The sequence below is a fragment of the Aestuariivirga sp. genome (assembly GCF_037139295.1).
Classification (GTDB): Bacteria; Pseudomonadota; Alphaproteobacteria; order Rhizobiales; family Aestuariivirgaceae; genus Aestuariivirga.
In genome coordinates, this window is record NZ_JBAXGR010000009.1 from 1 (window position 1) to 55,003 (window position 55,003).

The 55,003-nt window shown below is 59.3% G+C and carries 59 protein-coding genes (1 of these 59 cut by a window edge); 29 read left to right on the top strand and 30 right to left on the bottom strand.

The features are described 5' to 3' along the window. The 3 genes from WCJ41_RS04565 to WCJ41_RS04575 all read left to right on the top strand — a co-directional run. A partial coding sequence (locus WCJ41_RS04565) for an ATP-binding protein (protein WP_336904653.1) occupies positions 1-881 on the top strand: 881 nt, incomplete at its 5' end. A gap of 82 nt (positions 882-963) precedes the next feature. After that, complete coding sequence (locus WCJ41_RS04570) at positions 964-2,790, top strand: response regulator (protein WP_336904654.1); 1,827 nt, start codon at positions 964-966, stop codon at positions 2,788-2,790. Between the two features lie 114 nt (positions 2,791-2,904). Then, entirely contained in the window at positions 2,905-3,675 is a 771-nt protein-coding gene (locus WCJ41_RS04575) for a GNAT family N-acyltransferase (RefSeq protein WP_336904729.1), read from the top strand. Here the strand turns inward: WCJ41_RS04575 and WCJ41_RS04580 are convergent. Next, positions 3,665-5,935: an NADP-dependent malic enzyme gene (locus WCJ41_RS04580; protein ID WP_336904655.1), complete on the bottom strand. Its 2,271-nt coding sequence runs from the start codon at positions 5,933-5,935 to the stop codon at positions 3,665-3,667. The two genes, WCJ41_RS04575 and WCJ41_RS04580, sit on opposite strands and share 11 nt — an antisense overlap. Positions 5,936-6,068: 133 nt before the next feature. Between WCJ41_RS04580 and mutS the strand changes: the two genes are divergently transcribed. Genes mutS through moeB form a run of 8 tightly spaced genes read left to right on the top strand, consistent with a single transcriptional unit; the run spans position 6,069 to position 17,953 of the window. Then, positions 6,069-8,762 carry a DNA mismatch repair protein MutS gene (gene mutS, locus WCJ41_RS04585; RefSeq protein ID WP_336904730.1) on the top strand — a complete coding sequence of 898 codons (2,694 nt, stop codon included), beginning with the start codon at positions 6,069-6,071 and terminating at the stop codon, positions 8,760-8,762. Next, positions 8,759-11,521: a [protein-PII] uridylyltransferase gene (locus WCJ41_RS04590; RefSeq protein ID WP_336904656.1), complete on the top strand. Its 2,763-nt coding sequence runs from the start codon at positions 8,759-8,761 to the stop codon at positions 11,519-11,521. Before mutS ends, WCJ41_RS04590 begins: the two co-directional genes overlap by 4 nt. 3 nt (positions 11,522-11,524) lie before the next feature. Next, entirely contained in the window at positions 11,525-13,081 is a 1,557-nt protein-coding gene (murJ, locus tag WCJ41_RS04595) for a murein biosynthesis integral membrane protein MurJ (protein WP_336904657.1), read from the top strand. Positions 13,082-13,105: 24 nt separating this feature from the next. Then, a complete protein-coding gene (gene ubiE, locus WCJ41_RS04600; protein WP_336904658.1) occupies positions 13,106-13,873 on the top strand; it encodes a bifunctional demethylmenaquinone methyltransferase/2-methoxy-6-polyprenyl-1,4-benzoquinol methylase UbiE in 768 nt (255 codons plus the stop codon). After that, positions 13,873-15,435, top strand: coding sequence for a 2-polyprenylphenol 6-hydroxylase (ubiB, locus tag WCJ41_RS04605; RefSeq protein ID WP_336904659.1), 1,563 nt, complete (start codon positions 13,873-13,875; stop codon positions 15,433-15,435). Before ubiE ends, ubiB begins: the two co-directional genes overlap by 1 nt. Before the next feature lie 42 nt (positions 15,436-15,477). After that, entirely contained in the window at positions 15,478-16,701 is a 1,224-nt protein-coding gene (coaBC, locus tag WCJ41_RS04610; RefSeq protein ID WP_336904660.1) for a bifunctional phosphopantothenoylcysteine decarboxylase/phosphopantothenate--cysteine ligase CoaBC, read from the top strand. Then, on the top strand, positions 16,698-17,138 hold the full coding sequence (dut, locus tag WCJ41_RS04615) for a dUTP diphosphatase (protein WP_336904661.1): 441 nt from the start codon (positions 16,698-16,700) through the stop codon (positions 17,136-17,138). The genes coaBC and dut overlap by 4 nt, the downstream gene beginning before the upstream one ends. Beyond that, entirely contained in the window at positions 17,138-17,953 is an 816-nt protein-coding gene (moeB, locus tag WCJ41_RS04620) for a molybdopterin-synthase adenylyltransferase MoeB (protein ID WP_336904662.1), read from the top strand. The genes dut and moeB overlap by 1 nt, the downstream gene beginning before the upstream one ends. On the opposite strand, the gene WCJ41_RS04625 is transcribed toward moeB, so the two are convergent. Genes WCJ41_RS04625 through fabA form a run of 4 tightly spaced genes read right to left on the bottom strand, consistent with a single transcriptional unit; the run spans position 17,950 to position 20,919 of the window. Next, a complete protein-coding gene (locus tag WCJ41_RS04625) occupies positions 17,950-18,309 on the bottom strand; it encodes a carboxymuconolactone decarboxylase family protein (RefSeq protein ID WP_336904663.1) in 360 nt (119 codons plus the stop codon). The genes moeB and WCJ41_RS04625 overlap by 4 nt on opposite strands. A 42-nt stretch (positions 18,310-18,351) precedes the next feature. Further along, a complete protein-coding gene (gene fabI / locus WCJ41_RS04630; protein WP_336904664.1) occupies positions 18,352-19,158 on the bottom strand; it encodes an enoyl-ACP reductase FabI in 807 nt (268 codons plus the stop codon). 22 nt (positions 19,159-19,180) lie between these two features. Next, positions 19,181-20,392 carry a beta-ketoacyl-ACP synthase I gene (gene fabB / locus WCJ41_RS04635; protein WP_336904665.1) on the bottom strand — a complete coding sequence of 404 codons (1,212 nt, stop codon included), beginning with the start codon at positions 20,390-20,392 and terminating at the stop codon, positions 19,181-19,183. A 14-nt stretch (positions 20,393-20,406) separates the two neighbouring features. Beyond that, positions 20,407-20,919, bottom strand: coding sequence for a 3-hydroxyacyl-[acyl-carrier-protein] dehydratase FabA (gene fabA, locus WCJ41_RS04640; RefSeq protein ID WP_336904666.1), 513 nt, complete (start codon positions 20,917-20,919; stop codon positions 20,407-20,409). A gap of 155 nt (positions 20,920-21,074) precedes the next feature. On the opposite strand from fabA, the gene irrA reads away from it, so the two are divergent. After that, on the top strand, positions 21,075-21,491 hold the full coding sequence (irrA, locus tag WCJ41_RS04645; RefSeq protein WP_336904667.1) for an iron response transcriptional regulator IrrA: 417 nt from the start codon (positions 21,075-21,077) through the stop codon (positions 21,489-21,491). Between the two features lie 4 nt (positions 21,492-21,495). Here the strand turns inward: irrA and WCJ41_RS04650 are convergent, their stop codons facing one another. Continuing rightward, positions 21,496-22,374 (bottom strand): bifunctional helix-turn-helix domain-containing protein/methylated-DNA--[protein]-cysteine S-methyltransferase, encoded by an 879-nt coding sequence (locus WCJ41_RS04650; RefSeq protein WP_336904668.1) that lies wholly within the window; start codon positions 22,372-22,374, stop codon positions 21,496-21,498. Between the two features lie 48 nt (positions 22,375-22,422). Then, positions 22,423-22,899 (bottom strand): DUF2244 domain-containing protein, encoded by a 477-nt coding sequence (locus WCJ41_RS04655; protein ID WP_336904669.1) that lies wholly within the window; start codon positions 22,897-22,899, stop codon positions 22,423-22,425. On the opposite strand from WCJ41_RS04655, the gene nth reads away from it, so the two are divergent. Continuing rightward, entirely contained in the window at positions 22,852-23,601 is a 750-nt protein-coding gene (nth, locus tag WCJ41_RS04660; protein WP_336904670.1) for an endonuclease III, read from the top strand. The genes WCJ41_RS04655 and nth overlap by 48 nt on opposite strands. On the opposite strand, the gene WCJ41_RS04665 is transcribed toward nth, so the two are convergent. Continuing rightward, a complete protein-coding gene (locus WCJ41_RS04665; protein WP_336904671.1) occupies positions 23,573-24,217 on the bottom strand; it encodes an EI24 domain-containing protein in 645 nt (214 codons plus the stop codon). The two genes, nth and WCJ41_RS04665, sit on opposite strands and share 29 nt — an antisense overlap. Positions 24,218-24,312: 95 nt before the next feature. On the opposite strand from WCJ41_RS04665, the gene WCJ41_RS04670 reads away from it, so the two are divergent. Further along, positions 24,313-25,308 (top strand): adenosine kinase, encoded by a 996-nt coding sequence (locus WCJ41_RS04670; protein WP_336904672.1) that lies wholly within the window; start codon positions 24,313-24,315, stop codon positions 25,306-25,308. Here the strand turns inward: WCJ41_RS04670 and coaA are convergent. The 7 genes from coaA to hisB are packed head-to-tail and all read right to left on the bottom strand — an operon-like array spanning position 25,303 to position 29,779. Next, a complete protein-coding gene (coaA, locus tag WCJ41_RS04675; protein ID WP_336904673.1) occupies positions 25,303-26,253 on the bottom strand; it encodes a type I pantothenate kinase in 951 nt (316 codons plus the stop codon). The two genes, WCJ41_RS04670 and coaA, sit on opposite strands and share 6 nt — an antisense overlap. A 3-nt stretch (positions 26,254-26,256) precedes the next feature. After that, positions 26,257-26,589, bottom strand: a complete 333-nt coding sequence (locus WCJ41_RS04680) for a phosphoribosyl-ATP diphosphatase (protein ID WP_336904674.1) — start codon at positions 26,587-26,589, stop codon at positions 26,257-26,259. Positions 26,590-26,599: 10 nt separating this feature from the next. Then, the gene (hisF, locus tag WCJ41_RS04685) at positions 26,600-27,361 is read right to left on the bottom strand and encodes an imidazole glycerol phosphate synthase subunit HisF (protein WP_336904675.1); all 762 of its coding nucleotides are present in this window, start codon (positions 27,359-27,361) and stop codon (positions 26,600-26,602) included. After that, positions 27,361-28,092, bottom strand: a complete 732-nt coding sequence (hisA, locus tag WCJ41_RS04690) for a 1-(5-phosphoribosyl)-5-[(5-phosphoribosylamino)methylideneamino]imidazole-4-carboxamide isomerase (RefSeq protein WP_336904676.1) — start codon at positions 28,090-28,092, stop codon at positions 27,361-27,363. The genes hisF and hisA overlap by 1 nt, the downstream gene beginning before the upstream one ends. Beyond that, positions 28,089-28,739, bottom strand: a complete 651-nt coding sequence (gene hisH / locus WCJ41_RS04695) for an imidazole glycerol phosphate synthase subunit HisH (protein WP_336904677.1) — start codon at positions 28,737-28,739, stop codon at positions 28,089-28,091. Before hisH ends, hisA begins: the two co-directional genes overlap by 4 nt. Before the next feature lie 9 nt (positions 28,740-28,748). After that, a complete protein-coding gene (locus tag WCJ41_RS04700) occupies positions 28,749-29,186 on the bottom strand; it encodes a DUF2628 domain-containing protein (RefSeq protein WP_336904678.1) in 438 nt (145 codons plus the stop codon). Beyond that, a complete protein-coding gene (gene hisB, locus WCJ41_RS04705; RefSeq protein WP_336904679.1) occupies positions 29,186-29,779 on the bottom strand; it encodes an imidazoleglycerol-phosphate dehydratase HisB in 594 nt (197 codons plus the stop codon). Before hisB ends, WCJ41_RS04700 begins: the two co-directional genes overlap by 1 nt. Positions 29,780-29,910: 131 nt before the next feature. Here hisB and hslV point away from each other — a divergent pair, with 131 nt between their 5' ends. After that, entirely contained in the window at positions 29,911-30,459 is a 549-nt protein-coding gene (gene hslV / locus WCJ41_RS04710) for an ATP-dependent protease subunit HslV (RefSeq protein ID WP_336904680.1), read from the top strand. A gap of 14 nt (positions 30,460-30,473) precedes the next feature. Then, the gene (gene hslU / locus WCJ41_RS04715; protein ID WP_336904681.1) at positions 30,474-31,772 is read left to right on the top strand and encodes an ATP-dependent protease ATPase subunit HslU; all 1,299 of its coding nucleotides are present in this window, start codon (positions 30,474-30,476) and stop codon (positions 31,770-31,772) included. On the opposite strand, the gene WCJ41_RS04720 is transcribed toward hslU, so the two are convergent. Genes WCJ41_RS04720 through WCJ41_RS04735 form a run of 4 tightly spaced genes read right to left on the bottom strand, consistent with a single transcriptional unit; the run spans position 31,762 to position 34,583 of the window. Further along, entirely contained in the window at positions 31,762-32,133 is a 372-nt protein-coding gene (locus tag WCJ41_RS04720; RefSeq protein WP_336904682.1) for a helix-turn-helix domain-containing protein, read from the bottom strand. The two genes, hslU and WCJ41_RS04720, sit on opposite strands and share 11 nt — an antisense overlap. Then, the gene (locus WCJ41_RS04725; RefSeq protein ID WP_336904683.1) at positions 32,130-32,702 is read right to left on the bottom strand and encodes a Smr/MutS family protein; all 573 of its coding nucleotides are present in this window, start codon (positions 32,700-32,702) and stop codon (positions 32,130-32,132) included. Before WCJ41_RS04725 ends, WCJ41_RS04720 begins: the two co-directional genes overlap by 4 nt. Then, positions 32,699-33,796: an MltA domain-containing protein gene (locus WCJ41_RS04730; RefSeq protein ID WP_336904684.1), complete on the bottom strand. Its 1,098-nt coding sequence runs from the start codon at positions 33,794-33,796 to the stop codon at positions 32,699-32,701. Before WCJ41_RS04730 ends, WCJ41_RS04725 begins: the two co-directional genes overlap by 4 nt. Before the next feature lie 16 nt (positions 33,797-33,812). Continuing rightward, positions 33,813-34,583 carry a Tim44/TimA family putative adaptor protein gene (locus WCJ41_RS04735; protein ID WP_336904685.1) on the bottom strand — a complete coding sequence of 257 codons (771 nt, stop codon included), beginning with the start codon at positions 34,581-34,583 and terminating at the stop codon, positions 33,813-33,815. A 63-nt stretch (positions 34,584-34,646) separates the two neighbouring features. Here WCJ41_RS04735 and WCJ41_RS04740 point away from each other — a divergent pair, with 63 nt between their 5' ends. Next, complete coding sequence (locus WCJ41_RS04740) at positions 34,647-35,099, top strand: FxsA family protein (protein WP_336904686.1); 453 nt, start codon at positions 34,647-34,649, stop codon at positions 35,097-35,099. A gap of 75 nt (positions 35,100-35,174) precedes the next feature. Next, complete coding sequence (gene secB / locus WCJ41_RS04745; RefSeq protein WP_336904731.1) at positions 35,175-35,693, top strand: protein-export chaperone SecB; 519 nt, start codon at positions 35,175-35,177, stop codon at positions 35,691-35,693. A 1-nt stretch (position 35,694) separates the two neighbouring features. On the opposite strand, the gene dnaQ is transcribed toward secB, so the two are convergent. Genes dnaQ through WCJ41_RS04770 form a run of 5 tightly spaced genes read right to left on the bottom strand, consistent with a single transcriptional unit; the run spans position 35,695 to position 39,244 of the window. Further along, positions 35,695-36,387 (bottom strand): DNA polymerase III subunit epsilon, encoded by a 693-nt coding sequence (dnaQ, locus tag WCJ41_RS04750; RefSeq protein ID WP_336904732.1) that lies wholly within the window; start codon positions 36,385-36,387, stop codon positions 35,695-35,697. Between the two features lie 5 nt (positions 36,388-36,392). Beyond that, on the bottom strand, positions 36,393-36,989 hold the full coding sequence (gene coaE, locus WCJ41_RS04755; protein ID WP_336904687.1) for a dephospho-CoA kinase: 597 nt from the start codon (positions 36,987-36,989) through the stop codon (positions 36,393-36,395). Next, complete coding sequence (locus WCJ41_RS04760) at positions 36,986-37,825, bottom strand: shikimate dehydrogenase (RefSeq protein WP_336904688.1); 840 nt, start codon at positions 37,823-37,825, stop codon at positions 36,986-36,988. The genes coaE and WCJ41_RS04760 overlap by 4 nt, the downstream gene beginning before the upstream one ends. After that, the gene (locus WCJ41_RS04765; protein WP_336904689.1) at positions 37,822-38,406 is read right to left on the bottom strand and encodes a Maf family nucleotide pyrophosphatase; all 585 of its coding nucleotides are present in this window, start codon (positions 38,404-38,406) and stop codon (positions 37,822-37,824) included. Before WCJ41_RS04765 ends, WCJ41_RS04760 begins: the two co-directional genes overlap by 4 nt. A 1-nt stretch (position 38,407) precedes the next feature. Then, positions 38,408-39,244, bottom strand: a complete 837-nt coding sequence (locus WCJ41_RS04770; RefSeq protein ID WP_336904690.1) for a pyruvate, water dikinase regulatory protein — start codon at positions 39,242-39,244, stop codon at positions 38,408-38,410. A gap of 322 nt (positions 39,245-39,566) precedes the next feature. Between WCJ41_RS04770 and hemE the strand changes: the two genes are divergently transcribed. From hemE to WCJ41_RS04810, 8 genes are all read left to right on the top strand, one after another. Next, complete coding sequence (hemE, locus tag WCJ41_RS04775; protein WP_336904691.1) at positions 39,567-40,613, top strand: uroporphyrinogen decarboxylase; 1,047 nt, start codon at positions 39,567-39,569, stop codon at positions 40,611-40,613. Then, positions 40,606-41,043 (top strand): protoporphyrinogen oxidase HemJ, encoded by a 438-nt coding sequence (hemJ, locus tag WCJ41_RS04780; RefSeq protein WP_336904692.1) that lies wholly within the window; start codon positions 40,606-40,608, stop codon positions 41,041-41,043. Before hemE ends, hemJ begins: the two co-directional genes overlap by 8 nt. A gap of 141 nt (positions 41,044-41,184) precedes the next feature. Next, entirely contained in the window at positions 41,185-42,450 is a 1,266-nt protein-coding gene (rho, locus tag WCJ41_RS04785; RefSeq protein ID WP_336904733.1) for a transcription termination factor Rho, read from the top strand. Positions 42,451-42,487: 37 nt separating this feature from the next. After that, a complete protein-coding gene (gene mnmE / locus WCJ41_RS04790) occupies positions 42,488-43,819 on the top strand; it encodes a tRNA uridine-5-carboxymethylaminomethyl(34) synthesis GTPase MnmE (RefSeq protein WP_336904693.1) in 1,332 nt (443 codons plus the stop codon). 63 nt (positions 43,820-43,882) lie between these two features. Beyond that, a complete protein-coding gene (gene mnmG / locus WCJ41_RS04795) occupies positions 43,883-45,748 on the top strand; it encodes a tRNA uridine-5-carboxymethylaminomethyl(34) synthesis enzyme MnmG (RefSeq protein WP_336904694.1) in 1,866 nt (621 codons plus the stop codon). After that, positions 45,745-46,371, top strand: coding sequence for a 16S rRNA (guanine(527)-N(7))-methyltransferase RsmG (rsmG, locus tag WCJ41_RS04800; protein WP_336904695.1), 627 nt, complete (start codon positions 45,745-45,747; stop codon positions 46,369-46,371). Before mnmG ends, rsmG begins: the two co-directional genes overlap by 4 nt. Continuing rightward, positions 46,364-47,197 (top strand): ParA family protein, encoded by an 834-nt coding sequence (locus WCJ41_RS04805; protein ID WP_336904696.1) that lies wholly within the window; start codon positions 46,364-46,366, stop codon positions 47,195-47,197. Before rsmG ends, WCJ41_RS04805 begins: the two co-directional genes overlap by 8 nt. 87 nt (positions 47,198-47,284) lie before the next feature. Continuing rightward, positions 47,285-48,106: a ParB/RepB/Spo0J family partition protein gene (locus tag WCJ41_RS04810; RefSeq protein ID WP_336904697.1), complete on the top strand. Its 822-nt coding sequence runs from the start codon at positions 47,285-47,287 to the stop codon at positions 48,104-48,106. A gap of 3 nt (positions 48,107-48,109) precedes the next feature. On the opposite strand, the gene purH is transcribed toward WCJ41_RS04810, so the two are convergent. Genes purH through htpX form a run of 3 tightly spaced genes read right to left on the bottom strand, consistent with a single transcriptional unit; the run spans position 48,110 to position 51,977 of the window. Next, complete coding sequence (purH, locus tag WCJ41_RS04815; RefSeq protein ID WP_336904698.1) at positions 48,110-49,690, bottom strand: bifunctional phosphoribosylaminoimidazolecarboxamide formyltransferase/IMP cyclohydrolase; 1,581 nt, start codon at positions 49,688-49,690, stop codon at positions 48,110-48,112. A gap of 59 nt (positions 49,691-49,749) precedes the next feature. Continuing rightward, positions 49,750-51,057 carry an RsmB/NOP family class I SAM-dependent RNA methyltransferase gene (locus tag WCJ41_RS04820; protein WP_336904699.1) on the bottom strand — a complete coding sequence of 436 codons (1,308 nt, stop codon included), beginning with the start codon at positions 51,055-51,057 and terminating at the stop codon, positions 49,750-49,752. After that, complete coding sequence (gene htpX, locus WCJ41_RS04825) at positions 51,054-51,977, bottom strand: zinc metalloprotease HtpX (protein WP_336904700.1); 924 nt, start codon at positions 51,975-51,977, stop codon at positions 51,054-51,056. Before htpX ends, WCJ41_RS04820 begins: the two co-directional genes overlap by 4 nt. 42 nt (positions 51,978-52,019) lie before the next feature. Between htpX and WCJ41_RS04830 the strand changes: the two genes are divergently transcribed. After that, a complete protein-coding gene (locus WCJ41_RS04830; protein ID WP_336904734.1) occupies positions 52,020-52,220 on the top strand; it encodes a DUF1674 domain-containing protein in 201 nt (66 codons plus the stop codon). Here the strand turns inward: WCJ41_RS04830 and gluQRS are convergent, their stop codons facing one another. Beyond that, positions 52,221-53,006 (bottom strand): tRNA glutamyl-Q(34) synthetase GluQRS, encoded by a 786-nt coding sequence (gluQRS, locus tag WCJ41_RS04835; RefSeq protein ID WP_336904701.1) that lies wholly within the window; start codon positions 53,004-53,006, stop codon positions 52,221-52,223. It abuts the gene before it with no gap. Between the two features lie 44 nt (positions 53,007-53,050). On the opposite strand from gluQRS, the gene WCJ41_RS04840 reads away from it, so the two are divergent. Both WCJ41_RS04840 and WCJ41_RS04845 read left to right on the top strand, forming a co-directional pair. Continuing rightward, complete coding sequence (locus WCJ41_RS04840; RefSeq protein ID WP_336904702.1) at positions 53,051-53,674, top strand: DNA-3-methyladenine glycosylase 2 family protein; 624 nt, start codon at positions 53,051-53,053, stop codon at positions 53,672-53,674. Between the two features lie 70 nt (positions 53,675-53,744). Beyond that, on the top strand, positions 53,745-54,311 hold the full coding sequence (locus WCJ41_RS04845; protein ID WP_336904703.1) for an HNH endonuclease: 567 nt from the start codon (positions 53,745-53,747) through the stop codon (positions 54,309-54,311). On the opposite strand, the gene WCJ41_RS04850 is transcribed toward WCJ41_RS04845, so the two are convergent. After that, positions 54,284-54,778 carry a disulfide bond formation protein B gene (locus tag WCJ41_RS04850; RefSeq protein WP_336904704.1) on the bottom strand — a complete coding sequence of 165 codons (495 nt, stop codon included), beginning with the start codon at positions 54,776-54,778 and terminating at the stop codon, positions 54,284-54,286. The two genes, WCJ41_RS04845 and WCJ41_RS04850, sit on opposite strands and share 28 nt — an antisense overlap. Then, positions 54,772-55,003, bottom strand: the final stretch of a protein-coding gene (locus WCJ41_RS04855; protein ID WP_336904705.1) for a YqaA family protein. It continues 380 nt past the right edge of the window; 232 of the gene's 612 nt are visible here — the last part of the coding sequence; the start codon falls outside the window, past its right edge — the gene reads right to left on this strand; it ends in the stop codon at positions 54,772-54,774. Before WCJ41_RS04855 ends, WCJ41_RS04850 begins: the two co-directional genes overlap by 7 nt.

Genomic DNA, 55,003 nt, shown 5'->3' on the forward strand with positions numbered 1-55,003 from the left:
CTCCGGGCGCAGGCAAGTCCATGCTGGCCCAGCGTTTGCCATCCATTCTGCCGCCTCTGGACACCCGCGAGATGCTGGACATCAGCATGGTCGCCTCGCTTGCCGGAGAATTGTCGAACGGTCAGTTGTCACGTCGGCGACCGTTTCGCGCACCACATCACTCGGCCTCCATGCCATCGCTGGTCGGCGGCGGGTTGCGAGCCAAGCCGGGTGAGATGGCGCTAGCGCACCATGGCGTGCTGTTCCTTGATGAGTTACCGGAATTCCAGCCTCGCGTCCTCGAATCCCTTCGCCAGCCGATGGAAACAGGTGAGGCCGTGGTCGCGCGGGTCAATTACCACATCACTTATCCAGCGCGCTTTCAGTTGGTCGCCGCGATGAATCCTTGCAAGTGCGGCTTCGCGGGCCAGCCGGGCCATGTATGCCGGAATGGACCGCGCTGTGCCGCGGACTATCAGTCCCGCATTTCCGGCCCGCTCCTTGACCGCATGGACATCCAGATTGAACTTGCCGCCGTGAAGGCGTCAGATCTCACACTGCCGCCACCCAAGGAATCAAGCGAAGACGTGGCAATGCGTGTGCGCGCCGCACGCCAGATACAGGCACAACGCTTTGCCAGCCTTGGCAAACCGGACCTTCGTACCAACTCCCAGGCCGATGGAGCATTGCTGGAAGAGATCACCAAGCCCGATACACCGGGCCTCGCCCTACTGCGGGATGCCGCCGATGCGATGAAGCTCTCGGCGCGCGGCTATCACCGCGTGCTCAGGGTTGCGCGCACGCTTGCCGATCTCGAACGACGCGATCACGTCGCGCGCATTCATATCGCTGAAGCCCTCAGTTACCGGCAGAAGCTCTCAGCCTTCATCGCGGCCGCCTGAAACCTGTTCATACTTCCTTCACCATGATCTTCCGCGTGTAAAACATTTGAAAGCACCGCATGGCATGTTCGGGCCCATGCGTATGAAACACCTTGCTGAATCCGCAATTCCCCAAGCCATGCCCGGCCCCGTCGAGGCCATTGGTGCAAACCATGGCGGTCTGATCGCGTCCCTTGCATTGGTGCTCCTCTTCGCCGGCATCGCCACCATGGCGGCGCTGCCCTCAGTCTCTCCCATTTTCATACTCGCGACGGCTGGCATCGGTCTCACGGTTTCAGCAGGTATGGTACTGGCCCAATTCACGTGGCGCAAAGGCACGGAACGGCGTCTTGTTGAACTCGCCACGGCTGCCGAAGCACTTCACGAAGCCAATTTGCGAGCAGAAGCTTCCAACATTGCCAAGTCACGCTTTCTGGCCATCACCAGTCACGAAATCCGAACGCCGATGAATGGCATTCTCGGAATGATCGGACTGCTTCTGGAAACTCCACTGACGCTTGAACAACGTAACTACGCGCGCACCGCCGACTCCTCCGCGAGGGCTTTGCTCTCGATCGTCGACGAGCTCCTCGATGCATCTCTTGCAGAACGTCAGAACTTGGATGTTTCACAGGGGCCTTTCGATCTCGCAGCTCTTATCGAGTCCGTGACGGAACTTCTCGCGCCCCGTGCCCATGCCAAAGGCATTGAAATTTCAAGCTTCATATCAATGCGCATTCCGTCTCAAGTTCGCGGTGACGAGCGGCGGTTGCGCCAGGTGCTGCTGAATCTTTGCGGAAATGCCATCAAGTTTACGCCATCAGGAGGCGTTGGCATCAGCGCCAGGCTGAACGACACTGGTGAACTCGTCATCACGGTGAGCGACTCCGGCATAGGCATGTCCGAAGTTGAACAACAGCGGATCTTCGAAGAATTTACCCAGGCCAACGACGAGACGCGCCAGCTTTTCGGTGGCACAGGCCTTGGGCTGACGATCTCGCGGCGCCTAGTCGAGGGAATGGACGGAACGATTTCTGTTCGCTCGACACCTGGCGAAGGGTCTGCTTTCGACGTTGTCCTGCCATCTGCCGAGACCGTCCAGGCCGGGAGCCAGGACCTACTCAAGCGCCGAAGCTTCATTCTAGCGGCATCGCCCTCGATCACAGCGAACCATATCCGCGAGACGCTCGAGGATAGTGGTGCGTCAGTGCAGATGATGCACTACCCCCACGAGCTCCTCAGCCTGCTCTGTGACACAGGGGCGGTACCCTGCACCGCCGTTCTGTGTGACAGTGAGTTTGCCGAAATCCTGCATAATGCCTGGCCGGAAATGGGCAATGCCAGCCGGCAGCGTGTTTTCCTGATGCTCCGGAGCGAGGAACGCCGCCAGTTCGCTGATCTTCTCGCGAAGAACTTTGCAGGGTATCTGCTGAAGCCGTTCCGTCGTCATTCTCTGCTCCGACTTGTAGCACTGCGTGACGAGTCCGTCGTTCCAACCGCAGCGCTGCAGCCGCCACGCAATGTCATTCCGCTGAAGCGGCAACTCCAGGTGCTGTTGGCAGAAGACAACCCCGTTAACATGCTGCTGGCCAGCACATTGCTGAGACGTGAAGGCTACAGCGTGACAACCGCCAGCAATGGTGAGGAAGTGTTGGGGATGCTGTCCAACGGTACGAGACCCGATCTCGTGATCATGGACGTGGAGATGCCGATACTCGACGGTTTGGAGACAACGCGCAGCATTCGCCGCAAGGAATCTGACCGCTCCCTGTCCCGAATGCCAATTCTCGCACTGACCGCCAATGCCCAACGTGAAGACATTGATACGTGCCTTTCTGCCGGGATGGATGGCTATCTTTCCAAGCCATTTGACCGGGACGCACTAGACGAAGCGATAACTCGACTGATGAAGAGACAAGTCGTCGCCTGAGAAAGACAAGACACGGAGCTTTCACTGCCCCACGGTCTGTGGCAAATCTGACCTTGGGAGTGACACAAGCTGAAGACGCTTACAGCCATCCGCAGTGAAAAAGGCGAATTTCTTCTGCGCCAGGCCAATGGACCAGTCGAAATCGAGGCCTGCCAGCGGCTGCGCTATAGAGTGTTCTATGAGGAACTCGGCGCTACCCCCATGGGCGACATGGCAGAGAGCCGGATGGACTACGACCGCTTCGATGTCATTTGCGATCACCTCGTCGTCGTGCGGCGTGGAACTTCAGCCGAAGGGGATAAGATTCGCGTCGTCGACGGTGAATTGATCGGAACATATCGACTGTTGCGCCAGGACGTGGCCGAGGCCAATGGCGGATTCTATACACAGGGGGAATTCGACATTGCGCCGCTCCTTTCGGCGCACCCTCAACTTCGCTTTCTTGAGCTTGGTCGCTCATGTGTCCTGAAGCCCTTTCGCACCAAGCCCGTGGTCGAACTTCTTTGGCAAGGAATATGGAACTACGTCCGCGCCCATGACATGCAGGTAATGCTTGGATGTGCCAGCCTGGAAGGCACCAATCCCGACGAGCATGCACTATCGCTGAGTTTTCTCGCTCAAGCTTCCGCACCGGATGAATGGAACGTTCGAGCACATGCTGACCGCCGTGTGGAAATGAGACGGCTGCCAAGCGGACGAATTGACCAGCGGCAGGCACTGAGGCGTTTGCCACCCCTCATGAAGGGCTATCTGCGACTGGGTTGCTTCATCGGAGACGGAGCGGTCGTCGACCGGCAGTTCAACACCATCGATGTCCTCATCATATTGCCAGTCTCGGCTATCAATGCGCGCTACTTCGCGCATTTCGGAGCACCTAACGATTGATGTCGTAGGCGGCGATGGCCGCCAGATTCAGGATCTCCGACGTGGTGGCCGACATCGATGCGATCTGCACCGGCCGATCGAGGCCGGTGAGCAAGGGACCCACGACTGTCACACCACCCAATTGTTGCAGCATCTTGGTCGAGATCGAAGCTGAATGCGCAGCGGGCATCACCAAAACGTTGGCGGGACCCGTCAGCCGGCAGAAGGGGTAAAGCGCCATCGCCTCCCGCGACAGTGCGACATCAGCGGCCATTTCACCATCATACTCGAAGTCGACGTTCCGGCGATCAAGCACCCCCACGGCATCACGCACATAGGCCGCGCGTTCACCGCGAGGATAGCCGAAGGTCGAGTAGGAGAGGAGGGCAACGCGCGGCTCATAACCAAAGCGACGAGCAACACCGGCCGCCTCCTGGGCGATGTCGGCAAGTTCATCCGGCGACGGCAACTCGTGAATGGAGGTGTCCGCAATGAATACCGTCCGGCCACGAACGAGCGCCATGGAAACGCCAATCGGACGATGACCCGGGCGGTTGTCGATGGCCTGACGGACATTGTCGAGGGCGACCGAGAAATTCCGTGTAAGGCCTGTGACCATCGCATCTGCATCACCCATCGCCACCATGCATGCGGCAAAGACGTTGCGATCCTGGTTCACCATGCGCTGGCAATCGCGCAGCAAGAAGCCGTTTCGCTGCAGACGCTCGTAGAGAAAATTTGCGTAATCGACATTGCGCTCAGAAACGCGGGCGTTGGATATCTCCACACTCTCATTGAGTTCAAGCCCGCCACTGGCCATCGTCTCCTGAATCTGCGTCTCACGACCAATGAGAATGGCGCGACCCAAGCCTGCAGCCGCGTAACTGTTGGCAGCACGAATCATGCGGTCTTCCTCACCCTCGGCGAAGACAACGCGCTTCGGCGCCACGCGCACCTTGCCAAAAACGCTCTGCAGTGTCCCCGCGATGGGATCGAGACGTGCAGAGAGCGACTGCCTGTACTCATCAAGATCAGCAATATGGCGCCGTGCAACGCCGCTCTCCATTGCAGCCTTAGCAACCGCCACCGGAATAGTGGATATGAGGCGTGGATCAAATGGAACGGGAATGAGATACTCGCGGCCAAATGACGGACGAGGTCCATGATAGGCGGCCGCCACCTCATCCGGTACGTCTTCGCGGGCGAGACCAGCAAGGGCATGGGCAGCAGCGATCTTCATTTCGTCATTGATTGTTCGCGCACGCACATCAAGTGCACCACGGAAGATGTAAGGAAAACCGAGCACGTTGTTGACCTGGTTCGGATAGTCGGAGCGCCCGGTGGCCATGATCGCGTCCTGGCGCACCTTGAGTACATCCTCCGGCGTGATCTCGGGATCAGGATTTGCCATGGCGAAGATGATCGGATTTGCCGCCATGCTCTTCACCATTGCGGGGGTCAATGCTCCGGCAACCGAAAGGCCGAAGAAGACATCTGCACCTTCCATGGCGTCGGCCAGCGAGCGTGCCTTGGTTTCGACGGCGTGGGCCGACTTCCACTGGTTCATGCCCTCGGTGCGGCCCTTGTAGACGACGCCTTTTGAGTCCGCGAGAATGACATTGCTCGTGGGCACTCCCAGCGACTTGATGAGTTCAACGCAGGCAATGGCCGCTGCGCCAGCGCCATTGCACACGATCTTAGCCGTCTTGAGGTCACGGTTCGTCAGGTGCAGGGCGTTGATGAGGCCGGCCGTGGCGATAATGGCTGTGCCGTGCTGGTCGTCATGGAAAACCGGGATGTCCATTATCTCACGCAGGCGCTGCTCGATGATGAAGCAGTCGGGTGCCTTGATGTCCTCAAGGTTGATGCCCCCGAAGGTAGGGCCAAGATAGCGGACGGCATTGATGAACTGCTCGACGTCTTTGGTGTCGACCTCGAGGTCGATCGAATCGACATCGGCGAAGCGCTTGAACAGGACGGCCTTGCCCTCCATCACCGGCTTCGAGGCGAGGGCGCCCAAGTCGCCCAGGCCCAGGATGGCCGTGCCGTTGGAGATGACCGCCACCAGATTGCCCTTGGCCGTGTAATCGTATGCCGTTTCCGGATCTTCGGCGATGCGACGGACGGGAACGGCAACGCCGGGGCTGTAAGCCAGCGACAGGTCCCGCTGGGTGGCCATCGGCTTGGTCGGGGTGATTTCCAGCTTTCCGGGCTTGCCACGCTGGTGAAATTGCAGGGCTTCCTCGTCGGTGATGGTCGGACGGCGCGGCTTCTGGTCCATGTTTTGCCCTAAAAAACAATTCTCGACAGTGAGACCGCCAGACTAGAGGGGTGGGGGGAGACACTCAAGCGTTCCGAATTCACCGCTTGTACCTCTTTGGTCGATTCCTGCTATGGAAGGCGCCGTGACCGAGATGGACCATATGGGTGAGGGAGCGGGGGAGGAGGCCTCCAGCCGCGCGACGCCCGTCATGGCGCAGTTCCTGGTGCTGAAACAGGCCAATCCGGGAAGCCTGCTGTTTTTCCGCATGGGCGACTTCTATGAGCTCTTTTTTGAGGACGCGGAAGTGGCGGCCAAGGCGCTTGGCATTACCCTGACAAAGCGTGGCAAGCATCTGGGTGAAGACATCCCGATGTGCGGCGTTCCCGTGCACGCCGCGGACGCCTATCTCCAGAAACTCATCCGCGCAGGCCACCGCGTCGCCGTCTGCGAGCAGATGGAAGATCCGGCGGCAGCCAGGAAGCGTGGCTCAAAGGCGGTGGTGAAGCGGGACGTCGTGCGCCTCGTCACGCCGGGTACGCTGACCGAGGACAATCTGCTCGATTCCCGAACGCACAATTTCCTCGTGAGCGTCGCACGCGGCAAGGCGACAGGGGAGATGGCCATCGCCTGGGCGGACATCAGTTCTGGTGAACTGGCCGTGACCCAAACCGATGCGGCGCGGCTTTCGGCCGATCTCATGCGGCTTGATCCGCGCGAGATCATCGCCGCTGATGGACTGCTGGCGGACCATGATTTTTTTGCCCTGATTGAAAGGGCCGGGGCACCGGTGACGCCTCTCCCCTCCTTGCGTTTTGACTCGCTGGCTGCCGAGCGCCGCATCAAGGAACAATTCGACGTCAAGGCTTTGGAAGGTTTCGGCAGCTTTTCACGCGTCGAAGTGTCCGCACTTGGCGGACTGCTGGAATACATTGTCATCACGCAGGCTGGAAAGGTGCCGCACCTCCGTCCGCCACGGCGAGAAGTGGCGTCATCCGTGTTGCTCATCGACCCAGCAACGCGCGCAAATCTCGAACTCACGCGCACACTGGCAGGCGAGCGGCGTGGCAGCCTGCTCTCGGTGATTGATCTCGCCATCACTGCCGCCGGATCGCGCTGCATAGCAGCACGCCTCTCGAACCCGCTGTGCGATCCTTATGCCATCGCCGCCCGGCTGGACGATGTGGCGCATTTCGTCAACGACGCCGCACTGCGTGAAGAAATCCGCAAGCTTCTGGCCTCAATGCCTGACACTGAACGTGCGTTGGGCCGCATCGCCGTTGCGCGCGGTGGCCCCCGCGACCTCGCCGGCATTCGCGACGGATTGATGATCGCCGGCCATCTCGCACACCGGCTCGGTGCAAGCGCGACCATCGGCGGATTGCCGCAAAACCTTGAATTGATTTGCGAAACGCTGAGCTGGAGCGACCTGGATCTCGCCCGTGAACTCGACGCTGCCCTCGACATGGAACTGCCGGCCTTTGCACGCGATGGCGGCTTCGTGAAGCAGGGCTACTCGGATGATCTCGATGAAAACCGATCGTTGCGTGACGAGACCCGCCATGTGATTGCCGGCCTCCAGACGCGCTATTGCGAAACCTCTGGCGTGAAGTCGCTGAAGGTGAAGCACAACAACGTGCTGGGCTACTTCATCGAAGTGCCAACCACCTCTGCTTCTGCCCTGCAGGCTCCGGACAATGCGGGCCTCTTCATCCATCGACAGACCGTGGCGAGTGCGATGCGCTTCGTCACGACTGAACTCGCCTCACTTGACCAGCGGATTGCCGCGGCAGCTGAAAGGGCCCTGTCGCTGGAGCAGGAAATCTTCCAGTCGCTGTGCGCGCGAGTGACGGCACGCCGTGACCTTCTTTCTAGGATCGCCGATGCAGCAGCGCAGCTCGACACATCTTCTACGCTGGCTGAAGTTGCCGAGAGGCGACGTTATGTCAGGCCGCGCGTTGAAGACTCCACTCGCTTCACGGTGCGCGGCGGGCGTCATCCTGTCGTCGAAGCCGCATTGCAAGACCGCGTTTCAGGTTCCTTCGTTGCGAATGATTGCGAAATTTCCGGTGACGCCAGGAGGCTGTGCCTGCTAACCGGCCCTAACATGGCGGGTAAGTCCACCTATCTCCGACAGAACGCCCTGATCGTCATTCTTGCGCAGATGGGCTCCTTCGTGCCAGCGGCAGAGTCGCATTTCGGTGCCGTGGACCGGCTGTTCAGCCGCGTTGGCGCCGCCGATGACCTTGCCCGCGGCCGTTCTACCTTCATGGTGGAAATGGTCGAGACGGCAGCCATCCTCAACCAGGCGACCGAGAAGTCATTTGTCATTCTTGACGAGATCGGTCGCGGTACCGCGACCTATGACGGACTTTCAATCGCCTGGGCAACTCTCGAGCATCTGCACGGTGTCAACAAGTGCCGTGCACTCTTCGCCACACATTACCATGAATTGACTCAGCTCGCCGCCAAACTGCCACACCTCGCCACTGCAACCATGAAGGTGAAGGAGTGGCAGGAGCAGATCATTTTCCTGCATGAAGTCGTGGCAGGCGTTGCAGACCGTTCCTACGGCATTCATGTGGCGCAGATTGCCGGCTTGCCATCGGCGGTCATAAGCCGTGCACAGAAAGTTCTTGAACGCTTGGAGCGCGACGGATCGAAGGCGTCTGCTTCGGGCCTTGTCGATGAGTTGCCGCTGTTTGCAGCCGTACCGCTGCCACTCGTGGTCCGGGAAAGTGCGGTGGAGAAGAAGCTCGAACAGGTCATGGCCGACGAACTCTCGCCACGCGAAGCGCTGGCATTGATTTATGAACTCAAGAGTCTGCTGGGGGCACGTCGATTGTGAGGGTCGAGTCTGCTCCCGAGCGCTTTGTGAAGTCGGACGAGTTGCGCGACCAACTCGCTGCCGCTGTAGTCGAGAATGGCACCGCAGCTACTAACCTGCGTCCCAACATCGTGAAGGTCCTAAAAGGGGCTCTCGAACGGTCCCATTCCCTTGCAGAGAAGCAACTCATCGCTGACGGCAACGGAACGAGGTGCGCGGAGGCCCTGAGTCTTGCCGAAGATGAGATTATCCGCTGCTTATTCAACCTCGCGAGCACGACTCTGTTTCCGGTACGCGGAACCGAAGAGCGGATCGCCGTCGTTGCGGTGGGTGGCTATGGCCGGGGAACCCTGGCGCCAGGTTCCGACATCGACCTTCTCTTCGTTCTTCCTGCCCGCCAGACGGAGCGTGTGCAGAACATCGTCGAGTTCATCCTGTACTGCTTGTGGGACACACGTCAGAAGGTCGGTCACGCCACGCGGAGCATCGATGAGTGCATACGTCTCGCCAGATCCGACAACACCATCCTGACCGCCATCCTAGAGGCTCGCTACATCTGTGGTGACGAAATTCTGTTCGAGAGACTCGTCAGCGAATTCCGCCGTGAAATTGTCTCGAAGGGCGCGAAGGAATTCATCGCCGACAAGCTGGGCGAACGCGACCTCCGACATCTCAAGGTGGGCGAAAGCCGGTATATCGTCGAGCCTGACGTCAAGGACGGCAAAGGTGGTTTGCGCGACCTCAACACGCTGTTCTGGATTGCCAAGTACATCTACGCCACGAACTCGACTGACGAGCTGGCGGAGAAAGGCGCCTTCAGCCACGAGGAGCTCACCATCTTCAAGAAGTGCGAGCGTTTTCTCTGGGCGGTCCGCTGCCATCTCCACTTCTTGTCAAGGCGCGGCAATGACCGACTGAGCTTCGACCGCCAGTCAGACATTGCAGAACGCCTTGGTTACAAGGCGCATGGTGGCCTGAAACACGTCGAACGCTTCATGAAGCACTATTTCCTCGTCGCCAAGGACGTCGGTGACCTGACGCGCATTCTCTGCGCCAGCCTCGAGGCGCGGCAAGTGAAGGACGTACCGGGTTTGGGGCGCGTGCTCGGTCGCCTGATCTCCAAGAGTTCAGGAACGCTGCGGGATGCCCCGGATTTCCGTGTCGATGGCGGACGGGTGGTGCCAAGCTCACCCGACGTCTTTGTGAAGAACCCCGTCAACATCATCCGCTTGTTTGCCGTCGCCGGTCGCCATGGCGCGGAAATTCACCCAGACACGCTGAAACTGCTGCGCAAGTCGCTGGGTCTGATCCGTGGCATCTTGGACGATCCCGAAGCCAACGCCATTTTCCTGGAGCTCCTCACCGCCAGCGAAGATCCTGACATCGTTCTGCGCATGATGAATGAGGCGGGGGTGCTTGGCCGCTTCATACCTGCCTTTGGCCGGATCGTGGCGATGATGCAGTTCAACATGTACCACCACTACACGGTGGACGAACACCTGATCCGGGCCGTCGGACACCTCTCCGCCATCGAGCGCGGAAGACTTTCGGAGGATCATCCGCTCTCGACGGCGATTTTCCCGACGATCACCAGCCGCCGCCTCCTCTATGTTGCCGTTTTCCTGCATGACATTGCAAAGGGCCGGAAGGAGGACCACTCGATCGCCGGTGAACGCATCGCGCTGGAGCTTTGCCCTCGACTTGGGCTCACGGCCTCCGAGACGGAAACAGTGGCGTGGCTGATCCGCCATCACCTGCTGATGAGCGAAACCGCGCAAATGCGCGACCTCAACGATTTCAAGACGATTCTCGATTTCTGCGCTGTCGTGCAGAGCGTGGAGCGACTGAAACTATTGATCATCCTCACGGTGGCAGACATACGCGCCGTCGGACCGGGCGTATGGAACGGCTGGAAAGGCCAGCTCTTGCGAACACTCTACACCGAGGCCGAGCCCGTGCTCACCGGCGGACATACCGCGGTCTCCCGGAAGGAACGGGTAAGCGGCGCGCAGGCCGCCTTTTTCGCGCGCATGCCAGGCTGGAGTGAAGCGCAGAAGACAGGCTACGCGACCCTGCACTACGACGCCTATTGGCTCGGAAGTTCGACCGACAAGCAGGTGAAGCACGCGGAAATGATTTCCGGCGCATCACCCAAAAGCGTCGTCACCAGCTTCGAGACCGATGCCTTCACCGCCATTACCGAACTCTCCATCTACACGCCGGACCATCCACGTCTCCTCGCCCTCATCACTGGTGCCTGCGCGGCTGCAGGTGCCAATATCGCCGGTGCACAAATCTTCACCACGACTGATGGAATGGCACTCGATACCATCTTGATCCAGCGCGAGTTTCTGGAGGAAGAGGATGAGCGCCGGCGGGCAGAGAGAATTGCTGAACTTATTCGCAAGGCGTTGCGCGGTGAATTGTGGCTGAAGGAAGCCGTCGCCAAGGCATACAAGCCGCAACAGAGAATCAAGGCCTTTACGGTTGAGCCGCGCGTCATCATTGATAACCAGTCATCCAACAGGTTCACGGTCATCGAGATCAATGGCCTCGACCGCATCGGCCTGCTCTATGACCTCACCGAAGCGCTCTATAAGCTCAATCTCAATATTGCTTCGGCGCATGTCACGACCTTTGGCGAGAAGGCTGTGGACGTTTTCTACGTGACAGACCTAACGGGTGCCAAGATCGAAAACACGACGCGGCACAAGCAAATCGAGAACGCCCTGGGCAATATTCTCAAACCAGCGGCGCAGCCAGCGCCCATCAAGGCCTGATCCATGTCCATGCTCAGATCTGCGGCAACCGTCGGTGGTCTCACGCTCATCAGTCGTGTCCTTGGATTTATCCGCGATCAGCTGATTGCCTTCGCGCTCGGCACAAGCTTTGTGGCTGAGGCTTTTTTTGTTGCGCAGCGATTTCCAAATCTGTTCCGTGCACTGTTCGCGGAGGGTGCCTTCAACAACGCCTTCGTGCCGCTCTTTGCAAAGCGTGTCGAAGGGGAAGGCGAAGCCAACGCCCGCGACTTTGCCATCGAAGTGTTTTCATTTCTGCTCGCCTGGCTCATCGCTTTCTCTGCTGCGGCAATGATTGCCATGCCGGTGGTGATCTACGTGATCGCGCCCGGCTTCAAAGCGAACCACGAGACCTTCCAGCTGGCGGTGGACCTTACCCGCATCTGTTTTCCCTATCTGCTGTTCATGTCTTTGACGGCGTTGCAGTCCGGCGTGCTTAACAGCCTCAATCGCTTCACCGCGGCGGCGGCGGCACCGATCCTGCTCAATATCGTGATGATCGCTTCCAACGTGGTGGCCTGGATCCTCGCAACCGGCAATTCCCCGGAAACAGGATACATCTTCGCATGGGGCCTTTTTGCCTCCGGCATCGCCCAGTATCTACTGCTTGCAGTTGCCTGCCGTCGTGCTGGCATGCGGTTGGTGCCGCGCTGGCCGCGTCTCACGCCCGATGTGAAGAAGGTCATCAAGTTGTCAATTCCCGGCATCGTCTCTGGTGGGGTGATGCAGATCAATTTGGTCGTGGCGACCATGATTGCCACCACGTTGCCGGGCGCCGTCGCCTTCCTCTATTATGCTGATCGGCTCTATCAACTGCCTCTCGGAGTGATCGGCGTCGCAATCGGCGTGGTGCTGCTTCCGGACCTTTCACGCCGCATGCGGGCGGGCGATGAAACAGGGGCTTTGAACAGCCAGAACCGCGCCTTGGAGCTCTCGATGTTCCTGACGCTGCCTGCGGCCATCGCGCTGATGGCCATTCCACATCCGATCATCCACACCGTCTTCGAGCATGGGGCCTTCAGTCGCGCTGACACCTTTGCCGTCGCGCCGGCACTGCTGGCCTTTGCGTCCGGGCTTGTGGCTTTCTCGCTATCCAAGGTCTTTCAGCCGGGCTTCTACGCACGCGAGGACACGAAGACGCCAATGCGGTTTGCGGTGATTTCAGTGATCGTCAACGTGGTTGGCAGCATTCTCCTGTCACGCGTCATGGGCCATGTTGGGATCGCGCTGGCCACCTCGCTGGCCGCCTGGACCAACACCATCCTGCTTGGCATTACTCTGTCTCGGCGAGGACTGTTCGCACTGGATGACCGGGCGCGACGGCGCCTGCCGCGGATTGTCGCATCCGCGCTCGGAATGGGCGGATTGTTGCTGGCGGGAGCCTGGGCGCTCGAGGGAAATTATGCTCAGGGTGCAGGTTTTCTGGCCGCCGCATGGGGGCTAGCGGCCCTCGTGTCGGGTGGGGTCGTCAGCTATTTCCTGCTGGCGCACGTCTCCGGCGCGATGTCACTTGGCGAACTCAAGTCGATGCTGAAACGCTAGAGTTTTGCGGCTAAGGTACCCGCCATGACAAACAAGAACGATGAACAAGACGTCGCCTTCGGCTTTCGCCGGGTGGGCGAGGGCGAGAAACAGGGCCTTGTGAACGAGGTCTTCTCGAAGGTCGCCGAACGCTATGACCAGATGAACGACCTGATGTCGGGGGGCCTCCACCGGCTATGGAAGGACGATTTCGTGGCCATGCTGAACCCACCGCGCGGGCAAGCAGGCTTCAACCATCTGGATGTGGCCGGGGGCACTGGCGATATCGCCTTCCGCATCCTTCGCGCTGGTGGCCCCAATGTGCGGGTGACCGTCGCCGACATCTCGCCCGAGATGGTGGATGAAGGCAGAAAACGCGCCGAGACCGAGGGGCTTCTTGGCCGCTGCAACTTCACAGTCGGCAATGCCGAGGCGCTGGCTTTCCCCGACCGGAGTTTCGACGGCTATACCATCGCCTTCGGTATCCGCAACGTCACGCATATCGACAAGGCGCTGGCGGAGGCCCACCGTGTACTGAAGCCTGGCGGCCGTTTCCTCTGCCTCGAGTTCAGCCAGGTGGACGTGCCGCTGATGGACAAGATCTACGACACCTATTCCTTCACAGTCGTGCCAGCCATCGGCAAGGTGGTGACCGGCGATGGCCATCCTTATCGCTATCTCGTCGAGTCGATCCGTACCTTCCCGAAGCAGGACGACTTCAAGGCGATGATCGAGGATGCGGGCTTCGCCAACGTGAGTTACCGCAACCTGACGGGCGGAGTGGTGGCGATCCATTCGGGCTGGCGGATCTGATGTTCTCCGAAATCCGATACAGCTTCGCACTTCTGCGCGCGGGCCGCACCTTGGCGGCCTATGACGCGCTGATGACGCTCGATCAGATCCGGCAGCTGCCATGGGCGGCGCGCCTTGGTCTTTCGATTGCGAAGTTCGGAACGCGGAAGCCGGAGAAAAGCGGCGACAAGGCGGTTGCAGCTGCCTTGTCATCGCTGGGGCCGAGCTACATCAAGCTCGGCCAGTTCCTGGCGACGCGCCCAGATCTCGTTGGACCTCAACGCGCCTTCGAATTGAAAGCCCTGCAGGACAGGCTTCCACCCTTTCCGACCGAGATCTCGAAGAAAATCGTCCAAGACAATCTCGGTGCGTCCGTCGAGGTGCTATTCACGGAGTTTGGACCGCCTGTTGCCGCAGCCTCCATTGCCCAGGTGCACAAGGCGCGCAGCCCCGATGGCCGTGACCTTGCCGTCAAGGTATTGCGACCCGGCGTCAGCAAACGCTTTGCAGCCGATCTCGGCAGCTTCTATTTCGCCGCGCGGCTCATGGAGCGTTTCAGTGCCGAGGGCCGAAGGCTGAGGCCGGTTGCAGCCGTGAACATGCTTGAACAATCCATGAAGCAGGAACTTGATCTGCGCATGGAGGCCGCCGCGTTGTCGGAGATGGCACAGAACACCAAGGACGACCCAGGCTTCCGCGTGCCGAAAGTGAATTGGGAGCGCACGGGCCGAGAGGTGTTGACCACGGAATGGATCGATGGAACACCGATCGCGGATGTCGAGGCATTGCGCGCACAAGGTTTCGACCTCGTGAAGCTTGGTGACACCGTGATCCAGAGCTTCCTGCGGCACGCCATCCGCGACGGATTCTTCCACGCCGATATGCACCAGGGAAACCTGTTCGTGGATCGCTCCGGCAATCTCGTGGCGGTGGACTTCGGCATTGTTGGGCGACTTGGGCCGAAGGAGAGCATGTTCCTCGCCGAGATTCTCTATGGCTTCATCACCCGCAACTACCTGCGGGTGAGCGAAGTGCATTTCGAGGCGGGATACGTTCCGCGTAATCATGACCCGGCCGTTTTTGCCCAGGCCATCCGCTCCATTGGTGAACCAATCATGGACCGGCCGGCCAACCAGATCTCCATGGCGCGACTGCTCACACAGCTTTTCGAAATCACTGCCCAGTTCGACATGCAGACCCAGCCGCAGCTGTTGCTGCTCCAGAAGACCATGGTGGTGGTCGAAGGCGTTGCCCGTACCCTCAACCCGGACCTCAACATGTGGGTGACCGCGGAACCCGTAGTCGGCGGCTGGATCAAGCGCCAGCTGGGGCCCGCCGGCAAGATGGAAGCAGCCGCGGGTTCGCTTGGCCAGATCTTCACCGGCCTTCCAGGCATGCTGGAGGATGCCAAGCGGGCAACGACCATGCTGTCCGACATGGCCGCCACCGGCGGACTGAGGCTCGACCGGGAGACAACCGAGCAGCTGGCGCTTTCCCAGTCCCGTCATGCCCGTTGGACGCGCTTCTGGCTGGCGCTGGGGGCGGTTTCGCTGGCTGTGATCGCCATTAAGCTCATCACCTGAGGGCGGTTGGCAGCTGGTGGCCTTTGCTGCCATAATAGGGCCATGACATCGCTTGCGGGAAAATCCGTTCTCCTCATCGTTGGCGGCGGCATCGCCGCCTACAAGGCGCACGAGCTCGTCCGCCTGCTGAAAACCCGGGGCGCCACCGTGCGCATCATACTGACCAAGGCCGCTGAGCAGTTCGTGACGCCATTGTCGCTCTCCTCGCTTTCGGGCGAGAAGGTCTACACCTCGCTCTTCAGCCTCACGGACGAGATCGAGATGGGCCACATCCAGCTCTCGCGTTCGGCTGACCTTGTGGTCGTGGCGCCTGCCACCGCGGACCTGATGGCCAAGATGGCCCACGGCCTTGCCGATGATCTCGCTTCCACTGCCCTGTTGGCCACCGACAAGCGGGTGCTTGCTGCGCCCGCCATGAATGTTCGGATGTGGAGTCATGCCGCGACCGAGCGCAATGTCGAGAGCCTGAAGCACGACGGCGTCAGCATTGTCGGCCCGAACGAAGGTGAGATGGCCTGCGGCGAGTTCGGTCCCGGTCGCATGGCCGAACCCAACCAAATCCTCACCGCTATCGTCGAAATGCTGAAGCCAAGGGCCCAGCCGCTCGCTGGCAAGAAGGTGTTGATCACTGCTGGCCCAACGCGCGAGCCGATCGATCCAGTACGCTTCATCTCCAACCACTCCTCCGGCAAGCAGGGCTATGCGATTGCCAAGGCTGCCGCGGGACTTGGCGCCGAAACTGTGTTGGTGTCTGGCCCTGTCTCCCTGCCCATCCCGCCCGGTGTCCAGGTGATGCCTGTCGAGACCGCACAGGAGATGCTGGACATCTGCGAAGGTGAAATTCCGGTCGACATTGCGATCTTCACTGCTGCCGTCGCTGACTGGCGCGTCGTGACCGAATCGTCTGAAAAGCTCAAAAAAACGGGTGGCGCGGCACCGAACCTGACGCTTGCCGAGAACCCCGATATTCTCGCCACCATCGCGCGAAGCGCCAAACGTCCCCGTATTGTCGTCGGCTTTGCCGCCGAGACTGAGCATGTGACAGAACACGCGGTCCAGAAACTGGAGAAGAAAGGGTGCGACCTGATCGTCGCCAATGACGTGAGCAGAACCTCCGGCGTGTTCGGCGGCGACCGCAACACGGTTCACCTCGTCTCCGTCTCCGGCGTGGAGGATTGGCCAAATATGAGCAAGGACGAAGTTGCGCAGAAGCTGATGGAGCGCCTTGCCCAGATGCTGGTGCCGCAGCAGAAGGCCGTAGAATGACTCGCGTGGAAATCAAACGACTTCCTAACAACGACAATCTTCCGTTGCCCGGATACGAAACGGCGGGAGCGGCCGGCATGGATCTGCGCGCAGCAGAGAGCCTGACGCTGAAGCCCGGTGCGCGACACCTCGTCCCAACCGGACTGTCCATTGCCTTGCCGCAAGGCTTTGAAGCACAGGTGCGGCCACGCTCGGGCCTCGCGGTGAAATACGGCATAACAGTACTGAATTCACCTGGTACCATCGACTGTGACTATCGCGGCGAGGTGAAGGTGCCGCTCATCAATCACGGACAGGATGACTTCGTCATCGCCCGTGGTGACCGCATCGCACAAATGGTGATCGCACCCGTCACTCGGATCAGCTGGTCGGAGGTCGACAAGCTGGACGATACGACACGCGGATCGGGGGGTTTCGGATCCTCGGGTCAGCGCTGATGGCGCTGTCACCCGACGAGATCGAACGTTATGCGCGGCACCTCGTCCTGCATGAGGTGGGTGGCCCCGGACAAAACAGGCTGAAAGAAGCGAAGGTCCTGGTTATCGGTGCTGGCGGCATTGGGGCACCGCTGCTCTACTACCTGGCGGCTGCCGGCATCGGCACCATCGGCATTATCGACCATGATACGGTCAGCCTCTCCAATCTACAGCGCCAGATCATCCACACCACCGCGCGCGCAGGCCTTGCGAAGACATCCAGCGCCCGCGAGACGATGCAAGGCCTTAATCCGCATGTGCATGTGGTCGAGCATGCCTACCGCATCACAGCTGAAAACGCACTCGAAGTGATCTCTGGCTATGATATCGTTGCCGATGGCTGCGACAACTTCCCCACACGCTATCTGGTCAGCGACGCATGCTATTTTGCAAAGAAGACGCTGGTTTCAGCTGCGGTCGGCCAGTTCGACGGGCAGCTCTCTACCTTCAAACCCCATGAATTCTCACCCGATGGCACGCCATGGCCAACTTACCGCTGCCTGATGGGCGAGTTGCCGCCGCGTGGGTTGTTCCCCGCATGCGAAGAGGCCGGCATCCTCGGCGCGCTTCCGGGCGTTCTCGGCTCCATGCAGGCGATGGAGGTCATCAAGGAAGTCCTCGGCATCGGAGACAGCCTGGCCGGACGCCTGCTAATGTATGATGCGTTAGCCACCCGCTTCTTTGAGACACGGCTAGCCTGGAATCCGGGCAATATGCTGACAGGCGACCATCCCAGTATCACTTCTCTGCAGCAGTCGAATTATATCGACCGCTAGGCACCCCCGGTCTTGGCGGGCGCCAACTGCCCATAGGCATCCAACGCATGCGCGGCATACATAGCACTCGGGCCGGCACCCATGTAGATGGCCATACCGAGAGTCTCGAGGATCTCCTCCCACGTCGCGCCCCGGAGCGCTGCGGCCTTGGTGTGGAAGGCGATGCAGTCGTCGCAGCGCGTAGCCACGCCTATGGCGAGCGCGATCAACTCCTTGGTCTTGGTATCCAGCGCACTAGGCTTCAGGGCCGCCTGGGCGATGGCAGAGAAGCCCTTCATCACATCAGGCGCGCCATCACGCAGATCGCGCAATGGCGTGGACAAATCAGCGATTAGGTTCTTCCAGTCCTTGCTCATGAAACACTCCCTTGTCTGAAGCGCTTCCTTAGCCGGATGCGATCAACCCGCCTTGACCTCGCTCAAATCGTTCTTGAGGTCGTCGGGCCGAGGCATTGATATAATGTTATAGCCCGAATCAACATAATGGATCTCACCGGTCACACCGCCAGACAGAGGAGACAGCAGGTAGAGGCCGGCACCACCTACCTCGTCCAACGTTATGGTGCGGCGTAGCGGGGCGTGGTCCTGCTGATAACTGAACATGGCGCGCGCATCGCCGATTCCAGCTCCGGCCAAAGTGCGCATGGGGCCGGCCGATATGGCGTTCACGCGAATACCCTGCGGGCCGTAATCTGCCGCAAGGTAGCGGACGGAAGACTCGAGCGCCGCCTTGGCAACACCCATCACGTTGTAATTCGGCATGACGCGCACCGAACCGCCATAGGTAAGTGTCACCAACGATCCACCGTTCGGCATCAGCGCGGCTGCACGCTTTGCGATTTCGGTGAAGGAGAAGCACGAGATCACCATGGTGCGGATGAAGTTCTCGCGCGTCGTATCGGCGTACTTTCCCTTCAGCTCGTTCTTGTCGGAGAAGGCGATGGCATGCACCACGAAATCGATGCTGCCCCACGTCTGCTTCAACTCATCAAAGACGAAATCAACTGTGTGAACATCCTCGACGTCACAGGGCAGAAGCACGGAAGAGCCAACAGACTCTGCGAGCGGCTTCACGCGCTTGCCAAAAGCCTCACCCTGATAGGTGAATGCGAGTTCTGCGCCGTGCTTGTGGAGTTGCTGGGCAATACCCCAGGCAATCGAGTGGTCGTTCGCGACACCCATGATGAGTCCGCGGCGGCCCGCCATCAGAGAATTGGTCATGTTCAGATCAGCCGTTATAGCGCTGGAAGACAAGGGTTGCGTTGGTGCCGCCGAAGCCAAAGCTGTTGGACATCACCGTATCGATCTTGGCGTTGTCGATGCGCTTGCGCACGATCGGCACACCGGCGAATTCGGGGTCGAGCTCCTCGATGTTGGCGCTCTCGCAGATGAAATTGTTCTTCATCATGAGGATTGCATAGATCGCCTCCTGCACGCCAACCGCGCCGAGCGAATGCCCGGTCAGGGACTTGGTGCTGGAAATGGGCGGGATGTTGTTACCGAAGACGGCGCGAATCGCTTCGATCTCCTTCTTGTCACCGATCGGTGTCGAAGTGCCGTGGGGGTTGATGTAGTCGATGGTGCCCACTCCGTTCAGCGCCTGCTTCATGCAACGGATGGCGCCTTCGCCCGACGGCTGCACCATGTCATAGCCATCCGAGGTGGCGCCATAGCCAATTAGTTCGCCATAGATCTTGGCGCCCCGTGCCTTGGCGTGCTCGAGCTCCTCCAGCACCACGGTGCCGGCACCACCTGCGATGACGAAGCCATCGCGGTTCTTGTCATAGGCGCGCGAAGCCTTGGCAGGCGTGTCGTTGTACTTCGACGACATTGCGCCCATCGCGTCGAACAGCACGGAGAGCGTCCAGTCAAGCTCTTCGCCGCCGCCCGCGAACATCACGTCTTGCTTGCCCCACTGAATCAACTCCGCCGCATTGCCGATGCAATGTGCCGAGGTGGCGCAGGCAGACGAAATCGAATAATTTACGCCGCGGATGCCGAAGGGCGTCGCGAGCGTTGCCGAGTTGGTGCTCGACATCGAGGCGGGAACCGCGAAGGGGCCGACACGCTTGGGGCCCTTCTCGCGGGTGGTATCGGCTGCCTGCACAATCGTACGGGTCGACGGGCCGCCGGAACCCATGATGATGCCGGTGCGGTCGTTCTTAACGTTTGGTTCTTCGAGGCCGGAATCGACTATTGCCTGCTGCATGGCTGCATAATTCCACGCAGCACCATCGCCCATGAAGCGGCGGACCCGGCGATCGACGCTCTCGAGATCAAATGTAGGTGCGCCATGCACCTGGCAACGGAAGCCAAGTCTTTCGTAATCCGCTGCCTTCACGATGCCGGACTTGGCATCGAACAGCGAGTTCAGGACCTCCTGAACATTGTTGCCGATGCTCGACACGATGCCGAGGCCAGTGACGACGACTCGCCGCATAATGACTTCCTTTCTCAGGTCGTGGGCTGGAACAGCCCGACCTTCATATCGGTAACCTGATAGACCATTTCGCCATCGGCCTTCATGATTCCGTTCGATACCGCCATCTTGAGCCTGCGCAAGATAAGGCGGGTGACTTCGACTTCATAGGTCACCTTCTTGACGATTGGCGTAACCATGCCCGAGAGCTTCACCTCGCCCACGCCAAGCGCGCGACCGCGGCCTGGTTCGCCCAGCCAACCGAGGAAGAAACCAGTCATCTGCCATAAGGCGTCGAGGCCAAGGCAACCGGGCATTACTGGGTCGCCCTGGAAATGACAACCAAAAAACCAGAGATCCGGCTTGATGTCGAATTCAGCTACAATCTTGCCAAGGCCGGCTGCGCCGCCTTCCTTGGAAATTTCGGTGATGCGGTCAAACATGAGCATGGGGGGCAACGGCAGCTGGGCGTTTCCGGGCCCGAAGAGTTCACCACGCCCACAGGCCAGGAGATCCTCGTAATCGTAGCTCGATTTCGGTTCGTTCATTCTGAGTCTGGTCCCAAACTTTACCGGCCTGACCCGGCTTTGCCGTTCCTATCACATGGAAATAACGGGTCCAAGCCCGCTTTCGGCTGGGTTTCACTGCCCCACTGGCGCCAAGATTGCCTTGCTTAAGAGGTTTCGCGTATAAGGGGCGCAACATGAACTTGCAGGATACCGCATTGGCTGAGCGCCTGAGGCTGGCGGGGCTACGCCCCACCCGGCAGCGCCTCTCCTTGGCGGCCATCCTGTTCGGCGCCGGAGACCGCCACGTGAGCGCAGAAAGCCTCCACCAGGAGGCACTGGCAGCACAGATCGATGTATCGCTGGCCACAGTCTACAACACCCTGAACCAGTTCAAGGCAGCGAGGCTGCTGCGCGAAGTTGCATTCGAAGGCGACCGGACCTTCTTCGACACCAACACCTCGAATCATTTTCACTACTACATCGAGGAAACCGATTCTCTCGTTGATATTGGCACTGAGGACCTAGAAGTTCTGGGCCTGCCGCCGCTGCCGCCCGGCACTGAGATCGACCGGGTCGACATCATCATCCGGCTGCGCAAGAGCGCCCGCTGAGAGTTTAGGCGGCCCGGCTGCCGCCGGTCAGCAGCCCCGCTTCCCACCCGAGAATCGCCTGCTTTCGTGTCAGGCCCCAATGGTAGCCGCACAGACTGCCGGACTTGCCCAGAACACGATGACAGGGCACCACGAAGGATATCGGGTTACGCCCCACCGCTGCACCTACGGCACGGGACGCCTTGGGACTGCCAATATGTCCGGCAATGTGGGAATAGGTGGTAGCGCTGCCCAGAGGGATCTTCAGCAACGTCTGCCAAACCCTGGTTTCGAACTCGGTGCCGATGAACACGATGCGCAAAGGCTGTTCTGCCTTCCAACGCCCGGGATTGAAGATGCGGGCCACTGGTCCGGCAGTTGCTGCAGCGTCCTCCACGAACCGAGCCTCCGGCCATCGGCTGCGCATGTCGACGAGACTCGCGTCCTCCTGGCCCGCATCGGCGAAGGCGAGGCCACAAATACCCTGATCTGTCATCATCAGGAGCACCTTGCCGAAGGGGCAGTCATGGAAACCATAGCTGATGGTGAGGCCCTTGCCGCGCGCCTTGTAGGCTCCGGGAGTCATGCCCTCATGGGTGACAAACAAGTCATGCAGTCGGCCGGGACCGGACAACCCCACCTCATAGCTGGTCTCGAGCACGCTGGCTGAATCACGCAACAGCTTGCGGGCCTGGTCGATGGTGAGGGCCTGGACAAAGGCCTTGGGGCTCAGGCCGGCCCAGCGCATGAACAGGCGTTGCAGGTGGGCCGCACTCAGGCCGTTGCGCTCCGCAAGCAGATCTAGGGAAGGCTGCTCGCGCCAATGTTCGCGGAGATAGTCGAGGTTCTGCCGGACCAGCTCATAATCCCGGGCAGCTTCCTTGAAGGTGATCACGTTTTCCATGTGTCCGAAACTAAACCCGCCCGATCCGCTTTCCCACCCGAAAGCTGATCAGATGCGCGGAATTGCAAGTGCGGTTTTCAGTGCCTTAGCCAGCGTCTTGCGTTCCTCGGGCGCCAGAAACTCCCCGATTGCCACCCGGGTTCGCCCCGAGATCAGCAACAAGCTTCCGATCAGTTCTCGTTCCGTGTCCTCCTGCAACTCAACCCGAACCCATCGACGCACGAAACGCTGCTGCTGAGGGGGCAGTTTTTCGCTCACCCGGTCGAGCACCAGTTCATGTTCGGTGATGGAGATCCTCTCCAGCTTTCTGGCATCGGCAAAATTGGCCTTGAAGGCCCACCACACCAACAGAACGTCCAGCCCGGCAAAGCCCGCAATCGGCCAGGCTCCAAGTGCCACGAACATGCCGGCCACAATGAGGTTGATGGCTACCACGAGCCCCATGAGGACGAGAAAGCCTTGCTTCGTGAGGCTGCGATGCGGCGTCAGCGTTGCCTGCCAGACTTTACTGTTGCTGTCATCCATATCGCTGTTCTACCCCAAGGGCTGCAAGGGAACACCGGACCGATGGCCAAAGCAAGCCGCCTCAAGCCTGATGAAGTGGAGGAAATCTTCCGCCGTTTTCAGGCCGCCAACCCTGAACCAAAGGGTGAACTCCATCATATGAACCCCTATACCCTGCTGGTTGCCGTGGTGCTCTCGGCGCAGGCAACCGACGAAGGTGTGAACAAGGCCACCAGACCGTTGTTCGCCATTGCTGACACCCCCCAGAAAATGGTTTCTCTAGGCGAAGATACGGTTCGAGAGGCAGTGAAGACCATCGGGCTCTTCCGCGGCAAGGCAAAGAACGTAATCCTTCTGTCGCAGCAACTGATCGACAAGCATGGAAGTGAGGTTCCTGACGACCGTGAGGCGCTCGAAGCCCTTCCTGGCGTGGGCCGAAAGACGGCGAATGTGGTGCTGAACATTGCCTTCGGGCATCCGACAATCGCTGTCGATACGCACTTGTTCCGTGTCGGCAATCGGACGGGGCTCGCACCGGGCAAGACACCCCTAGAGGTCGAAATGAAGCTTCTGAAGGTGGTGCCCAAGGCTTATGGACGCCATGCCCACCACTGGCTGATCCTGCACGGCCGCTATATCTGCAAGGCGCGCAAACCCGAATGCTGGCGCTGCCCCATCTCCGACATATGCCGGTTCAAGCCGAAGACGCCTGAACCGACTTGAACAGGTGGGTAAAGTAAGCGGTCGAGAACAGGGGTACCGTCAGGTTCACGAAGGGAACAATCGACAGAAGGGCGGGCAAAAGGGCCGCAACGAAGATTTTCGGACTGTTCTCCTTGCGCAAGATCTTCGCCTCTTCCAAGGGCATGTGTCGCATCGCTACCATCTCGAAATACTCACGTCCGATCAAATAGGCATTGGCTGCCACCAGCACGAAGGCGCCTACCCCAAAAAATACCATTGGCAGCACCGCCAGGTTCACCACCAGGACGACAGCGAAGAACTGAAGTGAAATCAGGATGGCCCGGCCTATCGGCAATGGTGTTCCCCGCGGGTCCCATGGGTAATGACGCGCTTCGACCTTTTCCGCGATCTGGTCCAAAAACAGACCGGCAAAGGCAGCTGTCACCGGCGACATCAGGAAAAAGAAGGCCACCAGAAGGGCAAGCCCGGTGCCCAACTCGACCAGACGATCTGCCCAGGGCCATGAAAAATGGGTGAAACTGGCGATCATCACCTCCGCAATCACGAGTACGGCGATGAACAGCGCGATCGTTAGCCCCAATGCCTTGAAAAGGACGGAGCGGAATTCGGGGGAGACCAGGTCACCAATGGCCATGAACGCGGATTTCAACATGTCCAAAACGTAATCACCCCGGCTTGCCAGCGCAGGCGGCCTTCGCTAGGGCGTGAGGATCAAGCAAGGAGATTTCCATGACGGCTTCCGATTTCGACGTCCTCTGCATCGGCAACGCGATCGTCGATGTGATCGCTCGGGTGGGCGAGGATTTTGTATCCCGTCACGGGCTGGTGAAAGGCTCGATGAACCTGATCGATGAGGCCCGGGCGGAACAGCTCTACGCCGACATGGGACAGGCGATTGAGGTCTCCGGCGGTTCGGCCGGCAACACGGCAGCAGGGGTTGCCTCGCTGGGCGGCAGGGCCGCCTATTTCGGCAAGGTAAAAGCAGATCAGCTGGGCTCGATCTTCCGCCATGACATGCGCGCGCAAGGCGTGGCATTTGATACACCGCCTGCCCCTGACGGCCCAGCCACAGCCCGCTCTTTCATCCTGGTCACGCCGGACAGCGAGCGCACCATGAATACCTATCTTGGTGCGTGCGTAAATTTCACCACCGCCGACGTGGATAGGAACGTCGTGGAAGCCGCGCAGGTGACCTACATGGAAGGCTACCTTTGGGACCGCCCGGAAGCCAAGGAAGCTTTCAAGTTGGCGGCAAAGATCGCTCGTACTGCGGGCCGGAAGACCTCGATCACCTTGTCCGACTCCTTCTGTGTCGAACGTCACCGGGATAGCTTCCTTGATCTGATCCGCAATGACATCGACATCGTCTTTGCCAATGAAACCGAGATCAAGTCGCTCTACCAAACCCAGGACTTCGATAGCGCAATAAGGGCCATTGCGATAGACTGTCCCATCGCCATCATGACGCGGTCAGAGAAGGGCTGTGTCATCGTAAGGGGTGACGAGGTGCATGCGAGCCCAGCATATCCGGTGAGCCAGGTCATCGACGTGACCGGTGCCGGTGACCTTTTCGCCGCCGGTTTCCTCTATGGCTTCACGAATGGGAAGTCGCTCTACGGGTCGGCTCGCTTGGGGTCCATGGCAGCAGCCGAAGTGATTTCGCACATCGGTGCGCGGCCCGAAGTGAAACTGCGTGCCCATGCTGACAAGCTCGGGCTTCTATAACTTCCGGAGGAAGACGCTGCGGATAAAATGATCCGCACCTTTGCGCAGCACAAGGTCGGCGCGCGGGCGGGTGGGCAGGATGTTTTCCCGCAGGTTCACGAGATTGATGGTGTCCCAGATGCGCGTCGCCGTCTCGCGCGACTCCTTGTCCGAGAGCGTCGCATAGCGGTGGAAATAGGACTTGGGATTGCGGAAGGCACCATCGCGCAGTGTCAGGAAGCGTTCGATGTACCAAGTCCTGAGGTCGGACGTGTCAGCATCGATGTACACAGAGAAATCGAAGAAGTCCGACGTGTTCGGGATGCCTCGACCGTCACGCGGCGGGCGACCAGTCTGCAGGACGCTGACACCCTCCACGATCAGAATGTCAGGCTGATCGATGACCGCACGCTCATCCTTCAGCACGTCATAGGTAAGATGCGAATAGAGCGGGGCCGTGACATTGCGCTTGCCGGCCTTGATATCCGAAAGGAATCGCAAGATGGCCGGAAGGTCGTAGCTTTCGGGAAAACCTTTACGTGTCATCAACCCTTCGCGCTCGAGGATGTCGTTGGGCAAGAGGAAACCATCCGTCGTGACAAGGTCGACCTTTGGATGCTTGGGCCAGCGCGCCAGAAGGCGCTGAAGGATACGCGCAGTGGTGCTCTTGCCGACAGCAACGCTGCCGGCCATGCCGATCACATAGGGCACCTTGCGTTCACTAACATGGAGGAAATTATTGGTGGCGCGGAAGAGTCCCTGGGTTGCCGCGACATAGAGGTTGAGAAGTCGCGAGAGAGGCAGGTAGATCGTCTCGACCTCAGCGAGATCTATGCGATCATTGAGACCGCGCAACTCGTCGAGGTCCTTCTGGGTCAGCGTCATCGGCGTATCCGCGCGCAACGCCGACCATTCCTCGCGCGCAAAGCGGCGGAACGGTGAAACTTCCTTGACGAGTTCTTCCATCGGTCAATCCTTGGGGCGAGAAGCCCTTTCGTCAATTCCGCTCACGCCCTGACGGCGGGCGAGTTCGGCCATGACGTCCTGCAATTTGACATCAGATACCGTGAGAAGCACGAGCAGATGGTAGAGAACATCCGCGGCTTCCGCAGTGATATGGGTCCTGTCGCGCAACACTGATGCGAGCGCAAGCTCGACTGCCTCTTCACCGAGTTTCTTGGCGCATTTCTCTACGCCCTGCGCAAGGAGCTTCGCCGTGTAGGATGTCTGGGGCGAAGCCTGCTTGCGACTTTCAATCTCATCCGCGAGAGCGGTCAGAACATTGAGCCGATAATCGGTCATAAGCCTCGTCCTAGTTGAGCCGCACGGGAATGCCGGCAGCAGAAAGGTGCCGCTTGGCTTCACCGATGGAATAGATTCCGAAGTGGAAAATCGATGCTGCGAGCACAGCGGCAGCATGGCCGTCGCGAATGCCATCAACAAGGTGATCGAGCGTTCCGACACCGCCCGAGGCAATGACTGGGACCGGGACCTTATCGGCGATCATTCGCGTGAGCTTGATATCGAAGCCCTTTCCGGTGCCGTCCCGATCCATGGACGTGAGCAGTATTTCACCGGCTCCGAGCGAGGTGACCTCGCGCGCGAAGTCCACCGCGTCGATGCCGGTAGGCTTGCGGCCGCCATGGGTGAATATCTCCCATTTGCCTGGCGACACTTGTTTGGCGTCGATGGCGACAACAACGCACTGGGCGCCGAATTTCTGCGCCGCCTGACGCACGAAGTCACGATTGGCGACTGCCGCTGAATTGATCGACACCTTGTCGGCACCCGCAAGCAGCAGTTTGCGGATGTCATCCAGCGTTCTCACGCCGCCGCCTACAGTGAGCGGCATGAAGCAGGCTTCTGCCGTGCGCTGCACCACGTCAAAGATGATTCCGCGGTTCTCGTGGGTGGCTGTAATGTCGAGAAAGCAGAGTTCGTCGGCTCCCGCTGCGTCATAGGCCTTGGCGATCTCGACGGGGTCGCCTGCATCGCGCAGGTCGACGAAGTTGACACCCTTGACGACGCGGCCGTCCTTCACGTCGAGGCAGGGAATGAGCCGGGCCTTGAGCATCAGCTGGTTCTCCGCATGAGGCGAAGTGCTTCGGCAACGTCGATCCGGCCATCGTATAGCGCCCGCCCGGAAATCGCACCTTCCAGGATTTGGCAGTCAGGCTGCACCAGACGGTGAAAGTCAGCCATCGAGGCAAGTCCGCCGCTGGCAATAACCGGGATCGCTACTGACCGTGCAAGCTCAAGTGTCGAGTCAATATTAAGACCCTTTAAAAGACCGTCCCGATCAATATCAGTGAAAATGATGGTAGCGACGCCGGCATCAGAAAACCGCCTTGCGAGATCGACTGCGGTCAGATCGGACGTTTCCGCCCACCCCTCCACGGCGACCCGGCCACCCTTTGCATCGATGCCGACGGCGATGCGGCCTGGAAACAACCGGCAGGCCTCGCGCACCAGAGCGGGGTCGCGCAGCGCCGCGGTGCCCAGAATGACCCGGCGAATGCCACTGGCGAGCCATGCTTCGATTTGGCCAAGAGTGCGAATGCCGCCGCCGAGCTGCACGGGCAGGTTGACAGAGCCGAGAATGGCCCTCACCGCAGCAGCGTTCACCGGTTTGCCCTCGAAGGCTCCGTTCAGATCCACAAGATGCAGCCATTCGAAGCCTTGAGCCTCGAAGCTTCGGGCCTGCGCGGCGGGATCGTCATTGAAGACGGTGGCTTGTGCCATGTCACCCAGCTTCAGCCGCACACACTGGCCGTCCTTCAGGTCGATGGCAGGAAACAGGATCATGGGCGCCACTTCAGAAAATTGGCGAGAAGGGTCAACCCCAGCATCTGGCTCTTCTCAGGGTGGAACTGGGTGCCAGCAATATTGTCATGACCGACCACTGCCGTAACGGTTTGGCCGTGCTCGGTCGTGGCGATCACATCGGACGTGCGCTCCGCGTCGAGGTGATAGGAATGGACGAAGTAGGCATGAAGGCCAGTTTCGCCCAATGGAAGGTCATCGAGCAGGGGATGGGTCCGTCTGAGGTCCAGCGTATTCCAGCCCATGTGCGGAATCTTGAAGGACGGGTCGCGTGGTGTGATCGGCTTCACATCACCTGCGATCCAGCCAAAGCCTTCGGACACATCATGCTCGAGCCCGCGGGACGCCATCAACTGCATGCCGACGCAAATGCCAAGGAAGGGCTTGCCCTTGACGATCACCTCGTCCTGAAGCGTCTGCCACAGGCCCGGCACGGCCATGAGCCCGTTTCTGCAATCCCTGAAGGCACCAACACCGGGTAGCACGAGCCGTTCCGCCCGACGCAGCACATCGGGATCCGAGGTGACATCGATGACGGTCTTGAGACCACTATCGAGCGCGGCGCGTTCAAAGGCCTTGGCTGCCGAATGAAGATTTCCGGACCCATAATCAATGATGGCGAGGCTCACGGCAGGGCCTCAAACATTGCCGAAAATGCCGAGCGTATCGTCATGCGCAGCGCGCAGTTGGGAAGTGGCAACTTTGGTTGCAACGGGCGCACGACCTGCGAAGTAGACGAGTTCTGCGGCTTCGCTGTTGCTGGCCTGGATCAGTCCGGTACGGCGGAAGCCCACCCGCTCAAGCGACTTCACCTGCAGGCTCCGTGCTTCGAAACCGAAAACCAGCGCGATGCCGAAGTTCAACAAGGCAGCCAGGCCCGAGCCGAGCAATTCAAGATTGGTGGCAACCGTCAGTGCCGAGGACAGAGCAAACAGTAACGCGGCGACGACCCACATGCGGTGCCAAAGCGCCCAAAGACCATTTAAAATCAGTGCACTCCAGGAGAAGCCCTCGGGCACGAAAGCCACTCGCTCCGCCTTGCCGTCAGGTGACTCAAGAACCGTGAAGAGTTTCATCAGCCTGCCAGCGTTCCCTTGGTCGAAGGAATCCTGTCCTTCTGACGTGGATCAACTTCGATCGCTTCACGCAGCGCACGCGCGAGTGCCTTGAAGCATGATTCCGCGATGTGATGATTGTTGTCGGCATAGAGCGTCTCGACATGCAGCGTGATGCCAGCGTTCATCGCGAAGGCCTGGAACCATTCGCGCACAAGCTCTGTGTCGAAGTCGCCGATCTTGGGGGCGGTGAAATTCACCTTCCAGACAAGGAAGGGACGGCCCGACACATCAATGGCGGCACGCGTCAGCGTCCCGTCCATCGGGAGGTGCAGGCTAGCGTAGCGGCGTATGCCCTTGCGGTCACCCAACGCCTTGGCCACAGCCTGGCCGATGGCGATCCCGGAATCCTCCGCCGTGTGGTGGAAGTCGATGTGCAGGTCACCATCAGCCTTCAGTGTCAGGTCTATCAGGGAATGACGCGACAGCTGTTCCAGCATGTGATCGAGGAAACCCACCCCTGTCTTGACGTCATAGGCACCGGTGCCATCGAGATCGACAACAGCGGAAATGCGGGTTTCGGTGGTCTTGCGGTCGATGGAGGCCATGCGCATCTGAGGGAAACGTCCAGCTGGATGATTGATGGGGCTCTTAGCAGATGCACCAGGAATTGGCCAAGGGGCTGCCTTTTCTTTGGGCTTCGGGCAGCCTACATGAGGCGGCAGGACTTCTGAAGGAGCCTCCCATGGCAGAGCCCATCATTTGGCACGGCACAACCATCCTCTCCGTCAGGAAGGGTGACAGGGTCGTCATCGCCGGCGACGGCCAGGTGAGCCTCGGCCAGACGGTGATCAAGGGAAATGCCCGCAAGGTGCGGCCTCTGGGCACCGGACAGGTGATTGGCGGCTTCGCAGGCGCGACCGCGGATGCCATGACACTGTTCGAAAGGCTCGAGTCGAAACTAGAACAATACCCCAGCCAGCTGACGCGTGCCTGCGTGGAGATGGCCAAGGACTGGCGTACCGACCGCTACCTGCGTCGGTTGGAGGCCATGATGATCGTCGCCGACAAGTCGGTGACCCTTGTCCTGACAGGCACGGGCGATGTTCTGGAGCCCGAGAACGGCATCATCGCCATCGGCTCAGGAGGCAACTATGCCCTGGCGGCTGCCCGCGCCCTTGCCGACAGCGACCTCGACGCCGAGACGATCGCCCGCAAGGCCATGGCAATTGCCGCGGAGATTTGCGTCTACACCAACCACAACCTGACGGTTGAAACCTTGGCTACCGCCTGACTGGAACACGATTGATGACTGACTTTTCACCGCGAGAGATCGTTTCTGAACTTGATCGACATATCGTCGGCCAGACCGACGCCAAACGCGCCGTGGCTATTGCTCTGCGCAACCGGTGGCGGCGAAAGCAGCTCGAAAATCCGCTGCGTGATGAGGTGATGCCGAAGAACATTCTCATGATTGGTCCAACCGGCGTGGGCAAGACAGAGATTGCTCGCAGGCTCGCCAGATTGGCAAATGCACCCTTCCTCAAGGTCGAGGCGACGAAATTCACCGAGGTGGGCTACGTCGGACGCGATGTCGATCAGATCGTACGGGACTTGCTTGAGTCCGGCATCGCCATGACGCGGGCAACGCGGCGCAAGGATGTGGAAGCACAGGCACAACTCAATGCCGAGCGCCGCGTGATCGAGGCGCTTGTTGGCGCCAATGCGTCTGAAACGACGCGCGAAGCTTTCCGTCGCAAGCTGCGCACGGGTGAACTGGACGACAAGGAGATCGAGGTCCAGGTCGCTGACACCGGAGCGGCAAGCTTCGAAATTCCGGGCATGCCCGGTTCAGCCAGTGTCGTGAATCTCTCCGACATGTTGGGCAAGGCCTTCGGCAGCCGGACCAAAGCACGGCGCATGAGCGTAAAGGCAAGCCATGAGGTGCTGCTTGCAGAGGAGGCCGACAAGCTTCTGGATCAGGATCAGATCGTGCAGGAAGCAATCGCGGCAGTCGAGCAGAACGGCATCGTCTTCCTCGACGAGATAGACAAGATATGCGCACGTTCCGAACGCCAGGGCGCGGATGTAAGCCGTGAGGGCGTGCAACGCGACCTGCTGCCACTGATCGAGGGCACCACTGTTTCGACCAAGCATGGACCAGTGAAGACGGACCATATCCTGTTCATCGCGTCGGGGGCGTTTCACATCGTAAAACCGTCAGACCTGTTGCCCGAACTTCAGGGTCGCCTACCCATTCGGGTGGAACTGAAAGCCCTCGACCGCATGGACCTCGAGCGCATCCTGACAGAACCCGAGGCGAGCCTGATCAAGCAATATCGTGCCTTGCTGAAGACGGAAGGCGTGACGCTCGACTTCACTGATGATGGTATTGGCGCCATTGCCCAGATTGCAGCTGACACGAATGGGGCGATCGAGAATATCGGGGCACGGCGCTTGCAGACGGTCATGGAACGGCTGCTCGATGAGGTGAGCTATGGTGCGCCTGATCGTTCTGGAGAGACGGTGGTCATCGACAGTACCTATGTCGAGGCCCATGTAGGCTCATTGGCAAGAAATGCCGACCTCTCGAAGTTCATCCTCTAGGCTTCTGACGCTTGCGGCTGAGTATGACCAGCAACTCGTCTAGCGTTGCCGCATCGAGTTTTCCGATCTCGTCACCCAGTCGGTTGGCCAGTTCGGTGGCCTTGGGATTGAGGCCTGATGTGTCGATGCTGATGCGCGGATGCGAGATGCGCGCAAGCCGTACGACCTCATCTGCCTCGTCCCAGATGATGTTGAAATAAGCGAGGATGCGCTGGATCAGATGCCATCCAGGCCGCCCGCGCTTGCCGTGTTCAAGCGCCGAGAGATAGGCTGAGGAAACGCCCAGAGACTCCGCCATTTGCTTCAGCGTGATGCCGCGCTCGGCGCGCAGCTTGCGCATCCTGTCACCGAAGGGCGTCATCGGTCCTCGCGGATGCGGCGCACACGAACATAATAGGCGCCGCCCCCACCGTGCTTCGGATGGGCAGGCTGGAAGCCCGCGACGAGGCTTCGGAATTCCGATTCATGGAACCACTCGGTCACCAGTCTGCGGAGACGCCCCGCACGCTCGGGTGCGTGAAAATGATCAGCGCCGTGCAGCGTGTGGCGTGAGTAGGGCGAGTCGCCCTTTCCGGTGATGACCAGCACATTGCGTGCGCCCATTGCCTGCACATCACGCAGGAAGCCCAGAAGATTGATGCGCGCCATTTCAATGCCCGTACCATGGAGGTCAAAGCGGCGCTCGATCTGTACCTGGCCACGGGTAAGACGTTGCGTTGTGCGGCGGTCAAGACCAGTGATTTGCGGAGGTGACTTGTGGAGGTGGGAGGGAACATGCACATGCGGTGCAGAGGGCAGGTTCACCAACTTCCTTGTTGGAAGCTTCATCGCCGTCGGCTTGGGGGTAGCTGCACGCGAGCGGGCACGCAGGGGCTTGATGGTTTTTGTGGCTTCGAGCCAGAGTTCGTAATCAGGTGGTTTGCGGCTCATCCGGGAACGCCCAGCTCTTCCGCCACATCGAGGGGAAGCAAGACCATCATTCGTCCGGCGCTTTTCATCGGACCTGCGATTTGCGCAGCAGCGTCACCAAAGCCCCAATAGACATCTCCGCGCGCCATGCCCTTGATGGCGCTGCCGGTATCCTGCGCGATAAGAAGTTGCCGGAAGGGAGCCATGGTACTCTCTGCCCCCAGGGGTGCCTCCGTGTCCAGCCAAACCGGTGTTCCGAACATCCACAACGCCCGGTCGACGGCAAGGCTGCGCCGTGGGGTAAGCTGAACATGCTGGGCGCCCAGTGCTCCGAGTTGGGAGTTTTCCAGATCGGCCTCGCGGAAGAACACAAAGGATTTGTTCTCCCACATCAGTTGTCGCGCTTGCTTGGGGTTCATCGCCATCCAGGCACGAATTGCCTGCATGGACATGCCATCTGCTGGCAGCACGCCGCGCTGTACAAGCAGGCCGCCGATGCCGGTATAGGCATGACCCGATTTCGCTGCGTAGGAGAGCCGCAGTGTTCCGCCATCAGCCAGGCGCACGCGGCCGGAGCCCTGAACCTGGATGAAGAATGCATCGGCCCAATCCCTGAGCCAGACGATCTCGAGACCCTGCCCCTGCAAGGCACCCTCTTCAATTTCGCGTCGGGTGAGATAGAGTTCGGGCTTGCCATCCAGGCGCCGACCATGGGAGAGACCCGTGTCAGCTGCCTCTCCTTCGCGAAAAGTCACGAGGTCAGGCGGGCGGCGATAAATGGGCACGTGAAATTCGGTGCTGCGCTTTCGGCTGCCAAACACCTCAGGTTCATAATAACCCGTGAACAGGCCTTCCGGCCGTTCCAGGTCATGGACTTGATAGGCACGAAACTTCCGTTCGAAAAACACACGCGGATCGCCTGCTTCAAATGCCGCAAGACAGGTGCTGCGCCAGGAGGATGGGCTTCCACCAAACTGTACCGGCCGATTGAAGCCTGTGCCCTGTTCCAGCATTTCGCGGCAGGAACGGCGAAAGGCATCGCGCGCGCCCTCGTGCCCATGGCCTTGCCAGTCATGGAGATCCGGGAACCTGACAAGAGAAAGTTGACCACTCATGCCGCAGACCTCGCGGTCAGGCCGGGGCCTCGGTGGCCACCAGCTTCCAGTTGGGATCGCGAGAGCCGACGTCACGCTCGAAGGTCCAGACGTCCGTTACCTGCCGGATTTCCTTGGGATCGCCGTCGATGATCTGCCCCGCTTTGTCATAGGTCGCGGAGATGAGCTCGCTGACGAACTCCATGGTGATGGATGCCTTGCGACCGTTGAGGCTCGCCTGCCGGATTACGGCCTTGTCGATGCCCACGAAGCGCGAGTCGACACGCTGCCCCTGGCTTACCCGCGTGTCGATAGCCCGAGAGAATCCATCAAGAACGTCCTTTGACAAAAGATTCTTGAGGGCCTGCTTGTCGCCCTTGGCATAGGCCTCGACGATCATTTCATAAGCGAGTTTGGCGCCGTCCACGAAGGAACGGGGCGTGAAGGTTGAATCATTCTCTGCCATCTGCCCGAGGGCTGTTGCCAAGGGCGATCCTTCTTCGGCAAAGCCCTTCCAAACTGGCGGTGGCGGTTCCCGGTCAGCATGGTCGTTGGCGGCAGCAACCGGCGCTTCAGGCAGTCGGGTAATGGGAGCACCGCCATCCTGCGTATCGGCGCGTTTCGATCCAAACAGATCGAACGGAGGCTTTTCTTGGCCCGTCCTCGTACCGAGCACAGAGCGAAGCCGCCAGAAAACCACGAGGGCCACGGCAAGCAGAAGAATGTTCAGTGGATCAAAACTCATTCCATCAACCAGTTGGAGGCTTCCAGGCTCAACTCGCCCGCGGAAACGAGACACCGCGTGCATTGATCCCTATATATAGCTCCGACCTCCACAGTCCAAGGCCAAAGGATAAAACCAGAGCACATCATGCGATCACTTCCGCTCCTGTTCATCGTCGCGGCAGCAGCCGAAATTATGTCCATCATCTGGGTGGGAAACCTGATCGGCGTGCTGCCGACCTTGCTGTTGATGTTGCTGGGCGGGATTGTGGGCGTGAAACTCATCAAATCGGCTGGATTGAGCGTTGCGGCTGCGCTTCGTGCACCCGTCCAGCCCTCCTCTCCCCTCACGAATCTGGGAGGGCAAGCCGCCGCTCAGAGCCTTTCAGGGATATTGTTCCTGCTCCCGGGCTTCTTCAGCGACCTGATGGGGCTCATGCTGTTCCTGCCGGTGGTCCGCAGCTGGCTTGGGTCCAAGTTCCGGGTCGATACCTACACAGCCACCCAGCCATCGAAAGACCACCGGTTCGGGCCTGTTATCGAGGCGGAAGCCGTCGAGATCACCGGAGAGATCGAGCCGCCGGACCGGTCGCTGAACTGAAAACCACAGTCTCTCCTGGCTTGCGGCTCCCGATTGCCCATGTTAGCGAGAGCCAAATCCAGCATGAGGCCCATGATGTCAAATACCCCGAAGTCGGACGTTGCGCCGGAAACCCTTGAAAACGGAGCCACAGCGGCCGGCGATCAGGGTGTGTCCAGCCAGGAGCAGCCTTCGCTCCGCATCCTTGGCCAGTATCTCAAGGACCTGAGCTTCGAGAATCCGAATGCGCCCCAGTCCCTCTCTCAGGAAGCGCAGCCGGAAATCAGCATTTCGGTCAACGTCAATGCCAGGCCGCTGGCGGCAAATGACTTCGAAGTTGAACTCCACCTCGATGCCAAGGCAACCTCACAGGACAAGGTGGCCTTCGCAGCTGAGCTCGTCTATGCGGGCACCTTCCGGCTCGAGAACTTCCCCCAGCAGCTTCTGCACCCGGCGATCCTGATCGAATGCCCGAGGCTGCTCTTCCCTTTCGCGCGCCAGATCCTGGCAGAAGCCACCCGGAATGGCGGATTCCCGCCGCTGATGCTCGATCCAATCGATTTCGCTGCCATGTACCAGCGCCGCATGCATCAGCAGACAGTGGGCCAGGCCTGAGCTAGTTCAGGCCCTGCCTCCACAAGGCGTGTTCGCCAAGCTGTGCCACAAAGTCAGCATGGGCAGCGCGCTCTGCCTCGGTCAGCCGTTGCGGAAGTGGACTGGGGCGCTGTCGCGCGATTTGGGCTGCAACCACCGTTGCAGCCTTTTTTGTAGCAGATGCCTCAAGAATGAGTGCGGTCTGCCGGCCACCGATCAGTTCAAGATAAACCTCGGCCAGCAATTCCGAGTCCAGCAATGCGCCATGCTTCGTCCGCTTGCTGTTGTCGATACCGTAGCGCCGACATAGTGCATCAAGGCTGTTGGAAGCGCCGGGATGCTTCTGCCGCGCAATGTGAAGCGTGTCGACAACGCGCTCAGACGGAATCGCGGGGAGCCGCAAGAAGCCAAGCTCGGCATTGACGAACGCCATGTCAAAGCTGGCATTGTGGATGATCAGAACGTCCTCGCCGATAAACTCGAGGAAATCCTGGGCAATTGCGGCGAAGACTGGTTTGTCCTTCAGAAAGGCGCTGGAAAGGCCATGGACGGCCTCTGCCTCTTTCGGCATGTCGCGTTCAGGGTTGATATAGACGTGGAAGGTCTGCCCCGTGGGCAGATGGTTGAGAAGTTCGACGGCACCAATTTCCACAATGCGGTCGCCCGTTGCCGGATCGAGTCCCGTGGTTTCAGTATCGAGGATGATCTCTCTCACCATGTTCATGCCTTCACCCTCGCTCTGATATCAGCAATAACCTCGTCGACCCTGCGCGCTGTATCGCCAAGGCTCACCGATGTGTCTATCACGTAGTCGGCCCGGGCGCGCTTTTCTGCATCGGGCATTTGCCGTGACAAAATGAAGTCAAGCTTCTCGGGCGTCATGCCAGGCCGAGCAAGAGCACGCTCGCGTTGAAGCACCGCACCGGCAGATACAACAATCAGAACGTCCACGTCCTTGTCGCGGCTCGTTTCAAACAGCAGTGGAATGTCGAGAACGGCGATGTCCGAACGCATAGCTGCTTCCGCGAGAAAGGTCATTTGGCGTGACTTCACCAGCGGGTGCACCACAGACTCGATTCTCTTGAGCAGCCTAGGATCAGCCTGAACCGTAGTCGCGAGCTTGCGGCGATCGACGCTGCCTTTAACAATTGCATCCGGCGCCAGTGCACGCAAGGGTTCCACGGCCGCGCCACCCACCGCATAGAGTTCATGGACGGCGGCATCGCTATCGAACACAGGGATACCGCGAGCCGCAAACATCTTTGCGGTCTCGCTCTTGCCCATGGCAATTGAGCCCGTGAGCCCCGCTACGATCACGGGGAAAAATCCGGATCGATATCGCGCGCTATGAGGTCGTGAAGCTCTTCTGTCACCACTGGCGTAACACCGAACCATAGCGAGAAGCCACGCACAGCCTGGTGCAACAGCATACCGAGACCTTCGACCACAATATTGCCGCGCACGGCAGCTTGCTCGAGAAGCTTCGTGCGGAGGGGTGTGTAGACGATGTCGGTGACAATCGTATCTTGGGAGAGTTGCGATAGGTCGATATCGAGTTCCGGCTGACCGGTCATTCCAAGCGATGTCGTATTGACCAGAAGGCTACAGCTGGCGAGCCTGTCTGGGATTTCATGCCATTCAATCGGAACGACACGCAGACCAAAGCGATTGCGGAGCTGCTGGGCCTTCTCGCGTGTGCGGTTTGCCACCACCACCCCTTCGGCACCTTGCTCAAGTATTGCATTCACCACGGCAAGGGACGCACCACCTGCACCGAGAACCATCGCTCTGCTTCCGGCTAGCCTCAGGCTGGGCGCATGTTGCCTCAAGCTATTGATGAAGCCTTCACCATCGGTGTTGGTGCCGAGCACTTTGCCGTGGCGAAGATAGACTGTATTCACTGCACCCAACCGCTCCGTCGTTTCATCTGCGCGCTCTACAAGATTGAAGACCGCTTCCTTGTGCGGGATCGTGACATTGCAGCCGGCGAAGCCAGCGCCATCTAGTCCGCCAATGAATCCCGCAAGCGAAGTTGGTTCAACCGGGTGGCGTGAATAGCTTCCATCGATGCCATATTTCTTCAACCAGTAACCATGGATGAGAGGCGAGCGTGAATGGCTTATGGGCCAACCGATGACGCAAGCCTTGATCACGTGCCAATCTCCCCAAGATCTCGCAGCTTCTCGAGTAGTGGGACGAGCGGAAGGCCAAGGATCGTGAAGTGATCGCCAGCAATGGACTTGAAGAGGTGCACGCCGCGACCCTCTATCTTGTATCCTCCCACGGAGGTCGTACAGTCATCTCCGATCGCATTAATGTAGTTATCCAAGAACTCATCGCTGTAGCTGCGCATTGAAAGACGCGCCGTGTCGCAATGTGTCCACAAGGTCTCGCCGTTCCGTGCCAGAACGACCGCAGAGATCAATTCATGGGTGCGTTCGCGCAATTCGAGAAGCTGCTCACGGCAATCTGCTCTGTCACCGGGTTTGCCATAAATCCTGTCGCCCATCGCGAGCACCTGATCGGCGCCAATGACAAAAGCGCCGGCATGGCTCTGCGAAACTTTTATTGCCTTGGCTTCGGCCAGCTTCAGAGCTGTTTCGTTGGGCTTCCAACGTGTGTTTGCAGCGATGAGCGCCTTCTCATCCACGCCTGGTGATGACGCTGTAAAAACGAGGCCGGCATTGGAAAGCATGGCTTGGCGTGTGGCGCTGGTAGAGGCGAGAATGATCATGTCACTTGTCGATGCGCTTGTTGTCAGACAACATGTTGAGGATCGTGGCGGCGATCTCCTCCACCGAACGCCGGGTGACGTCAATCATTGGCCAATCATTGTTGGAACACAGAGTTTTCATCAGCATCAGTTCATCAGTTATCTGCCGCGGGTCGATGTAATCGGTTGACCGGCTCTCCTTCAAGGAGAGAAGTCGGTGACGCCTGATCTGCGCGATGCGTTCTGCGCTTGCGATCAATCCAACGATCAGTGGACCTTTCAGATCGCAAAGTTTGGCAGGCAACGCAATTCCGGGGACCACAGGAATATTCGCTGTGCGAACGCCGCGTTGGGCAAGATAGATGGAAGTTGGGGTTTTTGATGTGCGGCTCACGCCGAGGATGAGGACATCGGCTTTTTCAAGATCATCGATGGACTGACCGTCATCATGTGACATCGTGAAGTTGAGGGCGTCGATGCGGCGGAAATAATCGGAATTGAGTGCGTGCTGACCTGCGACCTGAGGGCGCGATGTGGCGTTGAGGTATTGTGAAAGAATGGAGATAATTGGGTCTAGGATCGACAGACAGGGAACGCCCATCGCCTCGCATTGCTCTTCGAGATGTCGGCGGATGTCTGGGTTGATCAAGGTGAAGAGTACAATGCCTGGCTGCTCTTCAATTTCACGCAATGCGCGATTGAGCTGTGACGGCGTACGAACTAGGGCATAGATGTGGGCGATCGGTCGGAAGTCGGAATATTGGGCAGCAGCAGCCTTTGCCACAGTGTTCAGCGTTTCGCCCGTGGCATCTGACACGAGGTGAAGATGGAAGTAACGCTGTGAGCTGGCTTGTGACATGGTGTGGATGAATTGTGGATGGGCTGGATATCTTTTGTGATGGCAGAAATTCTCTCCAGCCTGTCCCGGGCTTCATCCACAGACTGGCCGCATCGGAGGAAACGGCGGGGGTGTTGTGGACAAAGGTTTGGGCGGGGTTTTGAGAACGGCTGTCGTTAAGCTCCTTCTAGTGCATTAACGATCTGTTAACACGTCTTAATTTTGAGTTACCGGAGCCGTGGCGGGCCTCACGTTCAACGATGTACTTGACCTGTGGACGATCATTGGATTGGGTTGTATCCCGCTTCCCACGGCCCAAACAAAAGAGACAAGAAGAGTCAGAATGATAGAGACAGGGAAGGGTGCCGAGGCAACCCGTAGTGCATTACTTGATGTTCTGACCCGGTCGCCAGCCAAACGGCGGCCGATGTGGTTCATGCGGCAGGCTGGACGTTATCTTCCGGAGTACCGGTCGGTACGGGAGCAGGCCGGTTCTTTTCTGGATCTTTGCTACAATCCGGAGCTCGCTGCGGAGGTAACGGTGCAGCCATTGCGCCGTTATGATCTAGATGCGGCGATCCTCTTTGCAGACATTCTGGTGGTACCCCATGCCATGGGCCTCCCTCTCAAATTCGCTGAGGGAGAGGGGCCAGTGCTTGGTACCGTCCGTAGCATGGAGGATCTGGACCGGTTGAGGCCTGTGGTAGGAACCCTCGAGGTCACCCAGGTGTGCCGGACGGTTGCGCTGACCCGCGGTCGCCTGTCGGCTCATTTGGCATTGATCGGTTTTTGTGGGGCGCCTTGGACAGTCGCGAGCTACATGGTTGGCGGTGGCAGCTCAGATCGTGTTATGGCCAAGGTGGCAGCCTACCAGCGCCAGGAGTGGTTTTGTGCCCTCATTGATCGGTTGGTGAAGGAATCGATCGATTACTTGTCGGCTCAGGCCGATGCTGGAGCTCAGGCCGTACAGATTTTCGATTCCTGGGCGGGGGACCTCGTGGGAACCGAGCTTGAGGATTTTGTCATCAAGCCTCTGGCTGCGATCGTAGCCGGTGTGAAAGCCAGGCACCCAACCTTACCGGTGATTGTTTTCGCCAGAGGTGTGGGAATGGCACAGCGAAGGGTTGCAGCGATTGCCGGAGTCAATGCAATCGGGGTTGAGACGGAGTTCGCGTTGGCGGATTTGCCCGAGAATATCGTGGTGCAGGGAAACCTTGATCCTATTGCGCTGTTGGCGGGACAGGATGTGGTTGCGGCCGAAGTGCGTCGAATTTGCTCAAGTGTCGACCGTCAAAGGCATATTTTCAATCTTGGCCATGGTATCCGTCTGGGGACGGACCCAGCGGTTGTAGGTGCGGTTGTGGAGGCCGTTAGACGTTGCGATGGCTGATTTATATGGCTGGGTGAAGGTAGTTCATATTCTGGCTGTGATCTCGTGGTTGGCGGGGTTGTTCTACCTCCCGCGGCTTTTCGTCTATCATTCTGAAAATAAAGAAAAAACGCAAGTTACCGCAGTATTTCTGGTGATGGAGCGGAGGCTCCTGAAGGCAATCATGCGGCCTGCGGCTTTTGTTGCGGTCGTAACGGGTGCTGGCCTTATTCATCTGGGCGGTTGGGATCAGGGGATCCAGGTCTGGCTATGGCTCAAGCTTCTGCTGGTTTTTGGCATGTTGTGCTTTCATGGTCTGTTGGAGAGCCATGCCGCGCGTTTTCGGGATGGTCGTGAGACGAAGAGCGGCCGCTATTTTCGAATCATAAATGAAATTCCGACATTGTTGCTGATTGGCATCGTGACCTTGGTCATTATCAAGCCCTTCTGAGTTTGTTGTTGGCGCTGGGCGCCTGACCAGCTATATTGATCGTGCTACGCATCGCCGATGGCTTGATGCGCCCCGCCTCAACGTTCCCGCATCTGTGCCGGAACCCCCCATAGTGAAAAGATAATGACTGTTATTGCTGACTTGAAAGAGATCAAGCTTCAGGATCTCAAATTGAAGACGCCGGCCGAGCTCGTCTCGCTTGCGGAGGAACTGGAAGTTGAAAACGCGAGTGCACTTCGCAAGCAAGAGTTGCTATTCGCAATATTGAAAAACCTTGCGGCCCGCGACGTCGAGATCATCGGCGAGGGTGTTGTCGAGGTCCTGCAGGACGGTTTCGGATTCCTGCGCTCGCCTGATGCCAACTATCTGGCCGGCCCTGACGATATCTACATTAGCCCCAGCCAGATTCGGAAGTTTACGCTGCGTACGGGCGATACGGTTGAAGGCCAGATCCGCAGTCCCAAGGAAGGCGAGCGGTATTTCGCCTTGGTGAAGGTCAACCTGATCAATTTCGAAGATCCGGAAAAGACCCGCCATAAGGTTCATTTTGACAACCTGACCCCCTTGTATCCCGACGAACGCCTCGAAATGGAGACGGGTGACCCGACCAGGAAGGACTACTCGTCGCGTGTGATCGATATTGTGTCACCGCTCGGCAAGGGCCAGCGCGGTCTGATTGTTGCCCCGCCCCGCACCGGTAAGACCGTTCTGCTGCAGAACATCGCTCACTCAATCACTGCCAACCACCCGGAATGCTACCTCATCGTGCTGCTCATCGATGAGCGGCCTGAGGAAGTGACAGATATGCAGCGCTCAGTGAAGGGCGAGGTGATCAGCTCGACCTTCGATGAGCCTGCTTCTCGTCACGTTCAGGTTGCTGAAATGGTGATTGAGAAGGCCAAACGACTCGTCGAGCATGGCCGTGATGTGGTCATCCTGCTCGATTCCATCACCCGCCTTGGCCGTGCCTACAACACCGTGGTGCCATCCTCAGGCAAGGTGCTGACCGGTGGTGTGGACGCCAACGCACTTCAGCGACCCAAGCGCTTCTTTGGTGCGGCCCGCAACATCGAGGAAGGCGGCTCGCTTACCATTATCGCGACAGCCCTGATCGATACTGGCAGCCGCATGGACGAAGTCATCTTCGAAGAGTTCAAGGGCACCGGCAACTCGGAAATCATCCTGGACCGCAAGGTGGCTGACAAGCGCGTCTTCCCGGCGATCGATATCCTGCGCTCTGGCACCCGCAAGGAAGAGCTGCTGGTAAAGCCAGATCTTCTGAAGAAGACCTATGTACTCCGTCGTATCCTGAACCCAATGGGTACCGTGGACGCAATCGAGTTCCTGCTGGACAAACTGCGCCAGACCAAGGGCAACAGCGACTTCTTCGATTCTATGAACGCCTGATCAGGCCAACGGTCACCTCGTTCGATTCGAGGTCGAAATGACAGCTTCAGACACGATTTTCGCCTTGTCCTCCGGGGCCGCGCGCTCGGCGGTAGCGATCGTTCGTATTTCTGGGCCGGCCTCCGGCGACCTCCTTGCTAGAATTGCCGGCGGAGTCCCGGATCCGCGCCAGTTCGCAGTCAGGCCGATTTGTGACCCCCAATCGGGCGAGGTGTTGGACAAGGCGGTCGTGGCATGGCTGCCAGGGCCCCGGTCATTCACCGGTGAGGATTGTGCTGAACTTCACCTTCATGGCAGTCCGGCTGTTGTGCGGGCCGTGATCGTCGCCCTGACGTCCCATGCGGGTGTCAGGCCGGCTGAACCGGGCGAATTCACCCGGCGAGCTTTCTCGAACGGGAAGTTGGATCTCGTTGAAGTCGAAGGCCTGGCTGATCTCCTTGAGGCACATACGGCCAATCAGCGCCGCCAGGCCTTTCGTCAGATGTCGGGTGCAGCAAGCAGCGTCATTGAAACGTGGCGGCAACAGCTTGTTCTGATCCGCGCTGACATTGAGGCCGTCGTCGATTTCGCCGATGAGCCCGGCGTGGCAGAGGAGGCAGCCCCTGGAATCGACGCGCGTATCAGAGCGCTTCGCGATCAGCTAGCGCAAGCTGTCGAGCGATCGCGGATTGCCGAAGTCATACGCGACGGCGTGCGTGTTGTCCTGGCAGGCTTGCCAAATACTGGTAAATCCAGTCTTCTCAATACTTTGGCCAAACGAGACGCGGCGATCGTGTCAAGCAGTCCTGGTACCACCCGGGACACAATCGAGGTGTTCCTGGACCTTAACGGCATTCCCGTCATTCTCACAGATACAGCGGGCCTGCGGGAAAAGGTGTCCGACGCCGTCGAAGAGGAGGGGATTCGCCGTTCTCTCCGACACATTTCGCAGGCTGATATTGTCGTCTGGATACAGTCTGCTGACGTGGTAGGGAGTGACACAACTGATGGGATCACGCCTGACATCACCGTTCAGAACAAGTGCGATCTGGACTCGGGACTCCTCCGAAACGAAGATTCTATCGCGGAATTGAGGATTTCCACCCGTACTGGTGAGGGCGTTCCCACATTTATTGAGCGATTATCAGAGCTTATGGGTCAACACCATGGTGCTGCGGAGCCTTCGCTTCTGGTTTCAGAGAGACAAATGGTTTGCGCGAGAGATTCGATTCGGTTCCTCAACGATGCACTAAACCTCTCTGTAAGCCATTTGGAGCTCAAGGCCGAGGAGATCCGGCGGGCCTCGTACGAGATTGGGCGGCTGACGGGTAAGGTGGATGTCGAAGAGTGGCTGGGTGCCATTTTCAGCCGCTTCTGTATTGGAAAGTAGCGTGTTTCACGTGAAACGCTGACGTGTTTTGACGTCTTCACTCACTTGCCCTAGAGAAGCGCCATGAGCGGCCATTTCGATGTGATTGTGATTGGTGGCGGACACGCGGGAACCGAGGCGGCCGCTGCCGCGGCACGCCTGGGTGCACGTACCGCCTTGCTGACACACAGGCTTGATACGATTGGCGAAATGTCCTGCAACCCGGCAATCGGCGGGCTTGGCAAGGGCCACCTTGTCCGTGAAATTGATGCTCTCGACGGCCTCATGGGACGCGTGGCGGACAAGGCTGGAATTCAATTCCGTCTCCTAAACCGGTCGAAAGGACCCGCAGTTCGGGGCCCTCGGGCCCAAGCCGACAGGAAACTCTATCGCGAAGCCATGCAGGCCGCGATTGGAGCCCAACCGAACCTGACGGTCATTGAAGGCGCCGCCCATGGATTTCGAATCGACGATGAACGAATTACCGGTGTCTTGTGTGACGATGGCCGTTTTTTGGGCTGTTCAGCCGCTGTCCTGACGACCGGAACCTTTCTCAACGGCTTGATCCATATCGGAGAAAGGCGAATTCCAGCTGGTCGCCATGGAGAACCGCCGAGCCACGGATTTTCAGAGCAGCTCACGGCTGCTGGCTTCGCCTTAGGCCGACTGAAGACGGGCACACCAGCCCGACTTGATGGCAGGACCATCGCCTGGGCTCGACTTGAGGAACAGAAGGGCGACAATGAGCCGGTCCCCTTCTCCTTCCTGACGACGCGTATCGAAACCCCACAGGTTTCCTGCTTCATAACCTCGACGACTGAGGAAGGCCACCGGCTGATCCGTGAAAACATGCATCGGTCACCGCTGTATTCAGGTCAGATTGAAGGTGTAGGCCCACGCTATTGTCCGTCAATCGAAGACAAGGTCCAGCGCTTCCGGGACAAGGGAAGCCACCAGGTTTTCTTGGAGCCGGAGGGACTGGACGATGACACTGTCTATCCGAATGGAATTTCCACCTCGCTTCCCGAGGATGTTCAGCAAGCCTTCATCCAGAGCATGCCTGGTCTGGAAAACGTCGTCATAAAGCGGTGGGGATATGCCATTGAATATGACTACATAGACCCAAGAGAACTGACTTCCGCCCTGGAGACCAAGCGCCTTTCAGGCCTATTTCTAGCTGGCCAGATCAATGGCACAACGGGATATGAAGAGGCAGCCGCTCAAGGCCTTGTCGCTGGTGCCAATGCAGCCCGGAAAGCTGGCGGGTTGCCGCCACTGACGTTGGACCGCTCTGCAGCTTATATCGGTGTGATGATTGACGATCTGGTCACGCGCGGTGTGGCCGAGCCATACCGCATGTTCACCTCCCGTGCTGAATATCGCCTTTCGCTGCGGGCTGATAACGCCGACCTGAGACTGACGCCTCTTGGCATCGAGTCAGGCCTCGTCGGTCCTGAGCGTCAGGTGGAGTTCCGCCGCCGTGAAGACTCTATTCGCAAGGGTTTGGAACTTGTAATGGCCCTTACACTCACGTCCGGTGAGGCCACCCGAAAGGGCCTCAAGGTCAATCAGGACGGGATGCGCCGCTCAGCAATTGACCTGCTCGCCATGCCAGATATCGGCTGGGGTGGGGTAACGACCCTCTGGCCACAGCTTAATGAGCTGCGACCGGATGTTGTTGAAGCGCTCGAGTCAGAAGCGCTCTATGCAGGGTATCTACAGCGCCAGGAGGCGGATATCGCGGCCCTTCGGCGGGAGGAGCACTTGGCCCTACCGGAAGGCCTCGACTATGCCTCGATGCCCAGCCTTTCTGCTGAACTGCGCCAGAAGCTGATAAAAGTAAGGCCCGTCACGCTGGGACAGGCATCCCGGATCGATGGCATGACCCCGGCTGCTCTGGCAGTGATCCTCGGCCACGTGAAACGTCGAGACCGGCAGAGTGCGGCATGACCACGGCCGAGGCTGATGCAGTTTTCGACCGCTTTGATGTTTCACGTGAGTCACGGCAGAAGATCGACACTTACGTGACGCTTTTGCTCTCCTGGCAACAGCGGATCAATCTCATTGGCCCAGCTACAGCAACAAACGTCTGGCAGCGGCATATCTGCGACTCCCTGCAGCTTTTGCCTCTCCTGCCACCGAATACAAGCAAGATTGCCGAGTTGGGTTCCGGCGCCGGAATTCCTGGGCTGGTCCTTGCCATGGCGGCAGGGCTGGAAGCCCATCTCTATGAAAGCAACGGAAAGAAGGCCGCCTTTCTTCGTGAGGCAGCCCGGCAGACGGGCACCAAGGCCGTCGTTCATAACATCCGGCTCGAATCTCTCAGGGAAGAACCCAGCCTCCCCAAGGTCCAATGCGTCGTGGCGCGAGCCCTCGCACCGCTGCCTCTGTTGCTCGATTATGCTGCTCCGTTCCTGTCCCGGGGGGCCGTCGGTCTCTTTCACAAGGGACAAGATGTAGACACTGAATTGACCGAAGCCACAAAATACTGGAGAATAGAGGTCTTGAAGCATGCGAGCCAATGCGACTCGCGCGGCGTCATTCTCGAAATCCGTGAGGCCTCCCGTGTCTGATCCAATCCCCGGCGGTTTACCTGCTCCGGCACCGCGCATTCTTGCGGTTGCCAATCAGAAGGGCGGCGTGGGCAAGACCACGACGGCCATCAACCTTGGCACTGCACTCGCCGCAGTGGGCGAACGGGTGCTGATCGTCGATCTTGATCCACAAGGCAATGCCAGCACGGGTCTCGGCGTACACCGCCGTGGAGGCCAGAAATCGACCTATCATGTTCTCATGGGCGAAGCTTCACTGCGCAACGTGATCGTTGATTCCGGCATTCCACGACTTCACTGCGCGCCCTCCACCATGGACTTGCTGGGGGCTGAACTCGAACTCGCGAATATCGACCGCAAGACCTACCGACTGGCCGACGCAATTGCGCAGCTTTGTCGCGAGAACGACCCTGAGCGAAGCTACACCTATGTGCTGGTCGACTGTCCGCCATCACTCAACCTGCTGACAATCAATTCGCTCTCGGCGGCGGACGCGATCCTTGTGCCGTTGCAGTGCGAATTCTTCGCACTTGAGGGCCTCAGTCAGTTGATAAAGACAGTCGAGCGGGTGAAGACCAACCTCAATCCGCGCCTCACCATACAGGGCGTCGTGCTGACCATGTTCGACCGCCGCAATAACCTTTCCGAACAGGTTGCGGAAGACGTGCGCAGCGTGCTGGGTGACAAGGTCTACCAGACGGTCATACCGCGCAACGTGCGCATCTCCGAAGCGCCGTCCCATGGCAAGCCAGTGCTGCTCTACGACAACGCCTGTGTTGGCTCACAGGCCTATATTCGCCTGGCGTCAGAGATCATCCGCCGAGAGCGCGAGCTGCGCGCCGCCTAGATTCGATTCCGTAACGACCCGAGACCTTAGAGAGTAGGACGAAACATGGATATGGGCAGCCCCCCAAAAAAGCGGCTTGGACGCGGATTGGCCGCTCTGATTGGCGAGGACACGAGCGAAGAGTCCGTTGTGCAAGACGTGCGCTCGCTCCGCCACCTGCCGATCGACCTGCTGAAGGCCAGCCCCAACAATCCACGCAAGAGCTTTGCCGAAGCTGATCTTGAAGATCTCTCGAAATCAATTCGGGAGAAGGGCCTGCTCCAACCCATCGTGGCACGGCCCGTCGCCAACGGCGAGTATGAGATCGTGGCTGGCGAACGCCGCTGGCGTGCTGCGCAGCGTGCTGGCGTGCATGACGTTCCAGTACTCATCCGCGATCTCACCGATGGCGAGGCGCTGGAAATTGCCCTGATTGAGAATATCCAGCGGTCCGATCTCAATCCGCTCGAGGAATCGCGCGCCTACAGCATGCTGCTTGAGCAGTTCAGCTACACCCAGCAGCAGCTGGCTGACTCGATCGGCAAGAGCCGCAGCCACATCGCAAATACGCTGCGCCTGATGAACCTTCCGGAGGCTGTGCGTGCCGAGATTGAGCAGGGGCGGCTGACAGCTGGGCACGCCCGTGCACTCGTCGCAACCGATTCGCCTGCGGAACTTGCTGCCAAGATCATCAAGCTCGGACTGTCGGTTCGCGAGGCAGAGAACCTGGCACGCGAAGCGTCGTCGGCAAAGAAACCGAAAGCAAGGCTTGAGAAAGATGCCGATACGCGTGCGCTCGAAAAGCTGGTGTCGGAGGCAATTGGCCTCAAGCTCGAGATCACGCACAAGGGTGATGGCAGCGGCACAATGTTGATCACCTACAAGACGCTGGACCAGCTCGAAGACGTGTGTCGCCGCCTTCAGAAATAGCGTCTAGTGGCGGAAGTGCCTGATGCCGGTGAACACCATGGCCAGGCCCTTCTCGTCTGCAGCGCGGATCACATCCTCGTCCTTCATCGAACCACCGGGCTGGATCACGGCTGTGGCACCTGCCTCGGCTGCCTGAAGCAGACCGTCCGGGAAGGGGAAGAAGGCATCCGAGGCGACGACGGAGCCGCGGATCGAAGGTTTGTCCAGGCCGGCCACCCGTGAGATATCCTCGTTTTTGCGCGCTGCGATGCGTCCAGAGTCAACACGCGACATCTGGCCTGCACCGATGCCGACCGTTGCACCGTTCTTCGCATAGACGATGGCATTGGACTTGACGTGCTTGGCAACACGGAAGGCAAAGCGCAAATCGGCCAGCTCGGAGGTCGTTGGCTGGCGTTTCGTCACCACCCTCAGGTCCATCGCATCAACCGACATGGTGTCGCGCGTTTGCACAAGCAACCCGCCGCCGACCGACTTTACGGCCAGTCCAGGACCCGAGATGGGCTTGCCGTCGAGGAGAAGGAGGCGTAGGTTTTTTTTCCTTGACACGATCTCCATTGCCGTTTCATCCGCATACGGAGCAATGATCACCTCCGTGAACAGTTCAGTGATCTCTGTCGCGGTAGCAGCGTCAAGTGGTTGACTGAGTGCGATGATACCACCGAACGCGCTAACTGGATCACACGCCAACGCCTTCCTATATGCGTCAACCGAATTTGCACCAACAGCTACCCCACAAGGATTTGCATGCTTGACGATAACGCAGGCTGCATGCTCACTTCCTGTAAACTCCGCGAGGCATTCAAGCGCGGCATCAGTATCGTTGATGTTGTTGTAGGAAAGATCCTTGCCCTGTAACTGGCGTGCGACGGCGATGCCGAAACCCATTCCCGGCGACGCATAGAAAGCGGCCTGCTGGTGCGGGTTTTCGCCATAACGAAGCGCCTGCAGCTTGCTGCCACCTGTTGCAAAATAGCTGCCGAAGAGTTCACCAGACTGGCTTGCGAACCATTGGCTGATTGCAGAATCATAGCTCGCCGTGCGGGCAAAGGCTTTGGCGGCCAGCGCTCGCCGTGTCTCGAGTTTCGTTGCGTTTCCGCTGGAGGCAAGCTCGTCAATGACTGTGTCATAGTCCACGGGATCGACAATCACCGTCACGTCGTCGTGGTTCTTGGCTGCAGCGCGAATCATCGCCGGACCACCGACATCTATGTTTTCAACAGTGTCATGCCACGAGGCACCACGCGCAACCGTTGCCTCGAAAGGATAGAGATTGACCACGAGAAGCCCTATGGGCCTGATGCCGTATGTGGTCATGGCCGTCTGGTGTTCAGCATTGGCACGCACGCCAAGGAGCCCACCGTGGATGGCAGGATGGAGCGTCTTCACACGGCCATCCATGATCTCCGGAAAACCGGTGACACTCGATACCTCGACGACAGGAAGCCCAGCGTCTACCAGCGCCTTGGCCGTGCCACCGGTCGAGATCAGTTCAATGCCAAGCGACACCAGCTTCGTCGCGAAAGGAATGAGGCCGGTCTTGTCGGAAACGGAAAGCAGCGCGCGGCGCACGGGTTCGGTCATCGGTGCCTCGAAGCAATGGAATTGCCGATCGCATAGCACTTTCGTGCATCAGCACAAACTCAGGCGCGGCGGCGCATTGCAACTGCGTAAAACCCATCCATACCCGGTGAGATGCCATAGCTCATCGAGGGCAACGTCCGCACCCAACCCTCAGGTCTCGCCGCACCCTCAGGTATCCAGTCGCCGCTCGCCGGCACGATCTCGAAGGCCGGGTTGTCAGCCAGGAACCCGCGGATCCGTGTCTCCCCCTCTTCTGGCTCCAGCGAACAGGTGCAATAGACCAACATTCCGCCCGGCCTTACCAGATCGGCGACCTTTCGCAGCATCCGGCGCTGCAAACCGGCCAATTCCCTGATCTGTTGTTCGTCCTTCAGATAGGGAAGTTCTGGATGGCGCCTGATGGTACCGGTGGCGGAGCAGGGTGCATCCAGGAGAACCGCGTCCCACTGGCCCGAGAATTCGGGGCTAAGGACATCCTGCGCTAAGATCTTTGCCGTGAGGCCCGTCCGACCGAGGTTCTCCTCCAACCGGCGCAGGCGCGCTTCAGAAACGTCCACCGCCGTGACTTCGGCACCCATGGCCGCCAGTTGCAGCGTCTTGCCACCGGGCGCGGCACAGAGATCCAGCACCGACTTTCCCCGGACATCGCCAAGCAGACGTGCGGGAATTGTCGCAGCGGCATCCTGAACCCACCAAGCGCCCCCGGCATAACCAGGCAACTCAGGAACCGGAGCGTGACCTGGGAGCAGGCGCAGTTGCCCATTCGGAAGAAGCTCCCCTCCCATTGAATCAGCCCAGGCTGCCGTGTCTGCCTTGAAGCTGAGGTCCAAGCCCGGTCGCTCACCATGGGCGCGTGCGATGGACCGGGCGCCGTCCTCACCGTAGTTCTTCACCCAGCGTTCCCACAGCCAATTGGGCGTATTAAGGCGTGGCGCATCGAGCCCGTCCTTCAGTTCCATGCCGCTAGCTGCCACCTTGCGCAACACTGCGTTGATGAGGCCCGAGAAATGCAATGCGTTGCGATCCGCCTTTGCGCTGCGCACCGCAAGGTCGATCACGGCATGCGGCGCCATGCCGAGGAACAGGAGTTGTGCCACGCCCAGAACCAGGATTTCCCGAGCTGACCCGGACTTGCGTGGCAGCGGTCGATCCACGAGTTTTGCGAGGATGGCATCGATCTCACCTCCATGTCGGAAAGCGGTGAGCAGAAGCGTCGCCACAAAAGCACGATCGCGAGGCTCCAGCGCCTGCGCATCGCTGTTCCTGGAAATTGCTTCTTCAGCCGTCAGCTTGCGTTCGATGCAGGAGCGAAGGAGAATGGGAGCAAGGAGACGAACTTCCAGCCCCTGAGCTGCAAGAGACGTCATCCCCACGGACCTGCCGTGTGGTTGGGTGGTGTGTCCCACGGTTCGGTTTGCTGTTGAGGCACTGACCCCAACTCACCGGCTATCCTCTGCAATTCGGCAATGCGCTTGCCGGGGTCCGGATGAGTGGAAAACAGATTGTCCATACGCATGCCGGACAGCGGATTGATGATGAACATGTGCGCCGTGGCAGGATTGGCTTCCGCCGCGGGGTTCACGATCTGATGCGCGGCATTGGAAATCTTGCCCAGCGCAGACGCGAGAGCCAGCGGTTGCCCTGAGATTTCAGCACCGCCACGGTCTGCACCGTACTCGCGCGTGCGGCTGATCGCCATCTGCACAAGCATGGCGGCGAGAGGCATCACCACCAGTGCTGCGATGGTGCCGATCAGTCCAAGCGGATTGTTACGATCTCGACCCCCACCAAACATCATGCCGAATCTGGCGTAGGTCGCCAGCATGGAGATGGCTCCGGCGATCGTCGCCGTCATCGTCATCACCAGCGTGTCACGGTGGCGGATATGGGCAAGTTCGTGCGCCATCACGCCGGCAATCTCGTCTCGGTCGAGGATGCGCAGCAAACCCGTCGTTGCAGCAACGGCGGCATTTTCCGGGTTGCGCCCCGTGGCGAAGGCGTTGGGCTGCGGATTGTCCATGATGTAGACCTTGGGCATCGGCAATCCAGCCCGTTGGGCAAGCTCTTCGACAAGACCGTAGAACTCCGGCGCAGTCTGCCGGTCCACCTGCCGGGCACCGTGCATGCGCAACACCATTTTGTCAGCGTTCCAATAGGCCAAGATGTTCATGCCTGCCGCCATCAGGAAGGCAATGAACATGCCTTGTTGGCCGCCGAGCAAATAGCCCGCCGCCAGGAAAAGGCCCATCAGGGCCGCCATCAGCAAACCGGTGCGCATGGTGTTCACGCCGCCAACTCCTCCTTGCCAAGTGCCTTGGCCAATCTCCATATGAGGGGAATGAACACGGATCACAAGACCATGACCGAGAAGCAGCTTTCCCCCGAAGCAAAGCGGGCGCTGGCCGAGGCCACTGAACGCCGCAAGGCAACTCCTGAAGCACAATTGCCAAAGGAAGTGAACGGTCGCGACGGACCCGAACCCACCCGCTTCGGCGACTGGGAAAAAAAGGGCATCGCGTCCGACTTCTGATCAGCTGAAACCCAGCCTTTCGAGGATGGTGTCAGCAGTCACACCCCCGGCTCGAAGTTGGCGGAGAGACGTGCTGGCGATGCTCTTCGACAGCTTACGCCCTTCCGCATCGCAGATCAGATCATGATGAAAATAGTCAGGTGTCGGCAAGCCAAGAAGTTGCTGCAGCAGCTTGTGAAGTGGGGTTGCCGGTTCAATGTCCTTGCCACGCACGACGTGGGTTATGCCCTGCAGCGCGTCGTCAGTTACAACGGCGATGTGATAGCTCGAGCCGACATGCCGTTTGGCGATCATGGTGTCGCCCCAAATGGTGGCAGCCGAGTCACCAGCCCGTGCCATGTCGATGCGCCAGCCATGGACTTCACCACGCGCAATCCGCTCCCCGGCATCTGTGCGCGAGATGGCGCGGCAGGTACCGCCATAATGTGGCTGTCCGTCGGGGCCATATGAGGAGAGGGCAAGGGCCTGTGCGGTCTTGCGTGAGCAGAAGCAGGGATAGACGGCGGCCATCTCCCAAAGACGCGCAAGATTGGCTTCGTAGTCCGCAAAGTGTTCGCTCTGGAAACGGACGGGCACTTCCCACGAGATGCCGAGCCAGGCGAGATCCTCTAAAACCGCCTGCACGAATTCGGGGCGAGATCGGCCTTCATCGGTATCTTCGATGCGTAACAACAGACGTCCGCCAGTCTCCATTGCCATGCGGGCATTAAGCAGCGCCGAATAGGCGTGACCCAAATGCAGGAAGCCATTGGGGCTCGGCGCGAAGCGGAAGACGGGACGGCTCATGCGCAGGTCTTGCGATCAAATCGCGCAAAGGTCAAACAGGTGCGATGCAGCGCCTCGAAACTCAGAAGGATCTCGAACAGGCGGTCGCCCGGCTTGTCGCCGTCGAGCCTCGATTTGCAGCGGTGGTGGACCGGTACACCCTGCCGCCGCTTCGGCATGCCGATCCAGGTCTTGAGAGCCTGCTGCGGATTGTCACGGATCAACTCATATCCCTGAAGGCAGGAGAGGCTATTTGGTCGCGACTCGCTACCAAATTCGGACGCTTTACTCCGGCTGGCGTTCTTGCCGCCAGCCATGATGACCTGCGTGGGCTGGGACTTTCAGGAGCCAAGGCGCGCACCTTCCGCGCCGCGGCGCTCGCCTTTTCGCAGGGACGATTCGAGGGTTGCGAGGCACTCGACGAGGCCGAAGTGCAGCGCCGGCTCATGGTAATTCCGGGCGTTGGCCCCTGGACCGCCAGCATCTACCTCCTGATGTCGCTGCGATCTGGCGACGCCTGGCCTGCCGCCGACCTCGCCCTTCAAGTTGCAGCGCATGACCTCATGGGTCTCGCAGAGCGTCCTACGACGCGGAGGATGATCGATCTCGGGGAAGCCTGGCGCCCCTACCGCTCCACGGCAGCCCTGCTGCTGTGGCGGCACTATCGTGGCATCCGGGGCATGCCCTAGAGGATACGAGGGGTCTTCACAGGACTGCCACACTAGATATAGTAAGGTCTTAGGGATTCGACCTTGTGAGATGCCCTTGCAATTCGTGCCGGTTGCGCCGGAAGCCTGCCCAGCCCTGGTTCTCAACGCGGACTTCCGCCCGTTGAGTTACTATCCCTTGTCATTGTGGAGCTGGCAGGACACGATCAAGGCCGTCTTCCTCGACAGGGTGAACATCGTTTCCGAATACGACAAGGTCGTGCGCAGCCCCAGTTTTGAATTCCGGCTGCCCAGCGTTGTGTCGCTCAAGACCTATGTGAGGCCATCACGGACACCAGCCTTCACCCGCTTCAACGTCTTCCTGCGTGACCGCTTCACCTGCCAGTATTGTGGTGATCACGACGATCTTACATTCGACCACGTCATCCCGCGCTCGAAAGGTGGGCAGACAACGTGGGAAAATGTCGTTGCCGCGTGCTCACCCTGCAATTTGCTGAAGGGCGGTTACCTGCCGCAACAGATCAACATGTTCCCCGCGCAAAAGCCGGTGCGGCCGAGCGTGGCACAGCTGCATCGAAACGGTCGCTTCTTCCCACCCAACTATCTCCATGACAGCTGGCAGGACTATCTCTACTGGGATACCGAACTCGACCCCTGAGCCCGCCGAAGCCCGGCGAGGGCCACCAGCGCAAGGCCGAGCGAGATCACCGCATTCCAACCCGCGAGCGACAGTCCGAAGATGCGGATTGCCGGCGTGTCACACAACACTGCTGGTTTCGACAGGTCGGGAAGCCCGCCTGTAAAGCCTGCCTGCGCAGTGCATGTGGCTGGGCCGGGCCACCACTTCCATTCGACGCCTGAATGATAGATGCCGAAGACCATGCTGCCGAGCCACAGCACTGTCAGAACTGCGAGACCTGCCTTGGCGAGGCCTGGCTGGCGCGGTGCAATCAATGAGACGATGAGAGCCAATGGCACGCCTGTGTAGTAGGCCCAGCGCTGCTTGAGGCACAGCTCACAGGGTGCATAGCCATAGTATTCAAAGATCCACGCACCAGCGATGGTGGCGAAAGCCACGAGGAAGATCAGCAGAGCGGCGCGCTGTGGAGTGCGACTGTTCAACATGAGGTTACGCTTCCAGCAATGCCTGAATACTTCACGACGATATAGATCAGGATGACGATCGCCGCCACTATCGCCGCCAGCAGGCCCAGACGCTTCTCGATGAACGTGCGTATCGGATCGCCATAGCGGCGCAAGGCCCATGCCAGCGCGAAGAACCTTGCACCACGCGCCACGATGCAGCAGACCACGAAGAACAGGAAGCTCACCTCGGCCACGCCGGCCAGG

What these genes read in the sequence shown, in the direction of transcription:
- WCJ41_RS04570 (WP_336904654.1), top strand. Translation starts at nt 964, where the DNA reads ATGAAACACCTTGCTGAATCCGCAATTCCCCAAGCCATGCCCGGCCCC.
- WCJ41_RS04580 (WP_336904655.1), bottom strand. Translation starts at nt 5,935, where the DNA reads ATGGACCAGAAGCCGCGCCGTCCGACCATCACCGACGAGGAAGCCCTG.
- mutS (WP_336904730.1), top strand. Translation starts at nt 6,069, where the DNA reads ATGGACCATATGGGTGAGGGAGCGGGGGAGGAGGCCTCCAGCCGCGCG.
- murJ (WP_336904657.1), top strand. Translation starts at nt 11,525, where the DNA reads ATGTCCATGCTCAGATCTGCGGCAACCGTCGGTGGTCTCACGCTCATC.
- ubiE (WP_336904658.1), top strand. Translation starts at nt 13,106, where the DNA reads ATGACAAACAAGAACGATGAACAAGACGTCGCCTTCGGCTTTCGCCGG.
- ubiB (WP_336904659.1), top strand. Translation starts at nt 13,873, where the DNA reads ATGTTCTCCGAAATCCGATACAGCTTCGCACTTCTGCGCGCGGGCCGC.
- coaBC (WP_336904660.1), top strand. Translation starts at nt 15,478, where the DNA reads ATGACATCGCTTGCGGGAAAATCCGTTCTCCTCATCGTTGGCGGCGGC.
- dut (WP_336904661.1), top strand. Translation starts at nt 16,698, where the DNA reads ATGACTCGCGTGGAAATCAAACGACTTCCTAACAACGACAATCTTCCG.
- moeB (WP_336904662.1), top strand. Translation starts at nt 17,138, where the DNA reads ATGGCGCTGTCACCCGACGAGATCGAACGTTATGCGCGGCACCTCGTC.
- WCJ41_RS04625 (WP_336904663.1), bottom strand. Translation starts at nt 18,309, where the DNA reads ATGAGCAAGGACTGGAAGAACCTAATCGCTGATTTGTCCACGCCATTG.
- fabI (WP_336904664.1), bottom strand. Translation starts at nt 19,158, where the DNA reads ATGGCGGGCCGCCGCGGACTCATCATGGGTGTCGCGAACGACCACTCG.
- fabB (WP_336904665.1), bottom strand. Translation starts at nt 20,392, where the DNA reads ATGCGGCGAGTCGTCGTCACTGGCCTCGGCATCGTGTCGAGCATCGGC.
- fabA (WP_336904666.1), bottom strand. Translation starts at nt 20,919, where the DNA reads ATGAACGAACCGAAATCGAGCTACGATTACGAGGATCTCCTGGCCTGT.
- irrA (WP_336904667.1), top strand. Translation starts at nt 21,075, where the DNA reads ATGAACTTGCAGGATACCGCATTGGCTGAGCGCCTGAGGCTGGCGGGG.
- WCJ41_RS04650 (WP_336904668.1), bottom strand. Translation starts at nt 22,374, where the DNA reads ATGGAAAACGTGATCACCTTCAAGGAAGCTGCCCGGGATTATGAGCTG.
- nth (WP_336904670.1), top strand. Translation starts at nt 22,852, where the DNA reads ATGCGGCGTCAGCGTTGCCTGCCAGACTTTACTGTTGCTGTCATCCAT.
- WCJ41_RS04655 (WP_336904669.1), bottom strand. Translation starts at nt 22,899, where the DNA reads ATGGATGACAGCAACAGTAAAGTCTGGCAGGCAACGCTGACGCCGCAT.
- WCJ41_RS04665 (WP_336904671.1), bottom strand. Translation starts at nt 24,217, where the DNA reads ATGGCCATTGGTGACCTGGTCTCCCCCGAATTCCGCTCCGTCCTTTTC.
- WCJ41_RS04670 (WP_336904672.1), top strand. Translation starts at nt 24,313, where the DNA reads ATGACGGCTTCCGATTTCGACGTCCTCTGCATCGGCAACGCGATCGTC.
- coaA (WP_336904673.1), bottom strand. Translation starts at nt 26,253, where the DNA reads ATGGAAGAACTCGTCAAGGAAGTTTCACCGTTCCGCCGCTTTGCGCGC.
- WCJ41_RS04680 (WP_336904674.1), bottom strand. Translation starts at nt 26,589, where the DNA reads ATGACCGATTATCGGCTCAATGTTCTGACCGCTCTCGCGGATGAGATT.
- hisF (WP_336904675.1), bottom strand. Translation starts at nt 27,361, where the DNA reads ATGCTCAAGGCCCGGCTCATTCCCTGCCTCGACGTGAAGGACGGCCGC.
- hisA (WP_336904676.1), bottom strand. Translation starts at nt 28,092, where the DNA reads ATGATCCTGTTTCCTGCCATCGACCTGAAGGACGGCCAGTGTGTGCGG.
- WCJ41_RS04700 (WP_336904678.1), bottom strand. Translation starts at nt 29,186, where the DNA reads ATGAAACTCTTCACGGTTCTTGAGTCACCTGACGGCAAGGCGGAGCGA.
- hisB (WP_336904679.1), bottom strand. Translation starts at nt 29,779, where the DNA reads ATGCGCATGGCCTCCATCGACCGCAAGACCACCGAAACCCGCATTTCC.
- hslV (WP_336904680.1), top strand. Translation starts at nt 29,911, where the DNA reads ATGGCAGAGCCCATCATTTGGCACGGCACAACCATCCTCTCCGTCAGG.
- hslU (WP_336904681.1), top strand. Translation starts at nt 30,474, where the DNA reads ATGACTGACTTTTCACCGCGAGAGATCGTTTCTGAACTTGATCGACAT.
- WCJ41_RS04720 (WP_336904682.1), bottom strand. Translation starts at nt 32,133, where the DNA reads ATGACGCCCTTCGGTGACAGGATGCGCAAGCTGCGCGCCGAGCGCGGC.
- WCJ41_RS04725 (WP_336904683.1), bottom strand. Translation starts at nt 32,702, where the DNA reads ATGAGCCGCAAACCACCTGATTACGAACTCTGGCTCGAAGCCACAAAA.
- WCJ41_RS04730 (WP_336904684.1), bottom strand. Translation starts at nt 33,796, where the DNA reads ATGAGTGGTCAACTTTCTCTTGTCAGGTTCCCGGATCTCCATGACTGG.
- WCJ41_RS04735 (WP_336904685.1), bottom strand. Translation starts at nt 34,583, where the DNA reads ATGCACGCGGTGTCTCGTTTCCGCGGGCGAGTTGAGCCTGGAAGCCTC.
- WCJ41_RS04740 (WP_336904686.1), top strand. Translation starts at nt 34,647, where the DNA reads ATGCGATCACTTCCGCTCCTGTTCATCGTCGCGGCAGCAGCCGAAATT.
- secB (WP_336904731.1), top strand. Translation starts at nt 35,175, where the DNA reads ATGTCAAATACCCCGAAGTCGGACGTTGCGCCGGAAACCCTTGAAAAC.
- WCJ41_RS04765 (WP_336904689.1), bottom strand. Translation starts at nt 38,406, where the DNA reads ATGATCATTCTCGCCTCTACCAGCGCCACACGCCAAGCCATGCTTTCC.
- WCJ41_RS04770 (WP_336904690.1), bottom strand. Translation starts at nt 39,244, where the DNA reads ATGTCACAAGCCAGCTCACAGCGTTACTTCCATCTTCACCTCGTGTCA.
- hemE (WP_336904691.1), top strand. Translation starts at nt 39,567, where the DNA reads ATGATAGAGACAGGGAAGGGTGCCGAGGCAACCCGTAGTGCATTACTT.
- hemJ (WP_336904692.1), top strand. Translation starts at nt 40,606, where the DNA reads ATGGCTGATTTATATGGCTGGGTGAAGGTAGTTCATATTCTGGCTGTG.
- mnmE (WP_336904693.1), top strand. Translation starts at nt 42,488, where the DNA reads ATGACAGCTTCAGACACGATTTTCGCCTTGTCCTCCGGGGCCGCGCGC.
- mnmG (WP_336904694.1), top strand. Translation starts at nt 43,883, where the DNA reads ATGAGCGGCCATTTCGATGTGATTGTGATTGGTGGCGGACACGCGGGA.
- rsmG (WP_336904695.1), top strand. Translation starts at nt 45,745, where the DNA reads ATGACCACGGCCGAGGCTGATGCAGTTTTCGACCGCTTTGATGTTTCA.
- purH (WP_336904698.1), bottom strand. Translation starts at nt 49,690, where the DNA reads ATGACCGAACCCGTGCGCCGCGCGCTGCTTTCCGTTTCCGACAAGACC.
- WCJ41_RS04820 (WP_336904699.1), bottom strand. Translation starts at nt 51,057, where the DNA reads ATGACGTCTCTTGCAGCTCAGGGGCTGGAAGTTCGTCTCCTTGCTCCC.
- WCJ41_RS04830 (WP_336904734.1), top strand. Translation starts at nt 52,020, where the DNA reads ATGAGGGGAATGAACACGGATCACAAGACCATGACCGAGAAGCAGCTT.
- gluQRS (WP_336904701.1), bottom strand. Translation starts at nt 53,006, where the DNA reads ATGAGCCGTCCCGTCTTCCGCTTCGCGCCGAGCCCCAATGGCTTCCTG.
- WCJ41_RS04840 (WP_336904702.1), top strand. Translation starts at nt 53,051, where the DNA reads ATGCAGCGCCTCGAAACTCAGAAGGATCTCGAACAGGCGGTCGCCCGG.
- WCJ41_RS04845 (WP_336904703.1), top strand. Translation starts at nt 53,745, where the DNA reads ATGCCCTTGCAATTCGTGCCGGTTGCGCCGGAAGCCTGCCCAGCCCTG.
- WCJ41_RS04850 (WP_336904704.1), bottom strand. Translation starts at nt 54,778, where the DNA reads ATGTTGAACAGTCGCACTCCACAGCGCGCCGCTCTGCTGATCTTCCTC.